Below are 55771 nucleotides of genomic sequence, written 5' to 3' on the forward strand. Positions count from 1 at the left end.
TACTGGACCGAGGGTGAGGACCTCTGGCAGTGGGACACGCTGCGCGGTGCGGGCGTGGAGGCCGGGTTGGATCCGGACGAGCTCCAGCGCGCGGTGGAGGAAGGCCGCTACCGGCAGCTCGTGGAGGAGTCCGTGCGCGAGGCCCAGGAGATGGGCATCCGCGCGGTGCCCACGTTCATCCTGGGCGACAAGCTGGCCATCCAGGGCGCGCACGAGTACCCGTCGTTCCAGCGGGCCATGCAGCAGCTGGGCGCGAAGCCGAAGCAGCAGGGCTGAAGCGCGGGCGCTACAGGCCCTTCACCAGGATGAGCAGCCGCGCGAAGGTCTCCGGACCTTCGCCGGCCAGGCCCCTGGCGAAGTCCAGGAACGTGGGCGCCTGCTCCACGTGCTTGGCGACGACCTGGAACGCCTCCACGGCGGCGGCGTCCAGCGTGGACTCGGGCGTGCCGGGAGCATCCAGCAGCGCCACCACGGCCGGGTGCCCGAGCAGCACCCAGCGCACCACGGAGGCGCGCAGCACGAGCAGGAACACGGCGTTCAGGAGGCTCGGGGCTTCCGTGAACGGGTGGCGCAGGACGTGGTTGAGCGCGTGGTGCAGGAAGTACTGGTGCACGCGCTCACCGTGCAGGGACTCCAGGGCGGAGCGCCGGGCAGCGTGGAGCCGCCACGCGTCGTCCGGGCTCGTGTCCGCGCCACCGTAGTTCGCGTGCACGTCGCGCACGAGTGAGAGGAAGCGCTGGCTGCTCACGGCGGCCTCGCGCGAGCGGAGCACGGCGGCGCAGATGCCAGCCCACGGCCCTCCGGGCAGCTCCAGCGCTTCGAGCTGCGCGCGCAGGGACGCGAGTGTTTCCGTGGACTCGTATTCGCGAAGGATGTTCGTGAGACGTGCGTCCCCCGGAGCGAACGCCGTCGTCCCTGGGAAGTAGAAGTCGCCCAGGTCCAGCGCCATTCGGCCCAGCGCGTACAGCCTCGCGGCGAACGGGACTTCACGCCGTTCCAGGAGCCTCAGCATCGCTTCGCGCACGGTGTCCGCGTGGGCCGTCCACGCGTCGTCACCCGCCGCCACCTGCCGCGCGACCTGGGGACGCAGGGCCTGTTCCTCGGGCACGGGCTCGCGCACCAGCGCGTCCTCCGCCAGCAGGCACAGGCGTGCCGTCTCCGGACACGCGAGCGACCCCGCCATCTCCACCTGCTCGCCCCAGCGCGTGAGCACCCTTGGAAAGACGGAGCAGCCGTCCGGCAACACCGCTTCGCCGTACCGGCGCTGGAGCGAGCACAGCTTCGCGTCATCCAGGAACGCGCAGTGTCCGTCCGCGCGCTTGCCCAGGATGCCCGCCTGCTGGCCCGTGGCGCCTTCCGGGTTCGGGGTGATCAACGCCTCGACACGCGCCGCGTCCGGGCTGCCCGCGACCTTCTGCCGCAGCAGGCTCCAGCGCGACTCGCTGATGGGCACCGTGAGCCCCGCGCAGCAGGTGTCCTCGCACGCCTCCGCGATGCAGCGGAAGCGCGCCATGTAGCGGGGGGCGGAGGCGGTCATGGCGCCAGTCTACTTGCGGCCCAGCGCCTTCTTCACGAACCCCCAGAAGCGGCCCGCGCGGTCCTTCAAGTCCGCGCCCCGGCGCTCCTCGGCGGCGTTCATCGCCTCCTTGCTCACCTGGAGCTGCTTCTGGAGTTCCTCCGGCGAGTAGCGCGTGGCGAGCGTCGCCTTCACTTCCTTGCGCGTCGAGTACTCACGCGCCTCCACGTGCAGCACGCATTCGGAGTCGAGCTTCAGCGTCACGGCCACGCGCACGGAGCCCTTGGGGCCTCGTGGGAGGCCTTCCATGCGCACCGTGCCCAGGTACTCGTTGGCGGAGATGTGGTTGTCCTCGCCCTGGAAGATGGACAGCTCCATCCGCTCTTCGTTGTCCTGCGAGGTGCTGATGGCGAACGAGCGCTGCGTGGGCAGCGGGCTGTTGCGCTCGACGACGCGCTTGAAGGCGCCGCCGGGCATGGCCACGCCAATGGTCATGGGCAGCACGTCGATGAGCACCACGCTGCTCACCTTGTCCACCGAACCCGAGTACAGCGCCGCGCCCAGCGCCACGGCCTCGTCCGCGTTGACGCTCGCCTGCGCGTTCTTGCCGAAGAGGCCCTTCAGCTTGTCGCGCACCAGCGGCATGCGGCTCATGCCGCCCACCAGGATGATGTCGTCCACCTCCGAGGCCTTCAGCTTGGAGTCCAGGAGCACGTCGCGCACCACGTCGATGGTGCGGTTGAGCAGCGGGTCGCAGATCTTCTCCAGGTCCTGGCGCGACATCGTCACGCGCAGGTCCCGGGGGCGGCCCGCGTTGTCCATCATCAGCATGGGGATGTGGACCTCGAAGGTGCTGCGCTCGGACAGCCCCATCTTCGCGCGCTCGGCGGCGTCGGCCACGCGCGACAGGGCGATGCCGTCCCCGTTGAACGCGATGCCCTCCTTCTCCTGGAAGCGCTCCAGGAGGAAGTCGACGATGAGGTTGTCGAAGTCGATACCGCCCAGGAAGATGTCGCCGCCGGTGCCCAGCACCTCGAAGACGTTCTTCTCGATGCGCAGGATGGTCGCGTCGAAGGTGCCGCCGCCCAGGTCGTAGACGAGGACCTTCTTGTTGAGCTCGCGGTTGAGGCCGTACGCGAGCGCCGCGGACGTGGGCTCGTTGAGGATGCGCTCCACCTTGAGGCCGGCCATGTGGCCCGCCTTGCGGACCGCTTCACGCTGGGGCTCGGAGTAGTAGGCCGGCACCGTCACCACGGCGCGCTCCACCTTCTGGTTGAGGTGGGTTTCGGCCATCTCCTTGCACTCGCGCAGGATGATGCCCTGCACCTCTTCCAGCGACAGCACGTCGTTGCCCAGGCGCACGGCGGCGCGGCCCGCGGCGTCGGGGGTGATTTCGTAGTGGAAGCGCTCGCGGACCTGCTTCACCACGGCGCTGTCGTAGGGACGGCCCACCAGGCGCTTCGCGCCGTAGATGGTGTGCGTGGGCCGCAGGACGAGCTGGTTCTTCGCGCGGTGGCTGACGAGCAGCTTGCTCTGCGCGCTCAGCGAGATGACGGACGGGATGGTGTTGTAGCCCTCGCGCGAGCGCAGCACGACGGGCCGGCCGTTGGACAAGAGCGCCACGCAGGAGTTGGTGGTGCCCAGGTCGATGCCGATGACGGGGCCCGTGCCCGCCAGCGGCGTCTGCGGCGGCGTGAGGTAGATGGGGCGCACCTGGCCGTTGGCGTCCAGGGCCGGAGGCGGCGCGGGCGTCGCCGGAGCCGCGGCGGGCGCGAGCATCGCGGGGGCGCTCGGCGCGGCGGGGGCAGGCGGGGCCTGACGCACGGAGGGCGGCAGCACGCTCGGCGGCGGCTGGGGCGGAGGAGGCGCCACGGGCCGCGCGGCGGGACGGCCCGGAGAGGACTTGGACTCGCGGGCCAGTTCCAGCGGCCCGTCGTCGTCCACGGACAGGTCGAGGTCGAACTCGGTGCTGCCGCCGGACGGGCGCTGCGGCGCGGGAGGCTGCTGCGGGACGGCGCGGCCCCACGAGGAGGCCGGCTCCTGGGACAGGTCGGGGGCACCGGCGCGGGAACCAGGCTCGCGGCCCAGACCCGGCGCGGCGGGACGGTTGGCGAAGGAGCCGGGCTCCAGGCCCAGCCCTGGCACGGAAGCGCGTCCAGCGACGGAGCCCGGCTCACGGCCCAACCCCGGAGCAGCCGCACGGCCTCCCGAGGAAATGGGCTCGAGTCCCAATCCCGGCGCGGCACGACCGGCAGCGGATCCCGGCTCGCGGCCCAGGCCCGGCGCGGCAGCGCGGCCACCTGACGAGATGGGCTCAAGTCCCAGTCCGGGCACGGCGGCGCGACCCGCCGCGGATCCAGGCTCACGTCCCAATCCAGGCGCGGCACGACCGGCCGCGGATCCAGGCTCCAAGCCGAGTCCAGGCGCGGAGCGACCTGCGACGGACCCGGGCTCGCGTCCCAATCCAGGAGCGCCACGACCGGCTGCGGACCCGGGCTCAAGGCCCAATCCAGGAGCGCCACGACCGGCTGCGGACCCGGGCTCAAGGCCCAATCCAGGAGCGCCACGGCCGGCAGCGGATCCAGGCTCACGGCCCAGGCCCGGCGCGGCACGGCCCGCGGCGGACCCGGGCTCACGGCCCAGCCCCGGCGCGGCGGCACGGCCCGGCGACGACGCAGGCTCACGTCCCAGCGGCCGGTGACGGCCCGGCGAGGACGCAGGCTCGCGCGCCAGCTCCAGCGGGGCCTCGTCGTCCAGGGACGACAGGTCCAGGTCGAACTCGGTGCTGCCACCGGAGGTCTGCGCGGGCGCTGCCGGCGGCGCGGCGGGCGGAGGAGGAGGAACGGCGCGCTGCATGGGCGGCGGTGCCACCGGCGCGGCGCGAGGCGGCGGCGCGGGGTCGAAGGCGTCCGAGAAATCCAGCTCGAACCCACCCGCGTCGCCAGCGCCAGAAGCCGCGCTGTCCTCCACCGAGATGCCCACCTCGATGGGCGCCTCGTCGAGCGGCTCGCCCATCGCGATGGGCGCATCCACGGCCGGAGCCTCGAACTCGAAGTCGAACCCGGGCAGCGGCTCGTCGCCTCCCGACAACACGCCCGGCACGGTGGGCGGAGGCGTCCCCGCGATGAGCTCGTCCAGCGGGATGTCCACGTCGTTCGCGGAGTCCGCCAACGCCAGGCCCACGTCCTCTTCCGGAGCCCCCAGCGAGAACGGCTCGTCCGCCCCACCCAGCGACAGCGGCTCATCCGCGGAGGGAGCCGGGCTGGCCGAAGCATCCAGGTCGTTGAACAGCGAATCGGGCGCGGGACTGGACGGCGCATCCAGGTCGTCGAACAGCGAATCGAGCGCCGCGCCCCCTGAGGCCTGCGGCGCGGGACGCGCGGCCGCGGTGGACGGCGCGACAGGACGCACGGGTGCCACGGCGGCGGGACGCGGCGGCGCGGCCACGGGCGGACGCACCGGGGCGATGCCCGGCGCGGCCAATGGAGCGATGCCCGGAGCCACGACCGGCGCGATTCCCGGAGCGACAGCCGGCGCGATGGACGGCAGCGGCGCGGCGGCCGGCGCGGCACTCGCGCCCGGCTTGCGCTGGAGCATCAGGTCCACGAGCGCGCGGCTCGCCGTATCCAGGTCCTCGAACGCCAATCCCATGCCCGGAGGCCCCGCCGGGTCGTTCACCTCGCGCACCCAGCGCACGGTGGCGGTGCCCTGGAGCACGCGCACGCCGTTGGCGATCTGCACCTCGAAGCGCACGGGCGTGCCCACCGGCTGCGGCGTGCGCGAGCGGATGAACATGCCCCCAGGACTGATGTTGGTGGCGAACTCCTCGGTGAAGCTCCCCACAGTCTCATGCTTGAGCTTCACCAACAGACCGACCGACTTGCGGTCCGAGGTACGCCGACCTTGATCCATGGTTCGGCACTGTCGCGTCCGGGGGCCATTCCCTCAAGAGGGTTCTGGCCCCCTGCCCGGCCGTCCGGTATCCCCCCGAGGCCCCAGGTGCGCCTGCGTCTTACCTGTATGTCCCCGCTATCCTGGGACTTCGTCGTCCCCCAGGAAGCGGTCCGGGTGCGCCGGACAGGAGTCCCCAGATGAACGCGGTTCCCCATTTCGCCCCGGTTCCCCTGCATGCGCGGTGGCTGGTGGACCGGCGGCACGACCTGCTCTCCACGGTCGGGGGGCTGGGCGCGAGCCTGGCGCTGATGGCGCTGCACGTGCTGGGGGGCGTGAGCGGGCCGCCGCTGTGGTGGGCGTGGGTGCTGCTCCTGGACGGGCCGCACCTGTTCGCGACGGTGTCACGCACGTACCTGGACGCGCGCGAGCGGAAGGCGCGGGCGCGGCTGCTCTGGGGCAGCCTGGGCTGGTTCGTGGCGGGGCCGGCGGTGTTCGCGGGGTCGGTGCTGGCCGGGCAGCGCTGGCCGTTCGCGGTGTTCGTGACGCTGGCGGCGCTCTGGGCGTACTGGCACGTGGTGCGGCAGCACTACGGCATCATGGTGCTCTACCAGCGCAAGGCCGGGGAGAAGGACGCGTGGGACCGGCGGCTGGACAGCGTGACGCTGTACGTGGGGTTGCTCGCGCCGTTCGTGGCGTTCGCGCTGACGCATCCGGGGGCGCGGCGCCGGCTGGGGCTGATGGCGGAGCCGACCTGGGAGGTCGGGGTGGCGCACGCGTGCTTCGGCCTGGTGCTCGCGGTGGTGGGCGTGCTCGCGGCGCGGCAGGTGTGGCGGTGGCGCCGGGGGCTGGGGGTGAACGGGCCCAAGCTGCTCATGCTGGGCGCGGCGCTGGGGCTGACGTCGCTGGTGTTCTGGCCGTCGGTGTCGCGCCGGATGGACTTCCTGATGTTCACCGTGGCCGTGACGGCGTTCCACAACGTGCAGTACCACGGCATCGTCTGGTTCTTTCACCGCAACCGCTACCACGCGAGCGGCGTGGACCATGCCGCGTTCGGCTGGGCGCCGAAGGTGAGCCAGCGCTTCATCGTCTACGCGCTCTGCGGGCTCGCGTTCACGCTGGCGTACCGGACGCTGGGCTGCGGCATGGGGGTGCACCCGGGCTGCGGCGCGTTCGACACGAAGGTGGCGCTGGGCGGAAGCGGCCTCACGCTGCGCGACCTGATGGAGGGCTTCATCTGGGGCTTCGCGCTGCACCACTACTTCCTGGACCAGTACATCTGGCGCGTGCGCAAGGACGCGGGGCTGAACCAGGACTTGAAGCTGAACACGGCGACGGCGGCTTGACCCCCGGGCCAACGGGACTGTGTCGGACCTGTGGCTATTATCCGCGGACCATGGCCAGCAAACATCGACGGCGGCCTCCTCCTCGTCCCGCGACTGCGCGTCGCGCCGCCGCATCATCGCCCACGTGGCCCCTGCCCATGCAGCGTGTCCCGCTCAGTGAGGCGCGCAGCCATCTCAGCGCCCTCGTGCAGCAGGCAGCCACCCAGCGTCATGTCACTGCCATCACGGTGCACGACGAACTGAAAGCGTTCCTCATCGCGCCCTCACGGCTGGAGGCCCTTCTGGAAGCGGAGCGGAAGGCACGCCCCTCCCGGAAGCGGAAGTCGAAGCTTCGAGGCTCCCTGCGCATCGTCGGCGACCTGGAAGCCCTTGAGGAGAGCCCCAGTCAACGACTTCAGCGCTCGGCCCTGACCTCCGCGGAGGTGCTGGAGCTTGAGTGAAGGCTACGTGCTCGACACGAATGCCCTGCTCTTCTACGCGGGCGACCAGTTCCAGAAGCTCGGGCCCACGGCGAAGCGGGCGTTCTCCGCCTTCGAGCATGGACGTGGTTATCTGGTGGTGCCCGCGCCCGTCGTAGCGAGGCCTGATCACCTCCGGGCCTTGCGCGCCATGGCCTTCTCGTACGCGGCCTGAAGCTCACCGAACACCGAGCGGGCCGGGCGCGGCCTGCCCAGGTGCAGGTGGCGCAGCTCGTCCATGAACGCGTCCCAGAGGGGCGGGCCGCCCTTCTCCAGCAGCTCCGCGCGCACGGACAGCTCCTCGCTCGGCTGCGTGTGCCGGCGGCCCCAGGCCCCCATGTGCGCGAGCAGGGGCACCAGCTGGATGGACGCCTCCGTGAGGCTGTAGATGCCCTTCTGCCGGTGGTTCGGATCCGGGCGGCGCGACAGCAGCTCGGACGCGGTCAGCCGCTTCAGCCGGTCCGCGAGGATGTTCGAGGCGATGCCCTCCTCGCTCTGCTCCAGCAGCTCTCCATAGGTGCGCCGGTTCCCGAACATGACGTCGCGGATGACGATGAGGCTCCAGCGGTCACCGAGCTGTTCGAGCGTCAGGTTGATGGGACAGCCGGATCGTCCTGTCTGCGGCATGGCCGTCCTCCCGGGGTTGATACTTGCAATATGCAAGTAGCGCGGATACGGTTCAACCACTTGCAAATCACAAGCAGTTGAAAGGTCCCACGATGGCGCTCGCGGTCTACGGTCACCCCTTCTCCTCGTACACGCAGAAGGTGCTCATCGCGCTGTACGAGAACGGCACGCCCTTCGAGTTCCGGAACATCGGGCCGGACACGCCGGAGCACACGGCCGAGTGGCTGCGTCGCTGGCCGCTGCGCAAGTTCCCGCTGCTGGTGGACGGTGACCGCCAGGTCGTCGAGACGAGCATCATGATCGAGTACCTGCAGCTCGCGCATCCCGGGCAGGTGCGCCTGCTGCCCGAGAATCCAATGGCCGCGCTGGACGTGCGCTTCCTCGACCGCTTCTTCGACCTGCACGTCATGGACATGGTCCAGCACGCCGTGAATGGCGCACTGACAGGGGATGCCACGAAGCGGAAGGAAGGCCTGGCCACGGCCGTGGAGAACCTGGAGCGCGCCTACGCCTGGGTGGAAGGGCAGCTCGCCGGCAGGACCTGGGCCACGGGCGCGGACTTCACGCTGGCGGACTGCGCGGCCGCGCCCTCACTCTTCTACGCGGACTGGACCCACCGCATCCCCGAGTCCTACCCCCAGCTGCGCGCCTACCGCGCGCGGTTGCTGGCCCGCCCGTCCGTCGCCCGGGCGGTGGATGGAGGACGCCCGTTCCGCCCCCTCTTCCCCCTGGGCGCGCCGGACCGGGACTGACGGGCTCACGACGCCCGTTCGGCCGGCGCACGGAGCGCACGGGCGAGCGCCTCGTTCAGCTCGCGCTTGAAGCTCGTGGTCATCCAGGCGTCCGGGATGGCATCGAAGCCGTGGATGGCCCCGGGGTAGACATGGAGCTCCACCGGGACTCCCGCGCGGGAGAGGCGGCGGGCGTAGTCCATGGACTCGTCGAAGAAGACGTCGAGCGAACCCACGGCGATGAAGGCGGGGGGCAGCTGCGAGACGTCCTGGCCGAGCGAGGCCGAGAAGTGCCCGGCGCGAGCGTCGGTCGGGAGGTAGTCCCCGCGCAGGGACTCCCAGCCGAAGCGGGTGTGCGCACGCGTCCAGGAGAACTCGCCCGTCGTCGGGTTGGGGTCCGCTTCCAGGGCCGTCCCCGTGCGGGCGTCGAGCATGGGGTAGATGAGGATCTGCGCCGCGGGCCGGGGTCCGCTGTCGTCGCGGCTGAGCTGCGCCAGCGAGGCGGCGAGCCCGCCACCGGCGCTCTGCCCCATGAGGACGATTCGCGAAGGATCGATGCCGAGTGACGCGGCGTTCGCGTGGACCCAGCGCAGCGCCGCGTAGGCGTCGTCGATGGGCCCCGGGAATGGCACCTCCGGCGCGAGGCGGTAGTCGACCGAGACGACGACGGCGTCGTGCGCGAGGGCGAGCTCGGCGTCGAAGCCCTCGCCCATGGTGGCGCTGCCCATCACCATGCCGCCGCCGTGCAGGAACAGCACGGCGGGCCGCGGCACCGTGATGGAGCCCGGCGGAGTCTGGATGACGAGCCGGACGTCAGGCGCTCCGTGCCGTCCGGGGATGCGCACCTCGCCGCGGAGCGCGGTGGTCCGGGGGGCGATGGACGCGATCATCTGATCCATGAACGTGCGGGCGTCCGTGAGGTTCTCGCGGGAGAGCCCCGGGAGGAACGCGTGGGCGGTGAGGGGAAGGAGGGACGGGTCGACGAGATGACGGGTGGACATGGGTGACTCCTGGGATGCGGCGGTGGGTGGGGTTGCGTTGGAAGGCGGGGGCTTCAGGGCGCGGCGCGGATGACCACCTTGCCGATGACGCCGCCGCGCTCGGACCGCTCGAACGCGCCGCGAGCGTCGGACAGCTCAAACACCTCCACGGGCGGAGGAAGGAGTTCCCGGGCCTGGAGCTTCCCCGCGAGCTCCGCGAGGTCCCGGCCGGACGGCCTGGTCACGAGCAGCAGCTGCTTCTGGCGGCGGAAGGGGCCGAGCACCTTGGAGGCGATGAGCGACGCGGGCGACGGCTCGAACCCCACGTGCCGGCCGCGCGGCGACAGGAGGCTCCGCGCCTCCGCGAAGGACAGCTTCGTGCTCAGGTCGAAGACGACGTCGAAGCGCTCGCCGAGCATCGAGAGCGGCCGGGCGCGATGGTCGTGGACCCCCTGGGCACCGTACTGCCGTGCCACGGCCAGACCCGCGGCGGAGGCGACGGCGGTGACGTGCGCGCCACGCGACCGGGCGAGCTGGATCAACATGAGCCCCACACCGCCCGTCGCGCCGTTGACGAGCACGCGCTCACCGGGGGCGACGCGCGCGACGTCACGCACGGCCTGAAGCGCCGCGAGCCCCACCATCGAGACCGCCGCGGCCCCGACGTCGTCGAGCCCTGGCGGAGTCCGGGCGACGGACGTCGCCGCGACCGTGATGAGTCCGGCGAGCGTTCCCTCCCGCATGCTCCCGGGGAAGCCGAACACGCGGTCTCCGACCGAGAACCCTTCGACGCCCGCTCCTACCTCCTCGACGACACCGGCGAAGTCCGAGCCGGGCGACCTCGGGAAGCGGGCACCGCTGAGCAGCCGCAGCTCGCCCCGCCGGATCTTCCCGTCGATGGGATTCACCGAGACGGCTCGGACACGGATGAGCAGGTGGTGGGCGCGGACGCGGGGCGCCGACGACTGAGTGTGCTGGAGGACATCAGGACTGCCGAAGCGGCTGTAGGTGAGTGCGTTCATGCCCTTCAAGCTACGGGGCGGCACTCATTCGCGGAACTTGATGGTGGGAATGGGTATTGTTCACGCTGTGAAGCTCTCGGCCTTCGACCTGAACCACGTTCGCGCGCTCCATCACCTGCTTGAGGAGGCTCACGTCACGCGCGCGGCGAAGAAGCTGGGAATCACGCCCGCGGCGGCGAGCAATGCCCTGCACCGGCTGCGCGTCGACTTCAACGACCCGCTCCTGGTCCGCAACGGGAGGTCGCTCGTGCGAACCCAGCGGGCCGAAGCGCTTCGCGCACCCGCCAGGGAGGTGATGCTGGCGGCCGGGCGGCTGTTCGACCAGGGGCGTCCCTTCGACCCGGCGACGGCGACCTGGGACATCTTCGTGACGACGTCGGACCGCGTCGCGGAGCTGCTCCTGCCGACGCTCGACCGACTCCTCGCGGCGCGTGCTCCCGGGGCCCTGCTCACGCTCCGGACCCAGACGTCGGACCTGGGGACGTTCCTGCGGGACCACGGCGGGATCGCCATCGTCCCGGACCTCGCGAAGGAGCGGGACCTGCGCTCGCAGCGCCTGTTCGTCGACGAGTTCGTCTGCGTCATGCGCGGGGCGCATCCCCTCGCCACCGGACGCATGTCCCTGAAACGGTTCACCGAGTGGGAGCACGTCCTCGTCGCCCCCCTCGCGCAGTCGCGACGCGGCGGTATCGACGTGCTCCTGGAGAAGGAGGGGCTCTCACGTCGCGTGACGCGCGTGGTGACCACGTTCTCCCTGGCGCTGCCGCTCGTGCTGGGCTCGGACCGGCTCGCCGTCCTTCCGCGCAGCTTCGCCGCCATGCACGCGAAGGCACTCGGGCTCGAGCTTCGGCCGCTGCCTGTCTCGATGCCTCCCCTCGAGATGCTCCTGGCCTGGCATCTTGGGAACGAGGGCGACCCGAAGCACGCCTGGGTCCGCGGGCTCGTGCAGGACGCGGTACGCGCCGTGGGCCTGAAGTAGCCCACGGCACGCTCCGCGGTCAGGCTCAGTGCGTCACGAGCCGCAGGAACGCATCCTGGTTCCACGTGTCGCCCGCGCCGTCGCGCTGCCAGCCGGACACCACCAGCCCGGAGTCCGGCGCCGCCACCAGCGCCGTCGTCGCCAGCGAGCACGTGCCGCTCTCGCACGCCTCCGCCGCCAGCGTCTTCGTGCCCAGCAGCGCACCGTCCGCCGCGTAGCGCGTGACCGTGTTGCCGCAGGCAGCCGCCACCGGGCCGGCGGCCTCCACCGCGGCCACCGTGCCCACCGACGTCGAGCCACACGTGGGCTGCTTCACCCAGCGCTCCTGCCCGTCCGCCGCCGCCGTCAGCACGAACGGACCGCCCTCATCCAGCGCCACGCCGTTCCACACCAGCAGGCCCACCGCCTCGCCGGCCACGGCCACCGTGCCGTCCGCGCCCACCGACACGGAGCCCACGCGGCCGTTCACGCCCGGCACCTCGCGGCCCCACGCCAGCGCTCCGTCCGCGCCGAACGCGAGCACCACGAAGCCGCCCGCGCCCTCGGCGTCGAACGTGCGCCCGTCCACCGTCACCGGGCCCACCAGCCGGCCGGCCACCACCGACGTGCCCGTGGCCGACAGCGCCACCGCCGACAGCAGCGTGCCCTCCTTCGCGCCATCGAACGTCTGGGTCCAGCGCACTTCCCCGTCCGCCGCGTAGCGCACCAGCCGGGGCGTGTGGGCCTCCGTCGTCCACTCCTCGCCCAGCGCCACCACGCCGCCCGCCGCGTCGGCGGACACCGCGTAGACCTTCTGGCCCACGCGGCGCTGCCACTCGGGCGCGCCCGCCTGGGAGAACTTCACCAGGAAGCCGTCCTGCGCCTCGCCCAGCCCGAAGTCCGCCGAGTACAGGAACGCGTTGCCGGACAGGAACACCGCGCCGTCAGCTCCCGTGGAGCCCGCCACGCGCAGGTCCGACAGGCGGTTGCGCTCGAACTCCTTCGCCCACTGCTTCGTCCCGTCCGCCGCGTAGCGCGACAGCGTGACCACCAGCCGCTCGCCCTCCACCTGCTCGCGGTCCTCGTCCGAGCGCGGCGTGCCGGACGTCACGAACAGCACCTCCCCGCCCCGCCCCACCGCCAGGCCCGTGCCCGTGTCGTCCTGCGGGCCGCCCAGCGTGTGCGACCAGGGGCTCGCCGCCGGGGCCGAGGGCTTGGGGGCCTCCGCCGAGGGGGCCTGCGTGGGCGCCTGGGTCCCAGGCGAGGGAGCAGCCGTCTGGGGGGCCGGCGCGGGGACGGTGCCCTGGGCTTCCGCACTGGCCGTCACATCGCCAGCTTCCTCCGCCGAAGCACCACCACAGGCAGTGCCGCCCAACCCGAGGAGTCCCGCGCCCAGAAGTGCCCACCCGCCCCAGATGACTCGCCGTGCTGAACGCATGCCGTGCTCCCATGCCTGCCCTGCTCCATCGCAGGTGCCTTGGGAACGTAAGCAGTGTGTCCACGGTCCGGCATTCCCCCCTGTCCAGGGGGCACTGAAACAGGCCGGGGGGCAGGCACCGGGACGGGCGCGGGGCCGGTCGGACCCCTGTGTTTTCGCCGAGGAATACCGGCCCCCTGGAACGGTTGCCACCCCACGCTCGGGCCCCAGGGCGACGGAAACCGTTGGTCCGCCCCCCGCGCGCCGATTAAGAGAACCCTTCCATGGAAAGCGCCGCCCCCGCCCCACTCCCCCCGTCCGACGCCACCCCCGAGGACCTGCGCGCCGTCGAGGAGCTTGCCCAGGCCCGCAACGCCATCGTCGAGCAGATTGAAAAGCGCGTCGTCGGGCAGCGGGACGTGGTGGAGCACCTGCTCATCTCGCTCTTCAGCCGTGGCCACTGCCTCTTCGTGGGCGTGCCCGGCCTCGCGAAGACGCTGCTCATCTCCACGCTGGCGGACGTGCTCAACCTGTCCTTCAACCGCATCCAGTTCACGCCGGACCTGATGCCGTCCGACATCACCGGCACGGACATCCTGGAAGAGGACAAGACGACGGGCCGCCGCTCCTTCCGCTTCATGCAGGGGCCGCTGTTCGCGAACATCATCCTCGCGGACGAGGTGAACCGCACGCCGCCCAAGACGCAGGCCGCGCTGCTCCAGGCCATGCAGGAGTACCGCGTCACCGCGGGTGGCCGCACGTACCCGCTGGAGCTGCCCTTCCTCGTCTTCGCGACGCAGAACCCCATCGAGCAGGAGGGCACCTATCCCCTCCCCGAGGCGCAGCTGGACCGCTTCATGTTCCTGGTGGACGTGGGCTACCCCACCGCCGAGGAGGAGGTGCAGATCGTCAAGAGCACCACCGCCGGCGCGCCGCCGAAGCTGGAGAAGATTCTGTCCCCCGAGCGCATCCTCGCCCTCCAGGAGCTGGTGCGCCGCGTGCCGGTGCCGGACCACGTGGTGCGCTTCGCGGTGGAGCTGGTGCGCCACACGCGCCCCAAGGAAGCGGGCGTGCCGGACTTCGTGGCGAAGAACGTGTCGTGGGGCGCGGGCCCCCGTGCGAGCCAGTACCTGGTGCTGGCGGCCAAGGCGCGCGCCATCCTCAACGGCCGCTTCGTGGCCACGGTGGAGGACGTGCGGGCGCTGGCGCGGCCCGTGCTGCGCCACCGCGTGCTGCCCAACTTCACCGCGGAGAGCGACGGCATCACGTCCGTGAAGCTCATCGACCAGCTCCTCACGGTGGTGAAGGGCTAGGCGCTTCCACCCCATGGCGCTGCTCGACGCCCAGACGTTGTCCCGCCTCCAGGGCGTGAAGCTGCGCGCCCGCGCCGTGATGGAGGGCGTGCTGTCCGGCCTCCACAAGAGCCCACATCAGGGCCAGAGCGTGGAGTTCGCCGAGCACAAGGAGTACGCCCCCGGCGACGAGCTGCGCCACCTGGACTGGAAGGCCTACGGCAAGTTCGACAAGTACTACGTCAAGCGCTTCGAGCACGAGACGAACCTGCGCTCGGTGATGGTCGTGGATGCGTCCGCGTCCATGGGCTACCAGAGCGGCGCGATGTCCAAGCTGGAGGTGGCCAAGACGCTCGCGGGCGCGCTCAGCTACCTGCTCGTGCGCCAGCAGGACGCGGCGGGCCTGGCCGTCATGGTGGGTGGCGCCTTCCGCGACGTGCCGCCCCGCGCCTCCGCCGGACACCTCAACGTGCTGCTGGACGCGCTGGAGCACACGGAGGCCAAGGGCCCCACGGACCTGGGCAGCGCGGCGGATCATCTCGCCGAAGTGCTGCCCCGGCGCTCCACCGTCATCGTGCTGTCGGACCTCTTGGATGAACGGCAGGAAGCGCTCAAGCGCATCCTGGCCCTGCGGCAGCGCAAGAACGACGTGGCGGTGTTCCACCTGGTGGACCCCGCGGAGCTGACGTTCCCCTTCGACGACCCCACGCTCTTCCTGGACATGGAGGGCGAGGGCCGCATCGAGGTGAACCCGCGTGAAATCAAGCAGAGCTACCTGGAGGAGTTCGGCGCGTTCCTCGCGGACGTGAAGGCGAAGTGCGCCGAGGCCGACGTGGACTACGAGCTGGTGCGCACCGACGAGCGGCTGGACGAGGTGTTGCTGCGCTTCCTGGGACGTCGCGGGAGGCGCCGGTGACCTTCGGCAACCCCTGGTTCCTCTTGGGCGCGCTGGGTGCGCTCATCCCCGTGCTGGTGCACCTGTTCGACCGGCGTCGGCCCCGGGCGCATCCGTTCGGGCCGCTCGCGTTCGTGCTGAGAAGCCAGAAGCGCACGGCGAGCCGGCTCAAGCTGAAGCGGCTGCTGCTCTACACGCTGCGCACGCTCATCCTGCTGGCGATCCCCATCGCGCTGGCGCGGCCGGAGTTCACCCGCGACGCGCAGGCGGCCACGGTGACGCGCGGGCCGGCGGCCACGGCGGTCATCCTGGATGCGTCGCTGTCCATGCGTTGGTCGGACGGCACGTCGAACTTCGAGAAGGGCCGCGACGAGGCGCGCGACGCGCTCAAGGACCTGCTGCCGGAGGAGCCCGCGACGGTGATGGTGTGCACGTCGTCGCCGGAAGCGCCGCCGCCGCCGGGCTTCGACCGGGCCCGGCTGCGCGCGCTGGTGGACGAGGCGAAGCCCACGTACGGCACGGCGGACCTGTCGCGCTGCCTGGACATGGCCGCTCGGGCGCTGGAGGAGAACCCGATGCCGGGCAAGCGCCTGGTGGTGGTCTCCGACATGACGGCCTCCGGCTTCCGGCTGGAAGCGCCGCCGCCCACGGTGAAGGGGCCCACGGGCACCATGGTGAAGCCGGAGGTCGTGCTGCGCGACGTGGCGTCCGGGCGCGAGTCGCTGGACAACCGCGCGCTGGTGGACCTGCGGGTGGAGCCCGCGCTGCAGGCGGGCCCTCGCGCGTACCAGTTCACGTTCACGGTGCGGAACTTCGGCACGAAGCCGGCGAAGGACCTGGAGGCCGCGGTGCGCGTGGGCGAGTCCACGCTGGCCAAGGGCTTCGTGGACGTGCCCGCGGGCGGCACGACGCAGAAGACGCTGACGGTGCGCTTCCCGCAGGGCGGCACGGTGGTGGGCCAGGTGACGCTCGCGCAGGACTCGCTGGCGGAGGACGACCGGCGGGCCTTCGTGCTGCCGGTGCCGCGCGGGCTGAAGGCGCTGGTGGTGAACGGCTCGCCACACGCGACGCGCTACCGGGACGAGGCCTTCTTCGTGGATGCGGCGCTCACGTCGCCGGGCTCGCCGGTGGACGTGGCGGTGCGCGACGCGGAGGTGGGGCTGCGCGAGGACTTCAGCGCGTATGACCTGGTGCTGCTGCTCAACACGACGGCGCCGTCCGAGGAGGAAGCACAGAAGCTGGCGGCCTTCGTGGAGAACGGCGGCGGCCTCTTCGTGAGCGTGGGCGACCACGTGAACCCGGAGGCGTACAACTCCCGGCTGGGCACGCTCCTGCCGCGACCGCTGCGACTGGTGCGCACGAGCGCCGAGCGCGAGGACCCCGACGCGGAGACGAAGACGGCGAAGCTGGCGCAAGTGAAGGTGGACCATCCGCTGTTCGCGCCCTTCACGGGCCGCGCGGAGGAGGGCCTCATCGGGGCGCGCTTCTACAAGTACATGCTGCTGGAGGCGGACAGCCCGTCCGCGCCGGGCACCAGCCAGGTGCTGGCCACGTACGAGGACGGGGCACCGGCGGTGGCGGTGGCGCGCCGGGGCAAGGGGCGCGTGGCGCTGTTCACCAGCACGGTGGACCGTGACTGGAGCGACTTCGCCATCCGGACGAGCTTCCTGCCGCTGATGCAGCGCTTCGCCGCGTACCTCACGGGCTCGCTGGAGGAGCGCGAGGAGGTGCGCGTGCGCGTAGGCGAGACCGTGACGCTGCGCCCGGAGGGCACGCAGAAGGTGGCGGCCGTGCGCGCGCCGGACGGCAGTGAATTGCCGGTGAAGGCGCAGCCGGACGGTTCGTTCGTGGCGGGCCCCACGGTGGAGCCGGGCGTGCACTCGGTGCTGGGCGCGGAGGGGAAGCCCGTGGCCGCGCTGGACTTCGCCGCCACGCTGGACCCGGCGGAGAGCGACCTGACCCGCGTACCGCAGGACACGCTGACGGCCTACTTCGGCGAGGACACGGTGAAGGCCTCCACGGGGGATGCGGACAAGCCCGCCGTGCCGCTGTGGACGTGGCTCATCCTGGCCGCGTGCCTGGCGTTCTTCTTCGAAGGCACGCTGCTAAGGAAGTAGCCCGGCCGCCGCCCGCCCGGCGCGGACCCAACCTGTCCGACTGTCGGACAGGTTTCGCTGCTCGGGTGGGCAGACTCCCCCCTCGCCCCAGGCTTCCAGACCTGTCCGGCTGTCGGACAGGTTCCCGCCTCTCGGATGGAGCGGGGCTCCTTAGCTGTGGTCCTCCCAACCTGTCCGACTGTCCGACAGGTTCCCGCCTTTCAGATGGAGCGAGCCCCTTAGCCGCAGTCCTCCAGACCTGTCCGGCTGTCCGACAGGTTCCCGCCTTTCAGATGGAGCGAGGCCCCTCAACTGCGGTCCTCCAGACCTGTCCGACTGTCCGACAGGTTTCCGCTGCTCGGGTGGGCCGAATGCCCCGAGCCGCAGGGGTCCCAACCAGTCCGATTGTCCGACAGGTTCAAACCTCTCGGATGGAGCGGGGCCCCCAGCCGCGATCCTCCCAACCTGTCCGACAGTCGGACAGGTTTCGCTGCTCGGGTAGGCGGACGCCCCCAGCCGCAGGGGCCCAACCTGTCCGACTGTCCGACAGGTTTCCGCCGTCCGGCTGGACCAGAGCGCCTCCTGGCCACGGCCTTCAAAACCTGTCCGATTGTCCGACAGGTTTCCTCCTTCCGGCTGTAGCGGCCGGTCCCAGCCACGGGCTCTGAACCTGTCGGACTGTCGGGCAGGTTCGTGCGGTGCCCTGACAGGCAGCCGACGCTCGGGATGCGCGGGAGTGCCCGGAAGCCGACGGGCTCTGCCACACTGCGCGGCCGTGAGCCCTGCTTCCGCCCTCTACCGCGACTGTGCCCGCCTCTTCATGGTGGGCTTCCCTGGCACCCGCATCGACGCCGACCTCGCGGCGCTGATGGATGACGGCATCTACGGCGCCATCCTCTTCAAGCGCAACGTGGGCACCGCGGCGGAGACCGCGGCGCTGTGCCGTGAGCTGAAGACGCGCGCGGGCCGGCCCTTCATCCTCTCCGTGGACCAGGAGGGCGGCCGGGTGGCGCGCCTTCGCGGTGAGCCCTTCACGTCCCTGCCCCCCATGCGCGAGCTGGGCCAGCGCGGCGACGAAGCCCTGGCCGAGCGCGTGGGCCGGCTGCTCGCGCACGAGCTGCGCGCCGTGGGCTTCGACTGGGACTTCGCCCCCGTGCTCGACGTGGACACCAACGCTGCCAACCCCGTGATTGGCGACCGCAGCTTCAGCCGCGACCCGGTGGAGGTGGGCCGGCTGGGCGTGGCGCTCGCCAGGGGCCTGGAGGCCGGCGGCGTGGCGTCCTGCGGCAAGCACTTCCCCGGCCACGGCGACACGACGACGGACAGCCACCTCACCCTGCCCCGGCTGCCGCATGACCTGGAGCGCCTGCGCCGCGTGGAGCTGGTGCCGTTCCAGGCCTTCGCGAAGGCAGGGCTCGCGTCGCTGATGACCGCGCACGTGCTGTTCGACGCGCTGGAGCAGGGCGTCCCGGCGACCATGAGCCACCGCGCGCTGCACGACCTGCTCCGCAAGGAGCTGGGCTTCGACGGCGTCGTCGTCTCCGATGACCTGGAGATGAAGGCCATCGCGGACCACTACTCCGTGGCGGAGGCCGCGGTACAGGGGACGCTCGCGGGCGTGGACCTGTTCCTCGTGTGCCACAAGGCGGACGTGCAGCGCACCGCCATCGAAGCGCTGGTGAAGGCGGTGGAGTCCGGCCGCGTCCCGCGCGAGCGCATCACCGAAGCGCACCGGCGCCTGGACGCGCTCGCCGCCCGCTTCGCGCACCCCGCCGAGGACCGGCTCGCCACGCTGGGCGACGCGGAGCACCGCTCGCTGGCCGAGGGCCTTGCCAGTGCCTTCACCGGCAAGGACCCCACGGAGGTCATGCTCGCGTCGCGCTAGTGGCCTGACGTCTCGGAGCCTGACGTCTCGGAGCCTGACGTCTCGGAGCCTGCCGCCCCAGAGCCAGAGCCAGAGCCAGGGGCTGAGCCCTGGCCCATGGGGCCCTGGAAGCGGTCCGCTCCGCCCTGGTCCCCGGGCACGCGCTCCTGCGGCGTGGTGAAGCCGGGCGCGCCAATCTTGTTCTGCTCGCCCTGGGCACCGGCGGGACCCGGCTTCAGCGGCATCCCCTTCGCGTCCTTGGGCGTCTCCGTGGGCGTGTTCGCGCCCTGCTGCTGGCCGGAGCCCCCCGTTCCCGGCGGCGCGGGCTGCTGCTCGTTGGCGACGCCTTCGTAGTTGCTCCCCGTACGCGGCAGGGGGTTGTCGCGGTTGCAGCCGGGGCCGACCAGCGCGGCCGTCGCGGCGCACACGGCCACCAGCGTCCAGTGATGAAGTCTCTTTGAGTGCATGGCCTGCTCCTTCCGGAAGCCGTCACGGCCTCGACAGAAGGAGTGGCCACCCCGGCGCCCCACCGGGAGTGGCGGGGCCGGAGCAGGGACGCCTGCTGGCACGCTGGCCGGCGGGCGCCCCCTGGACCGCCGTACAACTACCGGTCGCGCAGGTAGATGGGCGGGCTGACGTAGCTGTAGGGCTCCTCGAAGCCGCGCTGGGTCTCGTTCGTGTTGGCGGACACCCCGCCCCCCACGCCCCAGGCCGCGGGAGAGTAGGTCGCCCCACCCAGCGCCGCGTAGCGGTGCGCCATCATGCCGCCCGGGTCGTCCCACTTGGAGTTGTTGGGCTGGCCATCCTTGGCCGGCGTGCGCGGGTCGATGCTGGAGCCAATCTTCTCGATGGTGGAGTTGTAGCCCCGGTCTACCGTCAGCACGTGGGCGGGCAGCTTCGCGGCCGCGTCGCCGCGGTGCGCGTCAGAGGGGTTCTCGTGCCCCTGCTGCTCGGCCACGTTGTAGACGGCCTCCGGCTGCGCCCCACGCTGCGCGAAGGCATTGCCCCGCGACTCATCCGGCTGCTTGCCGCCCGTCTCCGGCAGCCCGCCACAGGCCGTGCCCAGGAGCACGCCCGCCGCCAGCGCCGCCGCTCCCATCCACCGCTGAATGCCTCGCTCGCGCATGTTCATCGTCTCCGCCATCCCCGAGGAATGGTCATGCCGTCCTCGCCAACCACCGGGCATCCACCCGGGGGCTGGCCCTGCCGGCCGCCCGCTGTCCGGCCCGGAGGCCGTCAGGGCTTCATGGTGAACGGCCAGCCCCGCCCGGGGAGAGAGGAGCCAGCCACGGGCGCAGGCATACACGGTCCCGGCCTCCCTGTCCCGCCAGGAGTGCACCGGCGCCCGCCCCCGACTCCGCTCAGGCGCGAGCACCCTTCCGGGCCGCGGCCTTCGCCGCCGGCTTCGCGGCCGGGGCCTTCTTCGCCGCCAGTTTCTTGACACCCGCCGGCTTCGCCTCCGCCGCCGGAGCCTTCTTCGCCGCCGGGGCCTTCGGGGCCGAAGCCGCATCGGAAGCTCCACCCTGGAGCGTGGACAGGACCTCCGCGACGTGGCCGGCCACCTTCACCTTGGGCCACACGCGGACGACCTTGCCGTCCGGGCCGATGAGGAAGGTCGCGCGGATGAGGCCCATGAACTTGCGGCCGTAGAGGGACTTCTCCCCCCACACCCCGTACGCGTCCGCCAGCGCGTGGTCCGGGTCCGCCAGGAGCGAGAACGGCAGCCCCTGTTTCGTGGCGAACTTCTGGTGGGAGGCGACGGTGTCCGGCGACACGCCCAGCACCACCGCGCCGGCCTTCACCAGCGCGGAGTGCTCGTCGCGGAAGTCGCACGCCTCCGTGGTGCAGCCGGGGGTCGCGTCCTTCGGGTAGAAGTAGAGGACGACGTGCCGCCCCTTGAACTGCGAGAGGGAGACGGTGGCGCCGCTCTGGTCGGGGAGCGAGAAGCCGGGGGCCTTGTCACCTGCTTGGGGCATGGGCATGCGCCGGTTCCATACCCAGACCTCGCGGGCTTCTCAACTCCACGCGCGCTTCGAGCAGGCTCAGTGCGCGCCTTCACCCGGCGGATGCACTTCCTCGCCCGGCGGGTGGTCATGGGCCTCCAGCCGGACCAGCTCCGCCTGGCAGGTCTCCAGCACCTTGCGCAGCACGTCGCGGGTCGCGTCCGTGTTGGCCTCGCCCAGCTTCTTCGCGAGCGCTTCGCACGCGGCGCGCTTGGCCTCCACGTCGCTGGCGCCCTGGCCGGTGGCGCCGGGGCGGGCCAGGGGGCGCGGCGGGACCTTCTCGCGGGCCGCCTTCAGCGAGGCCAGCCGCTTCTCGGCCTCCGGGCGGGCCTTGGAGTCCTTGGGGACGGCCTCAAACTGGGCCATGACCTCCGTCCAGGCCGGGTCCTGCGCGGGGAGCTTCTGGTTGATCAGCTCCTCGTAGCGGCCCTGAGCCTTCCGCAGTTGCTCCGGACCGGGGTCGCTGGAGCAGCCCGGCAGGGCGAGCAGCCCCGCCAACAGCAGCGCGGCGGAATGTCGGGGATGAGCAATGCGCATGATGTGGGGCTTCCTCCTGCTGGCCACCCGGTTAAACCACGGCTAGGGTGCGCCGTCGTGGCTCCCATCCTGCTCGCCTTCCTGCTCGGCCTGACCCAAGGCATGCTCCACGCCCTGGGGCCGGACCACTGCGCCGCCATGGCCACGCTCGGAACCCTGGGCGGAGGCCGGCGCCGCGTCGCCATCATGACGGCGCTGCGCTTCGCCCTGGGCCACGCGGCCATGCTGGGCGGCATCGCGGCGGTGTGCCTCTTCGCGGGCGTGGGCCTGTCGGAGACCTTCGAGCGGTGGGCGGAGGTGTTCGGCGGCGCGGTGCTGGTGGCGCTGGCCGTCACCGCCCTGCTCTTCCCGCACAGCCTGGACCACGGCCACCCGCACCTGCCCGGCCACGACCGCGAGCCGCACGAGCACGTGCACACCGTGAGCACCGCCGCGGGCGCCTTCATGGCCGTGAGCGGCGTGCGGTCGCTGCTCATCGCGCTGCCCCCGCTGCTGGTGGGCGGCAGCATGAGCCTGTCCGCGTGGACGTACCTGCCCGGCTTCGCGCTGGGCATCCTCATCGGCATGGGCGCGGTGGGGCTGGTGTTCGCCGAAGGCCTGTCGCGCGCCAACGCGCGCATCAGCCTGTGGATCCAGCGCGGCGTCGCGCTGGGCTCCGGCGCGCTGGGCCTGTTCTGGATCGGCTCGCGGCTCGTCTGAAGTGACGTCGCACGGCGCGGGGGCACCCGGAGACCGGGCGCCCTTGAGCGCACCGGCCCGCTACGAGCGCTTGTCCAGGATGCCCAGCGCCATCATCGACACCAGGAAGCCGTAGACGACGTGCTCCGGGCGGTTGGCGAACGCGAGCAGCTCCGCCACCACGCGGTTGCCGTCAATCTTGGGCAGGAGCTCCGCCTCCCAGCGCTCCAGCTCCACCTCGTTGAGGCCGTAGGCGGGGGCGACGGCGGGGATGAGCCGGTCCTCGGGCTGGAGCAGGCGGCGCAGGCGCTCCGGCTTGTAGAGCTTCTTGATGCCCCGGACGATGAGGTTGGCCGGGTGCACGTCCAGCTTGATGGACTCCGCGGAGGCCTTCTCCTTGAAGCTCATCACGTACGTGCCCTCCTCCCAGGAGAAGAGCGAGTAGATGATGGCCTTCACCTGCTGGCCCACGTAGTACAGCCGCTCCGTGTCCTTGAGCAGGGCGCGCTCCACCAGCACGTCGCCGGTGCGGCGGTGGCTCTGCGCGGCGACGGCGGACGCGTCCTGGAGCTGCTCGGGTTTGATCTTCCCCACGCGCACCAGGAACTGCCCGAAGCGGTCCGCCAGCAGGTTGGAGAGCGCGAACACCGGGGTGCCGTTCTCGAAGTAGACGACCTTCTTCACCTTGCCGCGCTGGACGCCCAGTTCGCCCGTCTCACGCGACAGGTAGAAGGCGGTGAGCAGCGACGGCAGGTTGTCCTTCAGCTCTCCCCGGCGGCTGCCCGGCGAGCCCGCCCCCACCGGCAGTGGATCCGGCGGTCGGCCCGCGGTGGGCGGCCGCACCTGGGTGGAGGGCACCTTCTGCATGGGCGTGGCGGTGAGGTTGGCGCCGCGGATTTCGGCCGTGAGGTTGCCGCCGCCGGTGACCTTGATGCGGCCGGTCAGCTCCATGGCGTCCTGCGGGCCCTCCTCCTCCACGTCGATGTCCAGCTCCACCTCGAAGGCGTCCTGCATGGAGGCGGCGGGGACCTTCTTCTCCGCGGGCAGCACCTTGGCCACCGCTTCCAGCAGCTTCTGGGCCTCGAAGGGTTTCTCGAAGTAGCCGGCGGCCTGGTACTTCTGGCGCGCCTCCGTGGCGTGCTTGCCGCCCTTGAAGACGCCGGTGATGAAGAGCAGCGGCAGCTGGGGGTTGTCCTTCCGCAGCGTGTCCGCCAGGTGGTAGCCCATCATGTCCGGCAGCAGGATGTCCAAGACAGCACAGCCGGGCGGCTGGGCGCGGGCGGCCTCGATGGCCTGCTTGCCACGGCTGGCGCCCACCACCTCGTACCCGGCGTCCTCGAACAGCTGCGTGAGGAGGGAGAGGAGCTCCTGGTTGTCGTCCACGACGAGGATTCGAGGCGCCATCGCGGGGGGACCGTAGCAGATTCGGGCGCCTGGGCGGCCAGCGTTTCCAGGGAACGCCGGACGGCCGCCCCCTTCAGAGGATGGATGCAACCGCCCCGCTGGGGCGTTAGGGTGGCGCCCGCCTCATGTCCTCCCTCTTCTCCCGCATCTGCCCGGCAGGGTTCCTGGCCGGATTCCTCCTGTTCTCCCCTCTGGTGGCGCTGGGCCAGGAGGGCCAGCCGCAGGACGCGGGCCAGCCGGACGACCCCAACTCCCCCGAAGGGGACGACAACACCGGGCGCGTGCCCACGGACTGCCGCAGCAGCAGTGACTGCGCGCCGCGCTTCAGCTGCAACACGGGCAAGTGCAAGTACACGGGCATCCGCCAGGCGGAGACGCAGGGCTGCCTGCTGGGCCCGCAGGCGGCGCTGATGATTCTGGGCGTGGCCGCCGTGGCCGGCTCACGGCGCCGCCGGTAGCCGGCAGGCCCCCACTCCCCCCACTCCAAGGAGCGACGCGCGATGCGGCTGGGCCTCAAGGCGGACAACCTCCTGGAGCGGGTGGCGGACTTCCTCAACCTGGCGCCGCAGCCGCTGGCGCACGCCTTCTTCGGGATGATGGCGTCGCGCACGCTGATGGCCGGCGCGCGGCTGGGCGTCTACGCGGCGCTGGCGGACGGCGCGGCGACGGCGGAGGCGCTGGCGGCGCGGCTGAAGACGAGCACCGAAGGCATGCGGGCGCTCTTGGAAGCGCTCATCGCCTGCGAGGTGGTGGAGCTGCACCGGGGCCGCTTCCGGCTGGCCCCCCGGGCGCGGCGGTGGCTGGACCCGCGCTCGCCGCAGGCCATCACGGCGTTCCTGGAGTTCAACTACGCGCAGTGGGACTGGTGGGGGCAGCTGGAGAGCGCGGTGAAGAGCGGGCAGTCGGTGGACATCCACCAGTTCGCTCCGGACGACCCGCGCTGGCGCGACTACATCCAGGCCATGTACCAGCTGGCGCGGCTGGCCTCGCCGGAGGTGGCGGCGGCCATTCCCCTGCCCCGCGGGGCGCGGCACCTCTTGGACCTGGGCGGCGCGCACGGCTGGTACGCGGCGGAGCTGTGCCGGATGCACCGGGGCTTGAAGGCCACGGTGGTGGACCTGGAGGGCAGCGTGCGCGTGGGGCGGGACATCATCGCCCAGGCGGGGCTGTCACACCGGGTGACGCACAAGGAAGGGGACGTGCTGCACGCGGAGCTGGGCGGGCCGTATGACGGCGCGCTGCTGTTCCAGGTGATGCACCACCTGACGCCCGCGCAGAACGTGGCGCTCCTGCGGCGCGTGCGCGGGGCGATGGCGTCCCGGGGCACGCTGGCGGTGCTGGAGTACCTGCGCGAGGAGCGGGACACGCAGAGCACGTCCGCGCCGCTCATCGGGCTGCACTACTTCCTCACGTCCGGGGCCGCGTCGTACACGCCCGCGGAGGTCGAGGGCTTCCTGGATGACGCGGGTTTCAAGGTGCAGAGCACGCGGCCCATCCGGCATCTGCCGTTGCAGACGTTGATCATCGCGCAGCCGGAGTAGCCGCCCTGGGGTCGGCTTGTCAGACGGTGGAGGTAACTCCACACTCCAGGCATGGCCTATGGCGCGAAACCACTCGGGGGTCCGGCGACCCTCGCTGACATCGAGGCCCTGCCCGAGGGCGTGGTGGGCGAGATCATCGATGGGACGTTGTACGCGCATGCGCGGCCCCGGGCCGGGCACATGGACCTGGTGGGCGCGCTGATTGAAGCGCTGCGAGGCCCCTTCCAGCGCGGCCAGCAGGGCCCGGGCGGCTGGTGGATATTGGCGGAGCCGGGCATCCAGGTGGAGGGAGCACCGGAGTTCAGCCCGGACCTCGCCGGGTGGAGGCGCGAGCGGGTCCCCGTGCTGCCGGGAGGAAGGTGCAAGGTCGTCCCGGACTGGGCCTGTGAAATCCTGTCACCGTCCACCAGGGCCTACGACACGCGCATCAAGCGTCCGTTCTACGCGCGCATCGGCATCCAGCACCTGTGGTTCATCGACCTTGAGGCGCGCACGCTCACCGTGAGCGAGCTGCATGATGGGCGTTGGGTGGAGCTGGGCGTGTACGGAGACGACGATGTCATCCGCGCGGCGCCGTTCGACGCCATCGAGCTGCGGCTGGGCGAGTGGTGGCCCGTCACCGAAGCGTCTTGAGTGCTCGGTGCCGCCTGCTTGTCAGACGGTGCTGCTAACTCCACACTCCAGGCATGGCCTATGGCGCGAAACCACTCGGGGGTCCGGCGACCCTCGCTGACATCGAGGCCCTGCCCGAGGGCGTGGTGGGCGAGATCATCGATGGAATGCTGTATACGCAGGCGCGGCCGCGCGCCGCGCATGGGCACTTCGAGTACAGGCTTCACCGCGAACTGGATGACGCATTCCATTTGGGTGGTGAAGGGATGCCGGGTGGCTGGTGGCTCATGACCGAGCCCGGCATCCGGGTGGGCGGTTCTCCGGAGTTCAGTCCGGACCTCGCAGGCTGGCGGCGCGAGCGGGTGCCGCTGATGCCCAAAGGCCAATGGACGGATGTTCCCGACTGGGCGTGTGAAATCCTGTCGCCGACCACGCGGGCCTACGACACGCGCATCAAGCGGCCGTTCTATGCGCGGATTGGCATCAAGCACCTGTGGTTCGTGGACCTGGACTCGCGCACGCTCACCGTGAGCGAGCTGCGGGACGGGCTCTGGGTGGAGGTGGGCGTCTACGGCGAGGAAGACGACCTCATCCGGGCCCCGCCCTTCGAGGAGCGGGACCTGCGCCTGGGCTGGCTCTGGAAGTCGCTTCCGCCTCCGGGCTAACGCGGCCTCGGCTTGGACACGGCCCGGGGCTTCGGCCCGCGGGCCGTCCGCTCGCGCTCCAGCTGCATCTGCCGCTCGATGACCTCGTGGTGGAACTTCGCGAAGTTCACGGACTCCAGCAGCCGCCGTCCCGGGTTCGGGCCGGCGTGCTCGAGGATGGCGTCCAGCGCGGAGAGCGCCTCCGGCAGGAACTCCTCCCGGAGCAACACGATGGCCCGGCCCATGAGCGCGGTGGAGACGAGGGCTCGCAGGCGTGGATCCGTGTCCTCGCAGTAGCGCACGTCCACCTCGTCGAACGCCTCCAGCGCTTCATCCACGTGCCCCAGCCCCTGGAGCGCGATGGCCCGCTGCAGCAACGCCACCGCCGTCTGCTCCACCAGGAACGGATCCGCCTGTCCGTCGTACTCCTTCAGGAGCGCCTCGGACAGGCTCAGCGACTCCTCGAACCGCTCCGCCTGGTTGTGGGCGGCGAGCACCGCCGTCCGCGCCATCTCCACCGGAACGCGCAGGTCGGACCGCTGCGAGAAAGTCCCGAAGCGGCTCAGCATCCGCTCCAGCCAGTTGCTGCACATGGGCTCCTGGTCCATCTCCAGGAGCACGCGGGCCCGGTACAGCATCCCCCACGCGACGCCCTCCCACAGCTCGGGCCTGCGCGGACTCCAGAAGCGGCGCTCCACCTCGTCGAAGTGGACGAGCGCCTCCTGGAACATCCCCTGCTCCGCGATGGCCGCGCCCCGGTGGCTCAGCGCCCGCGCCACCTGGAGCTGGAGCGCCGGTGACTTCGACAGCGTGAAGCGCCGGTACACAGCGTCGCAGAGCGGAATCGCCTCCTCCACGTCGCCCGAGCGCATGTGCCCGCGCGCCCGGTCCATCAGCTCCTTCGCCTCCACCTCCGGCGGCACCGCCCCCTCAGCGTCCGGCATCGGCCCGCCCGTCATTCCCCGGCGCCAGCGGCGGCACGTCCCGGCCCTCGCCGAAGCCGAGCGCCCAGAAGCGCGGCCGCACCTCCTCCTTCAGCAAGAGCCGCAAGAGCAGGTACTTCGCCTCGTCCTGGCCGTCCCACGCCATGGGGAAGGTGCCGTAGTGCATCGCCACCGACGTGCTCGAGCGCAGCACGCGGTGCGCCTGGAGCGCGTCCTCCGGCCCCATGTGCACCGGGTGCAGGACGCGCGGGCGGAACGCGCCGATGGGCAGCACCGACAGGCGCATGGGCCCGAAGCGCTCCGCGATGCGGTCGAAGTGCGGCCCCAGCCCCGTGTCACCCGCGAAGAGCACCGGCCCGCCGGACGTCTCCAGCACGTAGCCCGCCCACAGCGTCTCCTCCTGGTCCGTCAGCCCCCGGTTCGAGCGGTGCTGCGCGGGCACCGCCCACACCTTCAGCCCCGGCGGCCCGCCCTGCGCGGAGTGCCACCAGTCCAGCTCCTCCACGCGCTGGAAGCCCTCGTCCATGAGCAGCTCGCGGTTGCCCAGGCCCACGACGAAGAGCGGATGGTGCGCGGCCTCCAGCCGCCGCAGCGTCGGCAGGTCCATGTGGTCGTAGTGGTTGTGGCTCACCACCACGACGTCGATGGGCGGCAGGTCCTCGAAGCGGATGCCCGGGGGCCGCACGCGCTTGGGGCCCACGAAGGACACGGGGCTCGCCCGCTCCGAATAGATGGGGTCCGTCAGCACGTTCACGCCGTCCGCCTGGAGCAGCACCGTGGCGTGGCCGATGAACGTCACGCGCAGCTGTCCCGGGCCCACGCGCTCGGGCGGCTTCGGGCCGGGCGGCTCCTCCGCGGAGTCGCGCCACGGGCCGCGCTTCTCGTCCATCACGGCCGCGATCAGCGTGAGCGGGGACAGCTTCGGCGCGTCGCCGATGTTCTGGAACGACTCGCCGTCGAAGTGGTCCGTCACCGGGCCCCGGTGCACGGTGCCGGCGAAGCAGCCCGTGAACAGCGACAGGGCCAGCACGGGCCACAGCCGCGTCACTTGATGACGATGGTCCAGTCGCATTCGAAGGGCTCTCCGTCGAGGGTGGGCAGCGCGTAGCGCGAGGCCTGGATGTGGGTGAGCGCCTGCGCCAGCAGGTCCGGGGGCAGGTTCGCCTCCCGCACCTCGCAGCGCTGGGGCACGCCGCCCTGCACCAGCCGGCACGTCACGCGCACGTGGTGCTTGCGGCCTTCGCGCCAGCGCTGGAAGGCCTCCTGGAACACCGGGTCGTCCGGCGGACCGCCGCGCACGCGCTGGGGCTCCTTCACGTGCTGGGACAGCCAGGCGCAGGCGTCCTTCACCTGCCCGTCACACGCCTTGCCCATCAGCGACAGCGCGCGCAGCCGCTCCGGGCCTTGCGCGTTCGAGGCCAGCAGGGTGAGCGCCTGGTCGAAGCAGGTCTTCGCCGTGCGCACCGTGCAGTCGTCGGTGGTGGCCGGAGGTGTGCCCGCGGCGAAGGCGCCCACGGGCGCGGGGCGCATCAGGTCCTCCGCCACGCGTGCGGGGTCGCTGCGCCGCGGCCCGCATGCGGACGCGGCGCCCAGCAGCGCCAGCGGGAGGAGGAGGGAACGCCAGGTCATGGCGCCATCGTAGACGGCCCGCGCCCGGGAAGGGATGTCAGGCGGGGTTCGCGGCGGAATCCACCCACGCGTCGAGGTGGCCCAGGAGGGTGTTCCACCCCTTCACGGTGCTGTCCTTCCACTGCTCGCCGTCCGGGCCCATCTCGTGGGTCAGGGTGAGCTCACAGCCGGTGCCCTGGGGAACGATGTCCACCGTCACCCGGTCGTAGTCCTGGGAGTACCTGGGCACGGCCAGGGTGAACACCAGCCGGCGGGGACGGTCGAGCTCCAGGTACTCGCCCACGTGCTCCACCTCCTCGCCGTCGCGCGAGTCCGTGAAGGTGTAGGTGCCGCCCACGCGCGCGTCCACCTCCGAGCGCACCAGCGGCGTGTCCGTCTTGGTGACGAAGAGCCAGTGACGGGCCTTCGCGGGGTCGAGCCAGGCGTCGAAGACGCGCTCGGCGGAGGCCTTGAAGCGGTGGGTCACGCTCAGCGTCACGGGGCGGGGCGGAGTCATCGGGTGCGTCCTTTCGGGTGGGGAGGAGCGGAGGCCGCGGCAGCGCGGTCCTCTTCCTGGAGGAGGTCGTCGAGCGCCTGGAGCCGGGTGGTCCAGTTCGCGCGCTGCGCTTCCATCCAGCGCGCGGCTTCGTCCATGGGTCTGGGAGTGAAGGACAGCAGGTGTTCGCGGCCCTCGCGGCGGCGGCGCACCAGCTTCGCGCGCTCCAGCACGCGGATGTGCTTGGACACCGCGTTGAGGGACATGGCGAAGGGCTGGGCCAGCTCCGTCACACGCGTCTCCCCCGCCGCCAGGCGCTGGAGGATGGCCCGTCGCGTCGGGTCGGCCAGCGCCAGCAGCGTCTGGTCCAGGTGGTTCGGGGTCGCCGGGGTCCGCATCATTCAACCTCTGGGTTGAATATCAACGCGGGCCCGTGAGCTGTCAAGGCGAAGGCCTGGAGAGGTCAGCGGCGCTGCACGGCTTCCAGCACCCGGGCCAGGGTGCGCGTCCCCGCGCGGAGGGCGTCCGGGCGCACGCCGCCGAAGCCGAAGACGAGGCCGGACTCCCGGCGCCGGCCGACGAAGTAACCGGACAGGGCGGCGACCTCCACGCCGCTCCGGGCCGCTTCATCGCGGACGCGCAGGTCGGACAGCGGCGCCGCGAGCGACGCGCAGACCTGCATGCCGGTGTCACAGGGACGGGGCGTGAGCACGCCCGAACAGTCGGCGCGCAGGGCTTCGAGCAGGGCTTCGCCGCGTTCACGGTAGGCCGCGCGCATGCGGCGCAGGTGGCGGGCGAAGTGCCCCTCCGCGAGGAACACCGCGAGCGCGGCCTGTTCCAGCGCGGAGGCTGGCGCGGACGCGGCGGCGCGGGCGGCGGAGAAGACCTCCACCAGGGTGGGCGGCGCGATGAAGAAGCCCAGGCGCAGGCCGGGGAACATCGACTTGCTGAACGTGCCCACGTAGACCACGCAGCCGGCGTCATCGAGCCCCTGGAGCGCGGTGAGGGGACGGCCCCGGTGGCGGAACTCGCTGTCGTAGTCGTCCTCGATGATCAGCGAGCGGGTGCGCCCGGCCCACTGGAGCAGCGCCATCCGCCGCGCCAGGCTCAGCGTGGCGCCCAGGGGGTACTGGTGTGAAGGCGCCACCAGCGCGACACGGGCCCTGGGCGCACGAGCGATGCCCGCTCCCACGTCGAGCCCTTCCGCGTCCACGGAGACGGGCACGGGGCGGCCTCCAGCGGCGAGCACGGCGCGACGTGCACCGGGATAGCCGGGGTCCTCCACCCAGACGGCGTCACCCGGGTCGAGCGCGAGCCGGAGGATTTCATCGAACGCCTGTTGGGTGCCCGCGGTCACGAAGACCTGCTGCGGAACGCAGCGCACGCCGCGCGACGAGGACACATGGGTGGCGATGGCTTCGCGCAGTGGCGCATGGCCCGAAGGGTCACCGCCGTCGAGCAGACCCGTGCTCGCGCGGGCGTGGACGCGAGACACCGTGCGGGCCCAGAGCGCGGTAGGAAACAGGTCCAGCGCGGGCACACCTGGCCGGAAGGCGCGCGGCGCCGAGCCCAGACGCGGAGCACCGACAGGTGCGGGCTCCAGCGTCCGCGCGGATGAAGCAAGCCGCGGCCCCCGCGGGGCACGGGGCACCAGACTCCGGTTTCGGTCTTCGAGGAGGCCGGGCAGCTCGGGCGCGACGCGCGTGGAGGAGCCTGCACGGGCCACGAGGTAGCCCTCCGCCGTGAGCGCATCCAGCGCCTGGAGGACGGTGCTGCGGGCCACGGCCAGCTCGGTGGCGAGCTGACGGGAGGAGGGGATCCGCAGCCCAGGCACCAATGCGCCCGCGAGGATCCGCGCGCGGATGCCTTCAAAGATTTGCTCATGCAGCGGCGTGGGGCTCCGTGAATCGAGCCGCAAGAGGAGCGAGGACGCGACGCCGGTGGGGGTCTTCAACTGGTATGGCCGATTCTGTCGGAAGTGGTCTTCATGACCCTACCAGTTCCCTGCGATGGATGGCCTCCGCACCCGCACCCCGGAAGCCTTCATGCCGTCCCAGTCCGCCTGCTGCTCGGTCCTCGAGCTGCGCCAGTACACGCTGCATCCCGGTCAGCGCGAGGCCCTCCTCTCGCTCTTTGAACGGGCCTTCGTCGAGTCGCAGGAGGCCGCCGGGATGCACCTCATCGGTCAGTTCCGCGACGAGGACCGGCCGGACCGGTTCGTGTGGATGCGAGGCTTCCGCGACATGGCGTCACGACGCGACGCCCTGAGCGCGTTCTACGGCGGCCCGGTGTGGAAGGAGCACCGCGACGCGGCGAACGCGACCATGTTGGACTCCGACAACGTCCTGCTCCTGCGCCCCGTGCGGCCGGACACAGGGCTCGTGCATCCCGGCACGCCTCGGCCACCACCCGGTGCCGTCGCTCGGCCCGACTCCCGGGTCGAGGTGACGCTCTGCTCCCTGAAGGCCCCGGCCGATGAAGCCCTCATGGCCTCCTTCAAGCAGCACGTGAGTCCCGTGCTCCAGGAGCTGGGCGCCACGCCCCAAGCCCTGTTCCAGACCGAGCCCGCGGAGAACACCTTCCCTGCCCTGCCCGTGCGCACGGGTGAGCACGTCCTCGCCTGGCTCACCGTGTTTCCCGATGCCGTGCATCACCGCGAGCACCTTCGACGCCGAGCCGCCTCGAAGGCCTGGGTGGAGCCGCTCCAGCCGTGGCTGAGTGCTCCGCTCGAACACCTGACGCTGTCCCCCACCGCACGGTCCCAGCTGCGCTGACCGTCTCCAGAAAGGACCTGATCCATGAAGCCCCTTCCCCCCTTGCCCACGGGCGACGTGCACGACTTCGACTTCCTCATGGGCGAATGGACGTGCGTGAACCGGAAGCTCAAGCAGCGTCTGACGGGCAGTGACGACTGGGACGTGTTCACGTCCAGGATGCGCTGTCAGCCCCACCTGGGCGGCCTGTCCAACGTCGAGGAGACCGTCTTCGAGCGGGGCTTCTCCGGCATGGCGCTGCGCCTGTTCGACGTGCGGGAGCGCCGCTGGTCCATCCACTGGATCGACAGCCGCCACGCGGTGCTCCAGCCGCCAGTGCACGGAGGCTTCACGGGCGACCACGGCCGCTTCTACGGCGAGGACACCGAAGGAGGCCGCCCGGTCCAGGTCGTGTTCCACTGGACCCGCCAGGGCAGCGACCGGGCCCGGTGGGAACAGGCCTTCTCCCTCGACGGAGAGACCTGGGAGACCAACTGGGTGATGGAGTTCACCCGGGTGGCGGCCACCGGCTGAAGGCGCCTGCCTCCAGCCCTGGACCTCCCACCCGCGCGTCCGGTTGAATGCGCGCGCGGTCCACCCTGTCCCGGGGCTCCAATTCCATGCGCCGTCTGCTCGCCGTCGTCCCACTGTTCACCCTGGCCGGCTGTGCCTACGTGGATGTCGGCGCAGGCCCGACCCCGTCGAGCAGGTTCGGTGGCAGGTCCACCTCGCAGCCCGTGGTCATCCGGGTGGGCAAGGAGGAGCCCGAACCCCTCAAGACGCCGAAGACCGACGAGCCCGCTCCGTCGAAGGAGGCCTCCACCGCCGAGGCCTCCGACGCTCCCGGCGCGACGCAGTAACGGCTCGCGGGATTGTGAACGGACCGGCGCGGTTCCGGTTCGACAGGCCGTGGCGGTCGACGGGCGCATGGATGTGCGGACGCATCACCATGCCACGTGGAGCGCAGGGACTCCGGCATCGTGTGGCTCAGGTACCGCGTGCGCCGCTGAGCCCCGCCGGATGCACGCGCCCGAGGAAGTCCCGCGACAGCGCGACGACCTCCTCCAGGTTCGTCTCCAGCGCCCAGTGCCCGCCGTCCAGCAGGTGCAGCTCCGCGTGCGGCAGGTCGCGCAGGTACGCCCGCGCGGCGGGCTCCGGCATGTAGCCGTCCTGCGGGCCCCAGACGATCAACGTCGGCGGTTGATGCTCGCGCAGATAGGCCTGGTAGCGGGGGAACCAGCCCAGGTTCTCCTTCAGCCCCTCCATCAGACCGACGGCGATCTCCCGGCGCCTCGGCTCGCGCATCAGCGACCACGACAGCTTCCACAGGTCCGGGGGGAGCCGTGACACGAGGTGCGGGGCCACCTCGCCCACGAACTCGTGGCGGAAGCCCTCCTCGCTGACGGCCTCCTCCAGCGTCCGCCGCGCCGCCGCGCTGGGGTTCGCCCAATACGCCTTCAGCGGCTGGTACTTCGGCCCGAGCACGTCCTCGTAGATGTCCCCGTTCTGGAGGATCAACGCGACCACCCGCTCCGGTGCGCGGAGGGCCAGCCGCAGGCCAATCTGCGAGCCGTAGTCGTGCAGATAGAGCGCGTAGCGCGTCAGCCCGAGCGCCTGCGTGAAGCGCTCCAGGAAGCCGGCGTAGCCGTCGAACGAATAGTCGAAGCGCTCCGGCGTGCCGCTGTACCCGAAGCCCGGGTAGTCCGGTGCGATCAGCCGCCAGCGGTCCGCCAGCGCGGGCAGGTAGTTCCGGTACTGGAAGGACGAGCACGGATAGCCGTGCGGCAGCAGCACCACCGGCGCATCCACGGGGCCCGCTTCCCGGTAGAAGACGTCGACCCCGTCCAGGTCGAGCGTCCGGTGATGGATGGGCGGCAGGGGCATGGGCGTGCGCTCCTTCAAGAGGGCACCGCCATGCTTATCCAGGAGCACGCGCCGCGGCGGTCAGGAGGCCGCGCGCGTGTGCGGCCTCCGACAGAAGCTCAGGCGGACGGCGGGGCGCGCAGCAGCGTCGCGGACTCGTAGAGGCTCTGCTGCTGGAAGACGCCCGCGGCGGACGTGTCCTTCTCCAGCTTCTCCTGCACGCTCTTGGGCAGCTGCGCGTAGAGGTCCTGGCCCAGCAGTCCTTCCAGCTGGTCCACCGGCACGCGCGACTCCTGGAGCAGCGGAAGGATGCCGTCCTTCTTGGACGGGCCGTCCTTCACGTTCGGCACCATGTACGCGAACATCGACAGGTTGCCGTTGGGCAGCTCCAGCAGCACCGTCTTGAAGTTGTGCGTGGGGACCGCGATGCGCCGGTCGTCCTTCGAGCCCGTCGTCTGGAGGGACTCGGGCGGCAGCGGCTTGCCCTTGTCGTCCAGGTACAGGTTGCCCGTGACGATGTAGGCCTTGCCGCCGGTCTCCTTCACCAGCTCCGACACGCCGCGCTCCAGCGTGCGCCACACCTGCTGGTTGTGGTTGCCGTACTGGGGCGCGATGTTGCTCATGTAGTGGCTCTCGTCCATCGCCGCCTGCGTGGGCGAGTCCTCGGCCGCCTTCATGTGGCCCCGGTCGAAGCCGGTGTTGTTGTAGTCGGAGTCCACCACGCCGTCCTGCTTCAGCTCCGGGTCGCGCACGAAGGTGCTCTCCAGCCGGCTGACGTCCGCGGGCGTCTCCTTCACGTCCGCCGCGGACAGCAGGTAGCTCACGAACGTGGGCACGTTCTTGTCCGTGTCCATGAGCGTGCGCGAGTACTCCTTCACCATGTTCAGCCCGGGCGTCGCGCCGCCAGCGCCCACGGCCTGGAGCGGATCCACTTCCCCCGCGACCTCCGCCACGCGGCTCTGGAAGGTGGCCATCTGCTGGTCGGGCACCCACTGCGTGTCCGCCGCCGTGCCCGTGCCCTTGGCCTGGTTCGCCTTGGACGCGTTGATGTAGGCCGTCAGCTCGTCCGCGGAGAGCTGCCCGTCGCCATTGCCGCCCAGCAGGTCCGCGCGCTTCGCCACCGACTGCTGCCAGGGGCTCTCGAAGCTGTCCACCTTCGCGGACTGCGCGCCGCCCGCGAGCTTCGCGTCGAGCGCCGCGCGCTGCTGCTGGAGCGCCGTGGACGTGAGGAACTGCGCGTCCGCGGGCGCGGAGAGGTACGCCTCCAGCTCCGCCGCGGACACCTGGCCGTTCGTGGCCCGGCCTCCGTCGGCGCCCTCGTCCGCCGCGTGCAGCAGGCGCCCCTGCCAGCTCTCATCCGTCCAGCCGAACTTCTGCTGGAGGTCGGAGATGGCCACCTCCTTGGTGGCGGAGCGCTTCCAGCTTCCCCCCGTGGGCGCCACGACGTTGGCGGCGGGCGCGCTGGCGGGGAGGTCCGCCCCGGCGGGCACCGCGGTGTTCGCGGGCGCGGCGGCGGGAGCATTCGCGGGCGTGGGGCGCGGGGGGGTGGCTCGCGTCGGGATTCGCAGCGACATGCGGTGAACGTCCTCGGGGCCGGCGGGGGAGACGGTCAGGGAGGGCCCCTCCCCTCCATCGTCGGTGCGACGCGGCGCCCGGTTGCGTCACACCGCCCTTTTTCTCAGGGGTCAGGGCGTTTTTCGGTCCGGTCCGACCCGGCTGTCACTTAATGCCGGACTTGGAGGGGGCCCGGGCGTGCTGGACGGCGTGGACGATGCGGGCCTCGGCCTGGAGTTTTTCGACGACGGCGGCAGGCAGGCGAGCACGCTCGGCGGCGACGGCGAGGGTGATCAGGAAGGCTTCGCTGACGGGCCCCTGGGTGGAGGTGTTGCGCGGGGCGGGGGTGAAGGCGTGGGCGTCCACCACGGTGCCGGAGGCGGTGCGCACCTTCACGGGGAACTCCTCGGTGGCCAGGGCGAGCGCGGTCTCCAGGCGGGCCAGGACGGGCCAGGACTCGGCGGCGACGGGGCGCAGGCGCCCGGACAGCTGGTGTCCGGGGGCCTCCACGAGGCGTGCGACCCGGCCGCCCCAGTTGGGCACGTGCACGTCGTAGACGACGTCCACGTCCAGGGCCTCGGCGAGCTCGCCCTCGGGGAAGTCGGGGACGGGGGGCAGGCCGTGCAGGTGCCGGCTCGCCGCGGCCGGGGCCAGGTCGAGGGAGAACGCGAACCAGGGACGCGAAGCCGTGGGGCCGGGTGCCATGGGGACGGAGTGTCCCCGGCGCGCGGCGGTGGAACAAGGGCCGGGTCGTGCGGATCCGCGTGCGGGAGCCGGGGGGCTCCGGGCTTTCCGGAAGCAGGCGCGCTCCCGGAGGGCCCGGCACGTCAGAACCGCATGGCCTCCACGGCGGCCACCATCTTGCCGACGTCATAGGCGTAGAAGCCGGCCGAGTTCAGGTTGTTGAACTCACCGATATACAGGCCGCCCTCGTGCATGAAGACGTCCAGCGCGTAGGCGCGGTCCGGGCCCCACGTCTCCGCCATGCGCTGCGCGAAGGCATGGACCTCCGGCTCCACCTGGGACGAGGCCACCACGCGGTCGCCCAGCTTGTAGAGCGAGCCGGTGATGACCCGGCCGTCCACGACGACCATGCGGTACTCGCGCTGGATGTGCCTGGGCGCGCTGACGGCCACCGGCGTGTCGGCGGTGACCGTCGCGTACGTGTCGAGCTTCAGGACCTGCTCGCGCCAGGTCGTAAAGGCATCCCAGGTCGTGAGCATCCCGGAGAAGGCCTTGTCGTCCAGGCAGGGGCGGATGAAGAAGGGCCCCGGCTGCTCCGGCACGTCCGCGAACCGGTGCACGGTGGCGTCAGCGTTCAGCAGGTGCGGGCCCAGGTGCCGCCGCCAGACGCGGAAGTCGAACTGGTCGTTGATGAAGGCGCCGGGGGTCCAGCCCTGCTCGTGCGCGTAGCGCGTCAGGGAGAGCGAGCCCATCACGACGACGGGGCCCGTCAGTTCCAGCGTGGGCTCGATGCCGCCTCCGAACGGGATGACCTTGACCAGGGTGTGCGGGATGGAGCCATGCGCCAGGACATCCATCAACGTGTGGAAGCCCTGCTCGTTGAAGAGGTTGTTCTGGACGACCCAGTGCATGCGCGGCTCCGAGGACGATGGCCGCCGCGCGGACGTGGGAGCGCGGGTGGGGCTGACAGACGGGTTACGTCACCACGGCGGCGAGGATGCGCTCGAAGAGCCAGGGGGCGCGGCCCAAGAGGCGCACCACGGGCCTGCGCAGGCGCGGGCGGCGCGCGAGCATCAGCAGGCCCTGCGTGGTCCAGGCGTACTTGCGGAACACCTGCTGGAAGGTGCGCTCGTAGGGCAGCAATGTGTCGCGGCCAGCGCCCTTCGCCAGAGCGTCCGGGAGCAGTGCGCCCAGGGACTCCGCGCAGGCGAAGGCGAGCGTGAGTCCTTCACCCGTCACCGCGTCCACGTAGCCCGCGGCGTCGCCCACGAGGGCGAAGCGATCCGCGATGCGCGTGCGGACCACGCGTGCCAGGGGACCGGCGCCTCGCGGCTGGGAGTCCGGCTCCGCGCCGGTGAGCTGTTCCGCCAGCCGCGGGAAGCGCTCCAGGAGCGCGTCGAAGCCCACGCGGCCCTGCACGGTGCCGTCCTCCCACAGGAACGCGATGCCCACGCGCTCCGCTCCAGCGGGCGTCACGTAGGCTTCGACGCCAGAGGCGAAGTGCACCTCCACGTAGGGCGTCCAGGGCACGCGCCGGAAGTGGCGCCGCAGCCCGTAGCGTCTGGGGACTTCCCGCTCCACATCCAGGCCCTCGGCCTTGCGCAGCGGTGAGTTCAAGCCGTCCGCCGCGACGAGGAACCGCGCGGACACCGGCCCCGTGGGCGTCTCCAGCGTCACGCCGTCCGAGGTGCGCGCGTGCGACACGACGTGCGCGTTCTCGCGCAGGTCCACGCCCACTTCGCGCGCGCGGGAAGCCAGCGCATGGGACAGGGCCAGCCTGCGGACACCGAGCCCGCCGGGTGCGGGCAGCTTCCCTTCCGCCGTGCTGCCATCCTCCTGCACGTAGCGGATGCCCACGAAGGGAGAACTGTCGCGCATGTCCAGGTGCGCGAGCGCGCCCAGCCGCTCCAGCGCCGCGAGGCCGGAGGGCATCAGCCCCTCACCGCACGCCTTGTCCACGGGCGTGGACGCACGCTCCAGCACCACCGTGTCCAACCCGCGCCGGGCCGCCGTGATGGCCACCGCGAGCCCGGCAGGGCCTCCGCCGACGACGACCACGTCGTGCCGCTTCACGTGCTCGGGCCTCGTCGGGTCACCGGAGGCAGGCAGTCAGCGCAGAGCCCGCGCGACAACAGCGCACGCTCTGCCCCGTTCTGTGCCTCCCGCCTTGAGGGGGTCATGCGGAGCACTGCCACGCTCACGAGTCGTGCTCCGCGCGCACCATCGCCAGCGCGCTCTTCGCCATCTCCACCGCGAGCCCCACCGCGCCCACCTTCTTCGGCGCGGTCAGCTCTCCGGCCAGGTAGCGCCGCAACGCCTCGCTCCTTCGCAGCTTGCCGCTGGACGTGCGCGGCAGCGTCCCCGGCTCCAACAGGCGCACCGTGTGCGGCTGCACGCCCGTCGCCTCCACCACCGCCGCGCGGATGTCCGCCTCCACCGACGCCACGTCCGCGCCCCGCTCCGCTCGCTCCGCGAGGATCAACAGCGCTTCGTCCTGTCCGCCCTCGGGCGTGAAGCCCAGCGCCACCGCGCAGCCCGTGCGCACTCCCTCCACCTTGCCCAGCGGCTCCTCGAAGGCCTGCGGCGCGTGGTTCGCGCCCCGGATGATGACCAGGTCCTTCGCGCGGCCTGTCAGGTACAGCTCCCCGTCCGCGCTGAAGCCCAGGTCTCCCGTGTCCAGCCAGCCGTCGCCCACCAGGGCTCGCGCCGTCGCCTCCGCGTCCTCGAAGTAGCCGCGCATCACCGACGGACCCTTCGCGAACACGCGCCCCACCCGGCGCTCCGGCAGCACCGCGCCGTCCTCGCCGCGCACCTGCACCTCGAAGCCCGCGACCGGCGCGCCCACGCTCACCAGCATCCGCGTCCCGTCGCGTGCCTGCCCCTCGCGCGCCAGCACGTCCGGATCCAGGCCCAGCTCGCGCGGGCCCCGGCCCGCCGGTGGGAACGTCACCGCCAGCGACGCCTCCGACAGGCCGTACACCGGCCGCAGCGCCCGCGCGGAGAAGCCCCACCGCTCGAAGCGCTCCGCGAAGCGGCGCAGCGTGTCCGCGGACACCGGCTCCGCGCCGTTGAGCGCGTGCAGCCACCCGGACAGGTCCACGCCCTGGAGGTCCGCGTCCTTTACCCGCTTCAGGCACAGCCCGTACGCGAAGTTCGGCGCGGGCGACACGAAGCCCCGGTGCCGTGACAGCGCGCGCAGCCACAGCGCCGGCTTCACCAGGAACGTCTCCGGCGGAATCAGCACCAGGCTGCCCGGGTAGTACAGCGCCGCGAGCACACAGCCGATGAGCCCCATGTCGTGGTACAGCGGCAGCCAACTCACGCCCACCGGCGTCACGCCCGCGGCCACCGGCATCGCCGCCTCCAGCGCCGCCACCTGCGCCACCAGCGCCCCGTGCGTCAGCGCCACCGGCTTCGGCTCCACCGTGGAACCGGAGGAGAACTGGATGAGCCCCAGCGCGTCGGGCCCCACCTCCACCTCCAGGTCCTCGTCGCCGTGCATCACCGCGTCCACCGTGTGACAGCCCAGCTTCGGGCGCGCCTGCGCCATGCTCGGGCCCAGCAGCAGCCGCACGCGCGTGTCCGTCAGCACCGCCACCGCGCCCGTCAGCTGGAGCATGCGCGCCGTGGAGCGGTGGTACTCGTCCAGCCGTCCCAGCCGCACCGGCGGATACAGCGGCACCGGCACCGCGCCCGCCAGCAGCGCGCCGAAGTACGCATCCATGAACCCGGGCGACGTGGGCAGCAGCAGCGCCACCCGGTCCCCCGGACGCACGCCCAGCCGCGCCAGCCCCGCCGCCGCGCGCTTCGCCCGGCGGTAGACCTGGGCCCACGGCAGGGACGTCTCGTGCTCGGCGGCGTCCACGAACACCAGCCCCAGCGACGTGCGCGACGTCGCCTTCAGCATCGCGTTCACCGTGGCGTGCTTCAGCGCCGGCAGGGGCGGCCCCTTCACGGGTGCGCCCCCACGTCCGGCTTCGCCGCCGCGACCCGCGCCGCCACCAGCCGCGCCAGGTCCTCCACCGTGTGCACGCCCTGCGCGTCCTCCTCCGACAGCAGCACGCGGAAGCGGTTCTCCAGCCCCACCGCCAGCACCGTCAGCCCCAGGCTGTCCAGGTGCAGGTCGCGCAAGAGGTCGTGCGCGGGCTCCACCGCGCCCTCGAACTCCAGCTCCTCGCGGGCGATGCGGCGGATCTCCGCCACCGCCTCCATCACGATGTCAGCCACGGCGAACCTCCGGAATGAAGCGGGGACGGTCGGCGAAGGCCTCGGAGTACATCGCCCCGAGCGCCGCCTCCTCCGCGCGGATGCGCACGTAGAGCAGCGCCGCGTTGCCCACCGTGAACACCACCGCCGTCACCCACGCTCCGTGGATGAGCGGCACGCACAACAGCTCCAGCACCACCGCCACGTAGTTCGGATGCCGCAGGAACCGGTACGGCCCGCCCGTCACGGGCGCCAGCCCCGGCACCACGATGATGCGCGAGTTCCACCGGTCACCCAGCGTCCCGATGGCCCAGTACCGCAGGCCCTGCGCCACCACCGCGCCCGCGAGCGCCGCCCAGCTCCACGCGCCCCAGAAGGGCCGCTGGAAGCCGAACACCTCCACGACGCAGGCGACGAGGAACAGCGTGTGGAACACCACCATGAACCGGTAGTGCCCCTGCCCCGTCTCCACCCCGCCGCGCGCGAAGGCCCGCGCCGCGTTGCGCTTGGACAGCACCAGCTCCAGCAGCCGCTCCGCGACGAGCAGCCCCATGAAGCCCGCGAACAACCCCTGGGTGCCGGTCACCATCGCACCAGCACCATCTCCGCGCAGAAGCCCGGTCCCATGGCCATCACCACGCCCCAGTCGCCCGGCTTCGCGTCCGCCTCCTCCAGCGTCTCGCCCAGCACGAAGAGCACCGACGCGCTGGACAGGTTGCCCACCTGCTTGAGCGACTTCCACGAGCGCTCCAGCGCCCCGGGCTCCAGCTCCAGCGCGGACTCGAAGCCCTCCAGCACCTTGGGGCCGCCGGTGTGCGCCACCCAGTGCCGCACGTCCTTGCGCGTGAGCCCGTGCTCCGCGAGGAAGCCGTCCACGTTGCCCCGGATGTGCTCCTTCACCAGCTGCGGCACCTTCGCGGACAGCACGACCTTGAAGCCCGTGTCCACGACGTCCCAGCCCATCACCCGCTCGGTGTCCGGGTAGAACACCGACCGCGAGCCCACCACGCGCGGTCCCTTGGCCTGCGCCTCCGCGCCCCGCAGCACCACGCACGCCGCGCCGTCACCGAAGAGGCCGGAGGCGATGATGTTGGGGATGGACAGATCCTCTCGCTGCAAGGTGAGCGAGCACAGCTCCGTGGCGATGAGCAGCGCCGTCTGCTTCGGGAACGCGCGCAGGTAGTCCGACGCGCGCGCGAGCCCCGCCGCGCCCGCCACGCAGCCCAGGCCGAAGATGGGCGTGCGCTTCACGTCGTCGCGGAAGCCCATCCGGTTGACCAGCCGCGCGTCCACGCTGGGCGTGGCGATGCCCGTCACCGTGACGAAGAAGACGTGGTCCACGTCCTTCGGCGTGAGGCCCGCGCGCGACAGCGCGTCCCGCGCCACGCCCTCCGACAGCTCCGTGGCCACGCGGATCCACGCGTCGTTGCGCTGCTGGAACGTCGCGAGCGCCGGGTACTCCTCCAGTGGCAGCGCCAGGTGCCTCCCGCCCACCTGCACGTTGCGGTGCAGGTCCTCCAGCCGCTCGATGTTGAAGTGTTTCGTCGCCCACAGGTCGCGCAGCGCCGCGATGAGCTGCTCCTGGCTGGCGTAGTGCGGGGGGAGCGCGCGTCCCACCGCGCTCAACGAAGGGGATGGCGCGGGGTCGTGACGGGTCGTGCTGGGCATGAAGTCCTGGAGGGTCCCACCCGGGAAGTCGAGTCCCCAGGCTTAATCGGCGGCAGGGCCGGATGCGATGGTCTATCGCCGGACCTGCACGCCCCTGAACCCCACCGGTCCCCCACACTGTTGCACACGCGACGCCCCGCCCCTGCTACTGGCAGCGCTTCGTGCAGTCCTTTCCCGGTGCCTTTGCCCTGGCACGTCTGGGCCCAGGGACAGGCCGAGGTCACGCATCCTTGCTCCAACCTTTCAGATGGGCCCTGGCGTTCGCGCTTGCGTGGAGAGCCGCCGCGCGGGCGGAGTCCGCACCCGGGGCGGGCAGGTGGCCGGTCTTGCCGGCCCCTACCTCCTGAGGGAGTCCGTGCGACGCGCCTTTCCCGTGGACGCTCAGGGGCATGCGGACTGCATGAGCCCCGCGCGGGCCAACAGTTCGCGCACCCGCCGCGCCAGCGCGACGTGCTCGGGGTTGGCCACCGTGAAGCGCTCGGGGGTCAGGATGATCAACGTGCCCCGGTCCTCCACGGGCTCGATGCGGACGGGGGCGGGCAGTGGCGGCACCGTGCCCCGCTGGCTGGGGAGGTACGTCACCCAGCCGAGCCACGGGTCGGCCTTGCCCTGTCTGCCATCCATGCTCCGATACGTCTCGGACATGGCCACCGCCCAGTCCGGTTCCCAGGCCAGCGCCATGCTGCGCACCACTTGCGTCAGCACGGATGCCGTAAGGATTCGCTCCGCGCTCTCGCCCTTCGAGGGGAGGGAGAGGACACAGACGTTGGCGGAGCTGTTTTGCTCGTAGCTCCCACAGTGCATGCTCACGGACACGAAGTCCTGGCGAGCGCCATCGTTGTATGCGCTCACCGTCAGGCCGAGGTGCTCGATGGGAGGCCCGCCCGGCTCGCGGTTGACGCCACGCCGGAACGCTTCCGTCAGGGTGGGCAGGTCGGGGGGCATGAGGGGCGTTTTTCGCCCCTTGCCGCGCGGCTTGGGAATCTTGTTCCAGTTCGCCAGCAGGGGGTCGCACGCGGCCAGCATGTTGAGGAAGGCCGCCGCTCGCCGGGCACACGCCTCGGGGGGCTCCCGCCGCGGGCCCCAGTAGGCACCGGCGTAGTAGGTCTCGGGATACGTCCGGGAATCGGCGTCGGTCGTCATGAGGCGCTTTTCTCAGGGGCTCAACGGGCGCATGGGAGTGGAGATGACGGTGATCTCGGTGATGTCATTGCCCTCCAGCAACTTCCGAATGGAGTCTGCCGCATGCGCTTCCGCGACGTGCCACTCAACACGAATGCCCAGCCCACGGGCGATGTCGCGCTGCTTCCTGCCCTGGGTCACAAGTTCTTGGGCCTTACCCGAATTCTTGAACCAATCCCTGGGGGCAAGATCGTCCTCGAAGAACGCAGCGTAGCCGGGTCCTTTTGCCTCCAGTAGCACGTCATCCCTGAACCCATCGAACTTGATGCCACCGGCCTTCGTGCTCGTGGCGCCAACCCAATACGCCTCATCCGCCGAGTGCCCCGTGATCTGCTCCTGGTAACGCCGGGCGCGCTCGGGCATGGATTCATTGGCGGGCGCCCACTGTCCAGGCCCCTTCGAGGGGGCGGCTCCTGAACCCGAGGCGCTTGCCCGCTGGAGGATGATGGCCGCCCCGGGTCCACCGCTCAACACCGCCGCCGCGCGCCCTGCTGGCACCGCGACGCGCTCCAGCGCCAGCGCGCCCTCCGCCGACAGCGAGAGCACCGGCACCGTGGCTTCCGCGCCCAGCGCCATCCCCTTCAGCGTCCGCGTCGTGGCCGAGGCCGCCCCTCCGGTGAGGAGCATTCCCGTCGTCAGACGCGACACCTCGCGGATCTGCTCGCCACGGGTCATGGACTGGAAGCGCTCCCAGTACATGGGCGAGGACGCGATGAGTGCCGCCACGCCCGCTGGCAGTTGGCGCAGTCCCGCGAGGCTGTCCACGGGACGCGTGAGCACCTGTCCCAGCGCGTGGTACAGCTCCACGAAGGCGTCCTCGGCTCCATCCAGGGTGCGGCTGAGGACGTCCGCGTCGTCGTACACCTCCGCCAGCGGGCGCCAATCCGAGGCCTGGAGCCGCGCGTCCACGGCGCGAAAGACACCTCCCTTGCCGCTGTAGAAGCGCCCCAACTCGAAGCCATGCGCGCGGAAGGCGCCGTCCTCCCACCCGATGGGTGCCACCTTCTGCTGCGTGCGCCCGGTGAGGGCCCACGCGAGGTAGCCATCCGGCCGGAGGACCGCCACCCGCTCCCGGTCGAAGCGCTCCACCCGCCGAAGCAACTCCTCCCGTGTGACTTCACCGCCCTCCATCACCTCGCGCAGGATGAAGCCCGCGGCCATGCGAGGCGGGAAGGTGCTCAACGTGACGGGCTTGCCCAGGAGCACTCCCAACAGTCGTGCCGCTTGAGTGGGCGTCAGCGCGTTTCCCAAGGGGCGCTCATCCCGCGCCTCCAGGCCCGCGCTCGCCAACAACCGCCCCCAGGCGTCCATTTGTGCGTCGTCGGTGCTGGTGCTGCTCGCCATGGCCACCGCACGGACGGGGCTCGCCCCCGTCACCTCTTCGCGCACGGCCTTGCGGCGGTACAACGGTGGTGCGTCAGCATGCCGCGTGACGCTCGGCTCCGGGGCGGAGGCACGCGGCGCCTCGTCGTTCGACACTCGCTTCCCGGGGGCGTCCGTGGCCGTGCGGGACGTGTAGCTCAGCGTCCTTCCGGGTCCGGAAGGCACCGAAGCGCAGCCAGTGAAGAAGACAGCCATGCACCCCATCTGCACGACAGCGCGCAGGGTCCCCCCAAGCCCACCGGCGCGAAGGAGCCACCGCCCAAGCACCGTCCACCCACGGTTGCCCATTGCTCGCGCCTCCTGCTTGCATTCCGGTGCGGCGTGCAGAACCAAGCTATAACCGCCGGGTCCGACAACCCGGCCGAACCGGGCGGCGCAGGCCCGGGGGCCTGTCCCGAGGCGAGTTCCGGCCCATCAACTCCTTCCTCTGTTTTGCCAGCAACGACAGACAGCACCTCTGACCAGGGTCGCCCTTCAGGGCGGGCCGGTAGCATCGGGCCGTTCGAGCAGGGGGGATGCGATGAAGATGGTCTGTGTTGGCGGGGGTCCGGCGGGGCTCTATTTCTCAATCCTGGCGAAGCTGTCCAACCCGAAGCACGACGTCACTGTCGTTGAACGCAACCCCGCGGGCGTGACGTATGGCTGGGGCGTCGTGTTCTGGGACGACCTGCTGGACGACCTCTACCGGAACGACCCGGTGAGCGCGCGGCAGATCGCGGACTCGGCGGCGCGCTGGGACACGCAGGAGGTGCACCTGCGGGGCGAGTACGCGACGCACATTGGCGGCTACGGGTTCGCGCTGGGCCGCGACCGGCTGCTGGACATCCTCATCCGGCGGGCGAGGGCGCTGGGCGTCGACGTGCGCTTCCAGTACGAGGTCACGGACCTGTCCGAGCTCGCGGACGCGGACCTCATCGTCGCCTGTGATGGCGTCAACAGCCGGCTGCGCCAGCGCCACGTCCACCACTACCAGACGCACGTGGAGGAGGGACGCAACAAGTACATCTGGCTGGGCACCAACAAGGTGTTCGACGCCTTCACCTTCGCCTTCGAGGAGACGCCCGCCGGCTGGCTCTGGTTCCACGGCTACCGCTTCAACGGCGAGACCAGCACCTGCATCGTCGAGTGCCAGGAGCAGACCTGGAAGGCGCTGGGCTTCGACACGCTGGGGCCGGACGAGACGCTCCGGAAGCTGGAGGGCATCTTCCAGAGCCGGCTCCAGGGCAAGTCGCTGTTCAACCAGCTGAAGGGCATGGGCAAGGCGCCCTGGCTCAACTTCAAGCGCATCACCAACGAGCGCTGGTACCGCGACAACGTGGTGCTCATGGGCGACGCCGCGCACACCACCCACTTCTCCATCGGCTCCGGGACGAAGCTGGCCATCCAGGACGCCATCGGGCTGGCGCGGCAGCTGCGGGCGCACAAGGACCTGCCCACCGCGCTGGAGGCCTATGACGAGGAGCGGCGCGCCGCCCTGCTGGCCATCCAGCTGGCCGCGCGCAGCAGCTCCCAGTGGTTCGAGAACGTCCCCAGCTACGTGAATCAGGACGCGACGGCCTTCGCCTACGCCCTGCTGAACCGCCGGGGCAGCTCCGTGTGGAGCTACCTGCTGCTCATGGCCAGCCAGAAGCCGGCGCTGCGGAACGTGCTGCGCCAGCTCCACGCCTCCAAGCGGTGGGTCCGCGCGCAGCGCCGGGGACGCGGCGCCGTGGCCCTGAGCGCCCCGCCCGCCAGCCCCTGACCCTGGAGAAACATTCCAGACATAATCGCGTTTTCCTTGACTTATCGGCAAGCCCCGGAGACGCTGGGCACTCCCGCATCGAGAGGAGCCGTGAGCATGCGCCCCCGTCCCACGCCGTTGATGCAAGGAATCGCCACCCTCGCCGTGATGGCGGCCTCCGGAATGGCGCTCGCCAGCGTCCAGTCCGCCGCGCCGTCCGCCGCGGTGGCTTCGGAGAGCCTGCGGGTGGTGACAGCGAACCTGGCCTTCCGGGGTCCGGACGCGGTCCGCCAGGACTGGCAAATCATCGGGCCGGAGGCGGACATCGTGTTCGTGCAGGAGGCGAAGAACGTCCGTCTGCGCGACATCCTGGGGGACGGCTGGGCGGTGCGGCAGGACACGTCGTCGGACGACCGGCAGGGCAGCGCCGTGGTCATCCGCAAGTCGGCGGTGAAGAGCATCGACGACCTGGTGCTGGTGAAGGGCACGGATGCCAGTGATTGCGGCACGCAGGGCGACGGCATCATGACCCGGTGGATTGCCCGGGTGGACGTGCAGCTGAACAACGGCCGGTGGATCCGCGCCGCGTCGCTGCACATGCCCCCGGCGCGCTGCCAGAACGGCCCCGGCAGCCCCTACGCGGTCATGGCGGACAACGTCGTGGCGTTCGCGAAGCGCAGCGACCGGATGCTCGTGCTGGGCGCGGACTGGAACAAGGTGGTGGACGACGACCCGAACGAGATTGGCGCGCGCACGGGCCTGAAGCCGCGCGGTCCGGACTCCGGGCTGCGCATCGACGGGTTCTACATCGCGCCCGACATGAGCAACGCCAACCTGCACCCCCTGCCCCAGACGGGCAGCGACCACCGGCCGGTGCAGATGACCGTCGGGGTCCCCGCCCCATAGCGCCACGATGCCTATATCCTCCAGCAGTCTCACCTGACTCCTGGAGGCATCCATGTGGCGTTCCCTGGCGGTTGCGGCGTTGTGTGTTGTCGGTCTCACGGCTTGCGGCGGTAGCACCGACGCGGACGTGGACCTGGGCTCGCAGGAACAGGGCCTCGCGTGTGAAGTCGGGACCGGCTACTGCCGGGGCACCACCAACACCTGTGCCTGGCTGCCCAACAGCCCCGGCGAGGGCCTCTGCCGTCCCGCGTGCGTCAACGGCACGTGTTCCAACGGCCAGACCTGCTGCACCCAGCCCAACGGCGCGCCGTACTGCAACAGCTTCTGCTACTGATTTCCCAACCCCACTGGAGGCGGAGTCCCCACGACTCCGCCTCCGGCGGACACCGCGTGACTACTCCAGCACGCCGATGGTCTCCGAGCGGTCCACGGCCTCGCCCCTGGTGGTGTAGCCGGAGTACCAGCCGGTCAGGTTGCTGCCGGACTGGTCATACTGCATGTGGACGTGGGGCCCCGTGGCGTTGCCCGTACCGCCCTCGTTGCCGACCTGGCAGCGGTTGCAGGTGCGGTCGTACGAGTCCGACGTCTTGATGAAGTGCCACAGGCGGAACGTCTTGCCATTGGCGAACGCGTGCTTCGCCTCGTTCTGCGTGCCGCTGCCCGTGCCGTTGCAGTAGACGCCCGAGGTGCGGATGGTGACGTTCCAGGACATGGACGCCATCACGCCCGTCTCCACGCCCCAGTAGTTGCAACGGCCGCTGGAGATGTCCACCGCACCGTGGAAGGTGCCGCTGGAGTAGTACGTCGTCGCCGTCACCGTGCCCGGGAAGGGAGACTTCACCGTGTACGAGTACGCGGCCGCGACGGAGGGAACCGCGAGGGCCAGGATGGCCGCGAGGGCCGTCTTCTTCATGAGACGCATCGGGGGTGTTCCTTTCGGGCCGGCGGGTCCGGCCCCATGAGAGTGCTGCTCAACGGACCTGTTGCAGCCGCTGCTTCTCTCTCAGGAGCAGGCCCCACTCCTGAACGCCTGATTCGAGGACGCGGATCCACGCGTCGATTTCCGGTGCCATGCCGGGGTCCACGCTCCGCAGCTTGCGCAGCTCCGGCACGGCGTCCGCGAAGCCCAGCTCCGCGATGCCCTGCACCAGCGCCTTGCGCACCCCCGCGTCCCGCTCTCCCCGGTACATGCCCACCAGGGCCTCACGCGCCGGCCCCATCTGCGCCGCCGGCACGCCGCCCAGCGCGAGCGCCGCCGAGCGCCGCACGTCCGCGCTCTCGTGGCCCAGCATCCCGAGCAGCTTCTGCCCTGCCTCCGGCCCCAGCTTGCGCGTGTCCAGGGACTCCAGGAGCGTCGCGGTCACCTTCGGATCCGTGGAGGCCTTCGCCGCGTTGACGGCCGCGTCCGTGGCCGGGCCGTGGTGGCCGGAGTAGACGTACTGGTTGTCTTCAATGAGGTTCCGCGCCGCCTCCATGCGGACCTCCGGCGAGCCGTCGCGCACGAGCCGCTCGTACATGTCCCCCGTCTTCTCCATCGCGCCGGTGCGGCGCATGGCGCGCACGGTGGCGGCACGGACGGACGGGTCTCGGTCCTCCAGCGCGCGGCGGGCCACGGCCTGGATGGCGTCCTTCTCCGCCTCGCGCTCGCTGCGCGCCACCAGCGCCGCGGCCAGCTGCTCCACCATCGCGGGGTCCGTCTCCCGGTCGAACGCCGCGTGCAGCTCCCCGGAGGGTAGCGAGACGGCGGCCTCGCGCAGCACGGTGTTCAGGTAGTCGCGGTAGGCCTTGGAGCTGGAGCCCAGGCCCTGGCGGAGCTGATCCATCAGCCCCTGCACCGAACAGCTCTCCCCGCTCAGGGCCGGCCTGGCGGCGGGGGACGTGGACCACGCGGGGGAGGACGCGAGCATCAGCGCCAGGCCCCCGAGCGCGCGAAGACCGTGGAGGAAGCGAGGCATGCGGAGGGCTCCTAGTCGTGGCGGTCCATGCAGCCGAAGGGGTTCTGGTCCGGCAGCTCGTTCCAGATGCGGATGAAGTCGACGTTGCCCTGGGCGTAGAGCGTCTCGAAGGTGCCGTAGAGCGCCTGGAAGCGCGGGTCCACGGTCGCCATGTTCGCCATGACGGGCAGCGCGTCCCGGCCCGCGACGCGCGCGGAGAAGCGGAACAGCGCCCAGCGCACGCACACGGACTGCTCGCGGTTGAAGGAGTCCGCGAACAGCTTCAGCGTCTGCTCCTTGTCGGAGGACATGGCCAGCACCTGCGCCGCCGCGTCGCGGCCGTCCTCGTTGCCCTCGCTCTGCAGGATGCGCGCGAAGCGGTCCGCGGTCTTCGCGTCCAGCACGGGCGAGTTGTGCAGCGGCGCCGTCTGGGCCAGGTGGCGGATCTGCTCGTCCGGCGAGTCGGTGGCGATGGTGATGAGCCGGTCGAGGTAGGGCGACGCGTCGCCCAGGTTCTCCGACTCCCGCGCCATCACGCGGCCCAGGGTGCGGGTGGCGGCCCAGCCGGCCTCCGCGGACGCGGGGTCGCGCGCGAACTCCGCCATCCGGTCCATCGCGTCCGGCGTCAGGCGCTTCTGCGAGTCGAGCGCGGAGAGCATGCCCGCGCGCCGCTCCAGGGGCAGCCCCTTGTCCAGCCCCGCCTCCAGGAGCCGCGCGGCGACCTGCGGCCGCTGCACCGCGGCCGACTCGCGCAGCCCCGACAGCAGCACCTTGAACTCCGCGCCCTGCGCGTCCCGGGCCCAGTCCACCACCTGCCCCGCCCGCCCCGCGTCGTCGCCAATCAGCTCCGCGAGCTTCGACTTCAGGTAGTCGCGGACGAGCGCGTCCTTCGACGCGAGCAGCGGCGCGGCCCAGTCCCGGAACGTCTCCAGCGTCACGCCGTCGTTGAAGCGCGCCAAGTCCGGGAAGCACGTCTGGTCGGAGAAGCGGCGCTCCGCGGCCTCCGCCTCCTCCACGCCGGAGGACGCCATCCCCCCGCCCCCGCCACCGCCCTGAAGGCCTGCCGCCCGTGCGGCTTTGACGGAAGCCGTCACCGCCGACGGAGACGGGACTTCGTCACCGCCGCGCCACAACAACCCCACGGCGGCCACCACGGCCACCAGGCCTGCTCCCGCCAGCACCCGGGTGGCACCGCGCCCGCGTGAAGGACCAGGAGCGGAAGTCTGGGTCGGGACGGGAGGAACCATGGGAATCCAAATAACCACGGATTCCTTGTTTCAATCAAGCAAAACAGATTGATTGGATTTTTACCGGATTCGGTGGGTTTTCACTCGGGAGAACCCCTTCATTGACCATGCGCGTCATCGGAACAGTTCCAGCGTTATGGAAATCCATGACGGTGTGACGCGCTTCGTTGGAGGCCCCGGCCGCGACCGCGTCAATGACTCTCCGTACGCGCGGAGCACGCCTGTCACACATTGTTGAACCCTCCGCTCGTCTGCCTTCCTGCCTCCCAAGGTCAAAACAGACACGCCTCCTGGGGAATGCGGTGAACTGTCCGCGCTCCAGTGTCCGTGTATGATTTCGGTCCGTGGTGGCAGGGCCGGGGGGCTGTACCCAGCGCACGGATGCACCGGGCAAACCCGCTCGGACCGCTCCATGGCTGTGAATGCGTCGCGGGAAAAGTGGCCGGACAATGATGAAAAACGAAGCAGGTGCCGTGCGGCGGAGTCCTTCCGCGGTGGGCGTGACGGGTGTGTCCTCGGACCTGACGGACCGGACCCAGGCCGCGGACGTGGAGTCGCTCTTTGGCGCGTCGAGGGAACAGGGGTCCTCGTCCACCTGGGACGGGCCGGCGCGTCCCGTCACCGGCTCGGGCACGGGTGACACCAGCAACGACACCGGGCCGTCCATCCAGGGCCACGCGCTGCGCCCGGGCATGCGCCTGCAGCACTACGAGCTCATCCGCGAGCTGGGCTCCGGCGGCATGGGCACGGTGTTCCTCGCGCGCGACGTGCGGCTGGGACGCCGGGTGGCCATCAAGTTCCTGCACAGCGAGGACGCCGACATCACCCGGCGCTTCATCCTGGAGGCGCGCGCCACCGCGCGGTGCAGCCACGAGAACATCGTCATCATCTACGAGGTCGGCGAGTTCCCCGGCGGCCCCTTCATGGTGCTGGAGTACCTCCAGGGCAAGCCGCTGACGAAGGTGCTGGGCAACCAGCGCCTGCCGCCCGCGCGCGCGGTGGAGCTGATGGTGCCGGTGGTGAAGGCGCTGGAGTGCGCCCACGAGCAGGGCATCGTCCACCGCGACCTCAAGCCGGAGAACATCGTCGTGACGGACTCGGGCGCCATCAAGGTGCTCGACTTCGGCATCGCCAAGGTGCTCCAGGGCGACGAGCCGCCGGAGACGCCCGCGGGCGGGCCCCAGGCCCAGCCGCGCCTGCACTCGGTGGAGGGCATGGGCGAGGACGTGTCCAACCTCACCCGCAAGGGCGCCATCATGGGCACCATGGCCTTCATGTCCCCGGAGCAGTGGGGCATCGGGGTGGCCGTGGACAACCGCACGGACATCTGGGCCGTGGGGTTGATGCTGTTCCGCATGCTCGCGGGCAAGCACCCGTTGGATCCACTGCGCGGCCCGCAGCTGATGGTGACGGGCATGCTGGATGAACCGATGCCGCTGCTCAGGAGCATGGCGCCGGACGTGCCGCAGGAGCTGGCGGCCGTCGTGGACCGCTGCCTGCTCAAGCGCAAGGAGGAGCGCTTCCCGGACGCGGCCTCGCTGCTGCGCGCGCTGGAGCCCTTCCTGCCCGGCCGCATGAGCCGCGAGCTGCGCGTGGACGAGAGCCCCTACGCGGGCCTCAGCTCCTTCCAGGAGGCGGACGCGGACCGCTTCTTCGGCCGCACCCGTGAAATCGCCGCGCTGGTGAACCGCATCAACGACCGGCCGCTGCTGGCCGTGGTGGGCCCGTCCGGCACGGGCAAGTCGTCGTTCGTGCGCGCGGGCCTGGTGCCCGTGCTCAAGCGCTCCGGCACGCCCTGGGAGGCGCTCGTCATCCGCCCCGGGCGCAATCCCCTGTCGGCGCTGGCCAGCATCGTCGCGCCGCTGATGAGCTCGTCCACCACCATCGAGGACGACCTCCAGGAGCAGCAGCGGCTGGTGGAGCGGCTGCGCGCGGAGCCCGGCTACGTGGGCAACGTGCTGCGCAGCCGCGCGCGGCGGGAGCGCCGGCGCATCCTCCTCTTCATCGACCAGTTCGAGGAGCTGTACACGCTGGTGCCGGACGCCCAGGAGCGGCTGGCCTTCACCGCGTGCCTGTCCGGCATCGCGGATGACGCGACCACGCCCATCCGCGTCATCCTCTCCATCCGCTCGGACTTCCTGGACCGGGTGCCGGAGGACGAGCGCTTCATGGCGGAGCTCAGCCAGGGGCTCTACTTCCTCACCGCGCCCGCCCGCGAGGGCCTGAAGGACGCGCTGGTGCAGCCGGCGGAGCGCGCGGGCTACCAGTTCGAGAGCCCCGCGATGGTGGCCAGCATGCTGGAGCACCTGGATGCCAGCCAGGGCGCGCTGCCGCTGTTGCAGTTCGCCGCCACCCAGCTGTGGGAGGCGCGCGACACCACGAACCGGCTGCTCACGGAGAGCGCCTACCAGGCCATGGGCGGCATCGCGGGCGCGCTGGCGAGCCACGCGGACAGCGTGCTGGAGAGCCTGTCCACGCAGGAGCGCACGCTGGTGCGCGCCCTCTTCCTGCGGCTCGTCACCCCGGAGCGCACGCGCGCCATCGTGTCCCTGGACGAGCTGCGCGAGCTGACGAAGGACACGGGCGAGATGCAGCGCCTCATCGACCACCTGGTGCAGGCGCGCCTCCTGGTGGTGCAGACCGGCGGCGGCGCCACGGGCGCGACGGTGGAGATCGTCCACGAGTCGCTCCTGCACAGCTGGCCCACGCTGCGGCGCTGGCTGGACGAGGGCCAGGAGGACTCCGCGTTCCTGGAGCAGCTGCGCAACGCGGCCCGGCAGTGGCAGGGCAAGCACTTCGACGCGCACCTCTTGTGGCGCGGCGAGCTGGTGGAGGAGGCCCAGCGCTTCCAGCGGCGCTACCGGGGAGAGCTGCCCCAGCTGCAGCAGGACTTCCTCGCGGCGGTGTTCGCGCAGGCGAAGAAGGGGCGGCGGCTGAAGCAGGTGCTGCTCATCGGCAGCGCCACGTTCCTGGGGCTCCTGGTGGTGGCGGCGGTGGTGGCGCTCGTCGTCATCCGCAACGCGCAGCAGGAGGCCGAGCGTCAGGCCCAGGCGGCGCAGGCGGCCGAAATCATCGCGCGCGCCGCGGAGTCCAACGCCCGCGGCGCGGAAGCCGAGGCCAAGCAGCGGCTGGCCGAAGTGCAGGCCAAGGAGCTGGAGCGCCAGAAGGCGCAGCAGGCGGCGGAGGCGGCCAACGCGCAGGTGGCGCTGGCGAACCAGGAGCTGCTCAGCAAGAACGACGAGCTGGTGTCCGCGCTCCAGCGCGCCCAGGAGGCGCAGCTGCGCGCCCGCTTCGCCAAGAAGCGCGCCGAGGAGAGCGCCGACTCCGCGCGCGACGCCCGCGAGGAAGCCCTCCGCGCGGCGGAAGAACTCTCCACGTTGCTCAAGCGGGAGAAGGAGCGCGTCTCCCGTCTGCAATCCCAGTTGGGCAGTCCGGTCATCGAGGTCCTGAAGTGAGAAGCAACGTGAACAGGATGATGCGCAGGTCCGCGGTCGTGTTGTCGGCGCTGCTGGCGCTGGAGACGGTGCCCGCGTGGGCGCAGGAGCCGGCGCCACGCACAGGCACCCCGAAGGCGTCCCGGGGCACGCGCAAGGCGGGCGTGGCGAAGACGCCGGGCACCGCGAAGAAGGCCACCGCGCCGAAGAAGTCCACGGCGTCGAAGGCCCCAGGCACGACGAAGCTGTCCGGCACCGGAGCAAAGCGCCGGCGCAAGCCGTCCGCCGCCGAGGCCGCGCAGGCGCCCGCCGTGGCGCCCTCGGACGCGCCCCTCTCCGAGTCCCTTCCCCAGCCCCCGCCTCCCTCGCCGAAGTCCTCCGAGGAGTCCCGGCAGGAGCAGGCCAGCACCACGCTGGAGGGCTCGCAGCCGGGCTCGGCCGGCCCGGAGGACCGGCCCTGGGCGAAGGACGTCTCCAGGGCGGACCAGGACGCGTCGCTCGCGCTGTTCGGCGAGGGCAACGCGCTCCTGAAGGAGTCCATCTTCGTGCAGGCCGTGGAGAAGTACCGCCAGGCGCTAGCGCGCTGGGACCACCCGGCCATCCACTACAACCTCGCGCTGGCGATGATGAACCTGGACCAGCCCGTGGAGGTGCACGAGCACCTGGTGGCGGCGCTGCGCTACGGGCCGGCGCCGCTGGAGAAGGAGAAGTACGAGTACGCGCGCAACTACAAGACGCTGGTGGAGAAGCAGCTGGCGCGCGTGGACATCACCTGCGCCACGCCCGGCGCCACGGTGACGATGGACGGCCAGACGCTGTTCGTGGCCCCCGGCCGCTACGAGGGGCTGGTGCGCCCCGGCGCGCACAGCATCGTCGCGACGATGGCGGGCTACGTGCCCAGCGACCAGAGCCGCACGCTCCTGCCCGGTGAGACGACGGCGCTGGACCTGAAGCTCTTCACCTCCGACGACCTCATCCGCTACAAGCGCCGCTGGTCCGCCGCCATGCCCTGGCTGGTGATGGGCGCGGGCGTGGCCGTGGCGGGCGGCAGCGCCTTCCTCCACCTCCAGTCCCGCGACCACTTCCGCGCCTTCGAGTCGGGCATCGCCGAGTGCGGGGGCTGCGTGCCGCCCACCGCCGTCGCGGATGAGCGCTCGCAGGGCAACCTGATGCAGACCGGCGCCATCGCCGGGTACGCCGTGGGCGGTGCGGTGCTCGTCACCGGCGCGGTGCTCGCCGTCCTCAACCAACCCAAGCCGTACCGCATCGAACCGGGCCAGGAGGCGGCGACCGTGCAGGTCACGCCGCTCCTCGGCGCGGGTTCGGGCGGTGCCGTGGCCACGTTCCGTTTCTAGAGGCTTTCGCATGACACGCGTCCCCTCCTCTCCGCCCTCCAGCGGTTCCTCCGTGGCGCGCGCCCTGCTGCTCATGGCCGCGCCGCTGCTGCTGCTCACCTCCTGCTTCCAGCCCACGACCGTGGACTGCGCCTCCGGGCTCGTCTGTCCGGAGGGGCTGAGGTGCGCCGCGAGCCAGGACGTCTGCATCTCCACGGACTGTGGCGACGGCGCCGTCCAGGACGGCGAGCAGTGCGACGACGGCAACGTCGTGGACGGCGACGGCTGTAGCCGCGACTGCAAGTCCACCGAGACGTGTGGCAACGACGTCGTGGACCTGGCC

General features: G+C 71.4%; 54 protein-coding genes and 1 pseudogene (2 of these 55 only partly in view). 24 read left to right on the plus strand and 31 right to left on the minus strand.

Going from position 1 to position 55771, the window contains the following annotated elements:
* Positions 1-276, plus strand: a pseudogene (locus tag NR792_RS22640) (DsbA family protein); its annotated part reaches 288 nt to the left of the window's first position; the annotation flags it as partial.
* Between the two features lie 10 nt (positions 277-286).
* On the opposite strand, the gene fliB reads toward NR792_RS22640, so the two are convergent.
* Both fliB and NR792_RS22650 read right to left on the minus strand, forming a co-directional pair.
* Complete coding sequence (gene fliB / locus NR792_RS22645; RefSeq protein WP_375754759.1) at positions 287-1537, minus strand: flagellin lysine-N-methylase; 1251 nt, start codon at positions 1535-1537, stop codon at positions 287-289.
* A gap of 9 nt (positions 1538-1546) precedes the next feature.
* Entirely contained in the window at positions 1547-5428 is a 3882-nt protein-coding gene (locus tag NR792_RS22650; RefSeq protein ID WP_375754760.1) for a TIGR02266 family protein, read from the minus strand.
* Positions 5429-5607: 179 nt separating this feature from the next.
* Between NR792_RS22650 and NR792_RS22655 the strand changes: the two genes are divergently transcribed.
* The 3 genes from NR792_RS22655 (at position 5608) to NR792_RS22665 (ending at position 7386) form a co-directional block, all read left to right on the plus strand.
* A complete protein-coding gene (locus NR792_RS22655) occupies positions 5608-6753 on the plus strand; it encodes a hypothetical protein (protein WP_375754761.1) in 1146 nt (381 codons plus the stop codon).
* 137 nt (positions 6754-6890) lie between these two features.
* Entirely contained in the window at positions 6891-7193 is a 303-nt protein-coding gene (locus NR792_RS22660) for a type II toxin-antitoxin system Phd/YefM family antitoxin (protein ID WP_207054968.1), read from the plus strand.
* A complete protein-coding gene (locus NR792_RS22665; protein ID WP_375754762.1) occupies positions 7186-7386 on the plus strand; it encodes a hypothetical protein in 201 nt (66 codons plus the stop codon). The genes NR792_RS22660 and NR792_RS22665 overlap by 8 nt, the downstream gene beginning before the upstream one ends.
* On the opposite strand, the gene NR792_RS22670 is transcribed toward NR792_RS22665, so the two are convergent.
* Entirely contained in the window at positions 7341-7838 is a 498-nt protein-coding gene (locus NR792_RS22670) for a winged helix-turn-helix transcriptional regulator (RefSeq protein ID WP_375754763.1), read from the minus strand. The genes NR792_RS22665 and NR792_RS22670 overlap by 46 nt on opposite strands.
* Before the next feature lie 92 nt (positions 7839-7930).
* On the opposite strand from NR792_RS22670, the gene NR792_RS22675 reads away from it, so the two are divergent.
* Positions 7931-8590, plus strand: a complete 660-nt coding sequence (locus NR792_RS22675; RefSeq protein WP_375754764.1) for a glutathione S-transferase family protein — start codon at positions 7931-7933, stop codon at positions 8588-8590.
* A 5-nt stretch (positions 8591-8595) separates the two neighbouring features.
* On the opposite strand, the gene NR792_RS22680 is transcribed toward NR792_RS22675, so the two are convergent.
* Together NR792_RS22680 and NR792_RS22685 are read right to left on the minus strand one after the other, a co-directional pair.
* A complete protein-coding gene (locus tag NR792_RS22680; protein ID WP_375754765.1) occupies positions 8596-9570 on the minus strand; it encodes an alpha/beta hydrolase in 975 nt (324 codons plus the stop codon).
* A 53-nt stretch (positions 9571-9623) separates the two neighbouring features.
* On the minus strand, positions 9624-10571 hold the full coding sequence (locus NR792_RS22685; RefSeq protein ID WP_375754766.1) for an NAD(P)-dependent alcohol dehydrogenase: 948 nt from the start codon (positions 10569-10571) through the stop codon (positions 9624-9626).
* A gap of 67 nt (positions 10572-10638) precedes the next feature.
* On the opposite strand from NR792_RS22685, the gene NR792_RS22690 reads away from it, so the two are divergent.
* Positions 10639-11550, plus strand: coding sequence for a LysR family transcriptional regulator (locus NR792_RS22690; protein WP_375754768.1), 912 nt, complete (start codon positions 10639-10641; stop codon positions 11548-11550).
* A gap of 25 nt (positions 11551-11575) precedes the next feature.
* Here NR792_RS22690 and NR792_RS22695 read toward each other — a convergent pair whose 3' ends face one another.
* On the minus strand, positions 11576-12856 hold the full coding sequence (locus NR792_RS22695; protein WP_375754769.1) for a hypothetical protein: 1281 nt from the start codon (positions 12854-12856) through the stop codon (positions 11576-11578).
* 374 nt (positions 12857-13230) lie between these two features.
* On the opposite strand from NR792_RS22695, the gene NR792_RS22700 reads away from it, so the two are divergent.
* The 4 genes from NR792_RS22700 to nagZ all read left to right on the plus strand — a co-directional run bounded on the left by NR792_RS22700 (position 13231) and on the right by nagZ (position 19114).
* A complete protein-coding gene (locus NR792_RS22700) occupies positions 13231-14259 on the plus strand; it encodes an AAA family ATPase (RefSeq protein WP_375754770.1) in 1029 nt (342 codons plus the stop codon).
* A 13-nt stretch (positions 14260-14272) separates the two neighbouring features.
* Positions 14273-15154, plus strand: a complete 882-nt coding sequence (locus NR792_RS22705) for a DUF58 domain-containing protein (protein ID WP_338263016.1) — start codon at positions 14273-14275, stop codon at positions 15152-15154.
* Positions 15151-17250 carry a BatA domain-containing protein gene (locus NR792_RS22710; protein ID WP_375754771.1) on the plus strand — a complete coding sequence of 700 codons (2100 nt, stop codon included), beginning with the start codon at positions 15151-15153 and terminating at the stop codon, positions 17248-17250. Before NR792_RS22705 ends, NR792_RS22710 begins: the two co-directional genes overlap by 4 nt.
* 799 nt (positions 17251-18049) lie before the next feature.
* Positions 18050-19114 (plus strand): beta-N-acetylhexosaminidase, encoded by a 1065-nt coding sequence (nagZ, locus tag NR792_RS22715; RefSeq protein ID WP_375761673.1) that lies wholly within the window; start codon positions 18050-18052, stop codon positions 19112-19114.
* On the opposite strand, the gene NR792_RS22720 is transcribed toward nagZ, so the two are convergent.
* The 4 genes from NR792_RS22720 to NR792_RS22735 all read right to left on the minus strand — a co-directional run bounded on the left by NR792_RS22720 (position 19111) and on the right by NR792_RS22735 (position 21633).
* Positions 19111-19560, minus strand: coding sequence for a hypothetical protein (locus tag NR792_RS22720; protein ID WP_375754772.1), 450 nt, complete (start codon positions 19558-19560; stop codon positions 19111-19113). The genes nagZ and NR792_RS22720 overlap by 4 nt on opposite strands.
* 137 nt (positions 19561-19697) lie before the next feature.
* Positions 19698-20219 carry a hypothetical protein gene (locus NR792_RS22725; protein WP_375754773.1) on the minus strand — a complete coding sequence of 174 codons (522 nt, stop codon included), beginning with the start codon at positions 20217-20219 and terminating at the stop codon, positions 19698-19700.
* A 235-nt stretch (positions 20220-20454) separates the two neighbouring features.
* Entirely contained in the window at positions 20455-21069 is a 615-nt protein-coding gene (bcp, locus tag NR792_RS22730) for a thioredoxin-dependent thiol peroxidase (RefSeq protein WP_375754774.1), read from the minus strand.
* Between the two features lie 66 nt (positions 21070-21135).
* The gene (locus tag NR792_RS22735; protein WP_375754775.1) at positions 21136-21633 is read right to left on the minus strand and encodes a hypothetical protein; all 498 of its coding nucleotides are present in this window, start codon (positions 21631-21633) and stop codon (positions 21136-21138) included.
* A gap of 57 nt (positions 21634-21690) precedes the next feature.
* Here NR792_RS22735 and NR792_RS22740 point away from each other — a divergent pair, with 57 nt between their 5' ends.
* Positions 21691-22332: a hypothetical protein gene (locus NR792_RS22740; protein ID WP_375754776.1), complete on the plus strand. Its 642-nt coding sequence runs from the start codon at positions 21691-21693 to the stop codon at positions 22330-22332.
* 60 nt (positions 22333-22392) lie between these two features.
* Here NR792_RS22740 and NR792_RS22745 read toward each other — a convergent pair whose 3' ends face one another.
* On the minus strand, positions 22393-23715 hold the full coding sequence (locus tag NR792_RS22745) for a response regulator (RefSeq protein WP_207054942.1): 1323 nt from the start codon (positions 23713-23715) through the stop codon (positions 22393-22395).
* A 125-nt stretch (positions 23716-23840) separates the two neighbouring features.
* On the opposite strand from NR792_RS22745, the gene NR792_RS22750 reads away from it, so the two are divergent.
* From NR792_RS22750 to NR792_RS22765, 4 genes are all read left to right on the plus strand, one after another.
* The gene (locus NR792_RS22750) at positions 23841-24173 is read left to right on the plus strand and encodes an MXAN_6627.5 family MYXO-CTERM protein (RefSeq protein WP_375754777.1); all 333 of its coding nucleotides are present in this window, start codon (positions 23841-23843) and stop codon (positions 24171-24173) included.
* A gap of 42 nt (positions 24174-24215) precedes the next feature.
* Entirely contained in the window at positions 24216-25256 is a 1041-nt protein-coding gene (locus NR792_RS22755; protein WP_375754778.1) for a methyltransferase, read from the plus strand.
* A 51-nt stretch (positions 25257-25307) separates the two neighbouring features.
* Complete coding sequence (locus NR792_RS22760) at positions 25308-25889, plus strand: Uma2 family endonuclease (protein WP_375754779.1); 582 nt, start codon at positions 25308-25310, stop codon at positions 25887-25889.
* Between the two features lie 146 nt (positions 25890-26035).
* On the plus strand, positions 26036-26533 hold the full coding sequence (locus NR792_RS22765; protein WP_375761674.1) for a Uma2 family endonuclease: 498 nt from the start codon (positions 26036-26038) through the stop codon (positions 26531-26533).
* On the opposite strand, the gene NR792_RS22770 is transcribed toward NR792_RS22765, so the two are convergent.
* The 6 genes from NR792_RS22770 to NR792_RS22795 form a co-directional block, all read right to left on the minus strand.
* Positions 26530-27456, minus strand: a complete 927-nt coding sequence (locus NR792_RS22770; protein ID WP_375754780.1) for a tol-pal system YbgF family protein — start codon at positions 27454-27456, stop codon at positions 26530-26532. The genes NR792_RS22765 and NR792_RS22770 overlap by 4 nt on opposite strands.
* Positions 27443-28528 (minus strand): MBL fold metallo-hydrolase, encoded by a 1086-nt coding sequence (locus NR792_RS22775; RefSeq protein ID WP_375754781.1) that lies wholly within the window; start codon positions 28526-28528, stop codon positions 27443-27445. Before NR792_RS22775 ends, NR792_RS22770 begins: the two co-directional genes overlap by 14 nt.
* Entirely contained in the window at positions 28501-29085 is a 585-nt protein-coding gene (locus NR792_RS22780) for a hypothetical protein (RefSeq protein WP_375754783.1), read from the minus strand. The genes NR792_RS22775 and NR792_RS22780 overlap by 28 nt, the downstream gene beginning before the upstream one ends.
* 37 nt (positions 29086-29122) lie before the next feature.
* Entirely contained in the window at positions 29123-29581 is a 459-nt protein-coding gene (locus tag NR792_RS22785) for an SRPBCC domain-containing protein (protein ID WP_375754784.1), read from the minus strand.
* On the minus strand, positions 29578-29961 hold the full coding sequence (locus NR792_RS22790) for an ArsR/SmtB family transcription factor (protein WP_375754785.1): 384 nt from the start codon (positions 29959-29961) through the stop codon (positions 29578-29580). The genes NR792_RS22785 and NR792_RS22790 overlap by 4 nt, the downstream gene beginning before the upstream one ends.
* A gap of 62 nt (positions 29962-30023) precedes the next feature.
* Positions 30024-31514 (minus strand): PLP-dependent aminotransferase family protein, encoded by a 1491-nt coding sequence (locus tag NR792_RS22795; protein WP_375754786.1) that lies wholly within the window; start codon positions 31512-31514, stop codon positions 30024-30026.
* A 91-nt stretch (positions 31515-31605) separates the two neighbouring features.
* On the opposite strand from NR792_RS22795, the gene NR792_RS22800 reads away from it, so the two are divergent.
* The 3 genes from NR792_RS22800 to NR792_RS22810 all read left to right on the plus strand — a co-directional run bounded on the left by NR792_RS22800 (position 31606) and on the right by NR792_RS22810 (position 33173).
* Entirely contained in the window at positions 31606-32334 is a 729-nt protein-coding gene (locus tag NR792_RS22800) for an NIPSNAP family protein (protein ID WP_375754787.1), read from the plus strand.
* A 24-nt stretch (positions 32335-32358) separates the two neighbouring features.
* Complete coding sequence (locus NR792_RS22805; RefSeq protein ID WP_375754788.1) at positions 32359-32847, plus strand: hypothetical protein; 489 nt, start codon at positions 32359-32361, stop codon at positions 32845-32847.
* Positions 32848-32933: 86 nt separating this feature from the next.
* Positions 32934-33173, plus strand: a complete 240-nt coding sequence (locus NR792_RS22810; RefSeq protein WP_375754789.1) for a hypothetical protein — start codon at positions 32934-32936, stop codon at positions 33171-33173.
* Positions 33174-33300: 127 nt separating this feature from the next.
* Here the strand turns inward: NR792_RS22810 and NR792_RS22815 are convergent, their stop codons facing one another.
* The 11 genes from NR792_RS22815 to NR792_RS22865 form a co-directional block, all read right to left on the minus strand.
* The gene (locus NR792_RS22815) at positions 33301-34197 is read right to left on the minus strand and encodes an alpha/beta fold hydrolase (protein WP_375754790.1); all 897 of its coding nucleotides are present in this window, start codon (positions 34195-34197) and stop codon (positions 33301-33303) included.
* A gap of 98 nt (positions 34198-34295) precedes the next feature.
* Positions 34296-35750 (minus strand): DNA/RNA non-specific endonuclease, encoded by a 1455-nt coding sequence (locus NR792_RS22820; protein WP_375754791.1) that lies wholly within the window; start codon positions 35748-35750, stop codon positions 34296-34298.
* Between the two features lie 145 nt (positions 35751-35895).
* A complete protein-coding gene (locus tag NR792_RS22825) occupies positions 35896-36435 on the minus strand; it encodes a gamma-glutamylcyclotransferase (RefSeq protein ID WP_375754792.1) in 540 nt (179 codons plus the stop codon).
* Positions 36436-36557: 122 nt separating this feature from the next.
* Positions 36558-37325 (minus strand): ATP-grasp domain-containing protein, encoded by a 768-nt coding sequence (locus NR792_RS22830; protein WP_375754793.1) that lies wholly within the window; start codon positions 37323-37325, stop codon positions 36558-36560.
* Between the two features lie 64 nt (positions 37326-37389).
* Positions 37390-38487 carry an NAD(P)/FAD-dependent oxidoreductase gene (locus tag NR792_RS22835; protein WP_375754794.1) on the minus strand — a complete coding sequence of 366 codons (1098 nt, stop codon included), beginning with the start codon at positions 38485-38487 and terminating at the stop codon, positions 37390-37392.
* Between the two features lie 124 nt (positions 38488-38611).
* Positions 38612-40321: a fatty acyl-AMP ligase gene (locus NR792_RS22840; protein ID WP_375761675.1), complete on the minus strand. Its 1710-nt coding sequence runs from the start codon at positions 40319-40321 to the stop codon at positions 38612-38614.
* A gap of 44 nt (positions 40322-40365) precedes the next feature.
* Positions 40366-40626, minus strand: coding sequence for an acyl carrier protein (locus NR792_RS22845; RefSeq protein WP_375761676.1), 261 nt, complete (start codon positions 40624-40626; stop codon positions 40366-40368).
* A gap of 7 nt (positions 40627-40633) precedes the next feature.
* Positions 40634-41209 (minus strand): isoprenylcysteine carboxyl methyltransferase family protein, encoded by a 576-nt coding sequence (locus NR792_RS22850; RefSeq protein ID WP_375754795.1) that lies wholly within the window; start codon positions 41207-41209, stop codon positions 40634-40636.
* Positions 41203-42288 carry a type III polyketide synthase gene (locus NR792_RS22855; RefSeq protein WP_375754796.1) on the minus strand — a complete coding sequence of 362 codons (1086 nt, stop codon included), beginning with the start codon at positions 42286-42288 and terminating at the stop codon, positions 41203-41205. Before NR792_RS22855 ends, NR792_RS22850 begins: the two co-directional genes overlap by 7 nt.
* A 381-nt stretch (positions 42289-42669) precedes the next feature.
* The gene (locus NR792_RS22860; RefSeq protein ID WP_375754797.1) at positions 42670-43431 is read right to left on the minus strand and encodes an immunity 52 family protein; all 762 of its coding nucleotides are present in this window, start codon (positions 43429-43431) and stop codon (positions 42670-42672) included.
* A gap of 12 nt (positions 43432-43443) precedes the next feature.
* Complete coding sequence (locus NR792_RS22865) at positions 43444-44949, minus strand: Tox-REase-5 domain-containing protein (protein ID WP_375754798.1); 1506 nt, start codon at positions 44947-44949, stop codon at positions 43444-43446.
* Between the two features lie 424 nt (positions 44950-45373).
* On the opposite strand from NR792_RS22865, the gene NR792_RS22870 reads away from it, so the two are divergent.
* From NR792_RS22870 to NR792_RS22880, 3 genes are all read left to right on the plus strand, one after another.
* Positions 45374-46594, plus strand: a complete 1221-nt coding sequence (locus tag NR792_RS22870) for an FAD-dependent monooxygenase (RefSeq protein ID WP_375754799.1) — start codon at positions 45374-45376, stop codon at positions 46592-46594.
* A gap of 96 nt (positions 46595-46690) precedes the next feature.
* Entirely contained in the window at positions 46691-47479 is a 789-nt protein-coding gene (locus NR792_RS22875) for an endonuclease/exonuclease/phosphatase family protein (RefSeq protein WP_375754800.1), read from the plus strand.
* A 52-nt stretch (positions 47480-47531) separates the two neighbouring features.
* Positions 47532-47813 (plus strand): hypothetical protein, encoded by a 282-nt coding sequence (locus NR792_RS22880; protein ID WP_375754801.1) that lies wholly within the window; start codon positions 47532-47534, stop codon positions 47811-47813.
* A gap of 60 nt (positions 47814-47873) precedes the next feature.
* On the opposite strand, the gene NR792_RS22885 is transcribed toward NR792_RS22880, so the two are convergent.
* The 3 genes from NR792_RS22885 to NR792_RS22895 are packed head-to-tail and all read right to left on the minus strand — an operon-like array spanning position 47874 to position 50444.
* Positions 47874-48401, minus strand: coding sequence for a hypothetical protein (locus NR792_RS22885; RefSeq protein ID WP_375754802.1), 528 nt, complete (start codon positions 48399-48401; stop codon positions 47874-47876).
* A 49-nt stretch (positions 48402-48450) separates the two neighbouring features.
* Positions 48451-49434: a HEAT repeat domain-containing protein gene (locus NR792_RS22890; RefSeq protein WP_375754803.1), complete on the minus strand. Its 984-nt coding sequence runs from the start codon at positions 49432-49434 to the stop codon at positions 48451-48453.
* An 11-nt stretch (positions 49435-49445) separates the two neighbouring features.
* Positions 49446-50444 (minus strand): hypothetical protein, encoded by a 999-nt coding sequence (locus NR792_RS22895; protein ID WP_375754804.1) that lies wholly within the window; start codon positions 50442-50444, stop codon positions 49446-49448.
* 908 nt (positions 50445-51352) lie between these two features.
* On the opposite strand from NR792_RS22895, the gene NR792_RS22900 reads away from it, so the two are divergent.
* The 3 genes in view from NR792_RS22900 to NR792_RS22910 are tightly spaced (at most 17 nt apart) and all read left to right on the plus strand, a layout consistent with a single transcriptional unit that may run on beyond the window.
* Complete coding sequence (locus NR792_RS22900) at positions 51353-54115, plus strand: protein kinase (protein ID WP_375761677.1); 2763 nt, start codon at positions 51353-51355, stop codon at positions 54113-54115.
* 17 nt (positions 54116-54132) lie between these two features.
* Positions 54133-55449, plus strand: coding sequence for a hypothetical protein (locus tag NR792_RS22905; RefSeq protein WP_375754805.1), 1317 nt, complete (start codon positions 54133-54135; stop codon positions 55447-55449).
* Positions 55450-55459: 10 nt separating this feature from the next.
* Positions 55460-55771: the start of a DUF4215 domain-containing protein gene (locus NR792_RS22910; RefSeq protein ID WP_375754806.1), read on the plus strand. It continues 2358 nt past the right edge of the window; only the first 312 of its 2670 coding nucleotides appear in the window; the start codon lies at positions 55460-55462; its stop codon lies beyond the right edge, outside the window.

Origin of the sequence: Corallococcus exercitus (assembly GCF_042231735.1) — a bacterium.
GTDB classification, from domain to species: domain Bacteria; phylum Myxococcota; class Myxococcia; order Myxococcales; family Myxococcaceae; genus Corallococcus; species Corallococcus exercitus_B.

Coding starts and splice junctions, on each gene's coding strand:
- NR792_RS22675 (WP_375754764.1), top strand. CDS start 7,931: ATGGCGCTCGCGGTCTACGGTCACCCCTTCTCCTCGTACACGCAGAAG.
- NR792_RS22825 (WP_375754792.1), bottom strand. CDS start 36,435: ATGGCACCCGGCCCCACGGCTTCGCGTCCCTGGTTCGCGTTCTCCCTC.
- NR792_RS22840 (WP_375761675.1), bottom strand. CDS start 40,321: ATGCTGAAGGCGACGTCGCGCACGTCGCTGGGGCTGGTGTTCGTGGAC.
- NR792_RS22860 (WP_375754797.1), bottom strand. CDS start 43,431: ATGACGACCGACGCCGATTCCCGGACGTATCCCGAGACCTACTACGCC.
- NR792_RS22780 (WP_375754783.1), bottom strand. CDS start 29,085: ATGACCTGGCGTTCCCTCCTCCTCCCGCTGGCGCTGCTGGGCGCCGCG.
- NR792_RS22655 (WP_375754761.1), top strand. CDS start 5,608: ATGAACGCGGTTCCCCATTTCGCCCCGGTTCCCCTGCATGCGCGGTGG.
- NR792_RS22850 (WP_375754795.1), bottom strand. CDS start 41,209: ATGGTGACCGGCACCCAGGGGTTGTTCGCGGGCTTCATGGGGCTGCTC.
- NR792_RS22805 (WP_375754788.1), top strand. CDS start 32,359: ATGAAGCCCCTTCCCCCCTTGCCCACGGGCGACGTGCACGACTTCGAC.
- NR792_RS22845 (WP_375761676.1), bottom strand. CDS start 40,626: ATGGAGGCGGTGGCGGAGATCCGCCGCATCGCCCGCGAGGAGCTGGAG.
- NR792_RS22745 (WP_207054942.1), bottom strand. CDS start 23,715: ATGGCGCCTCGAATCCTCGTCGTGGACGACAACCAGGAGCTCCTCTCC.
- NR792_RS22885 (WP_375754802.1), bottom strand. CDS start 48,401: ATGCGTCTCATGAAGAAGACGGCCCTCGCGGCCATCCTGGCCCTCGCG.
- NR792_RS22800 (WP_375754787.1), top strand. CDS start 31,606: ATGCCGTCCCAGTCCGCCTGCTGCTCGGTCCTCGAGCTGCGCCAGTAC.
- NR792_RS22905 (WP_375754805.1), top strand. CDS start 54,133: ATGATGCGCAGGTCCGCGGTCGTGTTGTCGGCGCTGCTGGCGCTGGAG.
- NR792_RS22855 (WP_375754796.1), bottom strand. CDS start 42,288: ATGCCCAGCACGACCCGTCACGACCCCGCGCCATCCCCTTCGTTGAGC.
- NR792_RS22815 (WP_375754790.1), bottom strand. CDS start 34,197: ATGCCCCTGCCGCCCATCCATCACCGGACGCTCGACCTGGACGGGGTC.
- NR792_RS22700 (WP_375754770.1), top strand. CDS start 13,231: ATGGAAAGCGCCGCCCCCGCCCCACTCCCCCCGTCCGACGCCACCCCC.
- NR792_RS22785 (WP_375754784.1), bottom strand. CDS start 29,581: ATGACTCCGCCCCGCCCCGTGACGCTGAGCGTGACCCACCGCTTCAAG.
- NR792_RS22890 (WP_375754803.1), bottom strand. CDS start 49,434: ATGCCTCGCTTCCTCCACGGTCTTCGCGCGCTCGGGGGCCTGGCGCTG.
- NR792_RS22875 (WP_375754800.1), top strand. CDS start 46,691: ATGCGCCCCCGTCCCACGCCGTTGATGCAAGGAATCGCCACCCTCGCC.
- NR792_RS22790 (WP_375754785.1), bottom strand. CDS start 29,961: ATGATGCGGACCCCGGCGACCCCGAACCACCTGGACCAGACGCTGCTG.
- NR792_RS22880 (WP_375754801.1), top strand. CDS start 47,532: ATGTGGCGTTCCCTGGCGGTTGCGGCGTTGTGTGTTGTCGGTCTCACG.
- NR792_RS22895 (WP_375754804.1), bottom strand. CDS start 50,444: ATGGCGTCCTCCGGCGTGGAGGAGGCGGAGGCCGCGGAGCGCCGCTTC.
- fliB (WP_375754759.1), bottom strand. CDS start 1,537: ATGACCGCCTCCGCCCCCCGCTACATGGCGCGCTTCCGCTGCATCGCG.
- NR792_RS22770 (WP_375754780.1), bottom strand. CDS start 27,456: ATGCCGGACGCTGAGGGGGCGGTGCCGCCGGAGGTGGAGGCGAAGGAG.
- NR792_RS22685 (WP_375754766.1), bottom strand. CDS start 10,571: ATGAACGCACTCACCTACAGCCGCTTCGGCAGTCCTGATGTCCTCCAG.
- NR792_RS22705 (WP_338263016.1), top strand. CDS start 14,273: ATGGCGCTGCTCGACGCCCAGACGTTGTCCCGCCTCCAGGGCGTGAAG.
- NR792_RS22765 (WP_375761674.1), top strand. CDS start 26,036: ATGCTGTATACGCAGGCGCGGCCGCGCGCCGCGCATGGGCACTTCGAG.
- NR792_RS22760 (WP_375754779.1), top strand. CDS start 25,308: ATGGCCTATGGCGCGAAACCACTCGGGGGTCCGGCGACCCTCGCTGAC.
- NR792_RS22680 (WP_375754765.1), bottom strand. CDS start 9,570: ATGTCCACCCGTCATCTCGTCGACCCGTCCCTCCTTCCCCTCACCGCC.
- NR792_RS22660 (WP_207054968.1), top strand. CDS start 6,891: ATGCAGCGTGTCCCGCTCAGTGAGGCGCGCAGCCATCTCAGCGCCCTC.
- NR792_RS22720 (WP_375754772.1), bottom strand. CDS start 19,560: ATGCACTCAAAGAGACTTCATCACTGGACGCTGGTGGCCGTGTGCGCC.
- NR792_RS22830 (WP_375754793.1), bottom strand. CDS start 37,325: ATGCACTGGGTCGTCCAGAACAACCTCTTCAACGAGCAGGGCTTCCAC.
- NR792_RS22735 (WP_375754775.1), bottom strand. CDS start 21,633: ATGCGCATTGCTCATCCCCGACATTCCGCCGCGCTGCTGTTGGCGGGG.
- NR792_RS22725 (WP_375754773.1), bottom strand. CDS start 20,219: ATGCGCGAGCGAGGCATTCAGCGGTGGATGGGAGCGGCGGCGCTGGCG.
- NR792_RS22870 (WP_375754799.1), top strand. CDS start 45,374: ATGAAGATGGTCTGTGTTGGCGGGGGTCCGGCGGGGCTCTATTTCTCA.
- NR792_RS22775 (WP_375754781.1), bottom strand. CDS start 28,528: ATGCGACTGGACCATCGTCATCAAGTGACGCGGCTGTGGCCCGTGCTG.
- bcp (WP_375754774.1), bottom strand. CDS start 21,069: ATGCCCCAAGCAGGTGACAAGGCCCCCGGCTTCTCGCTCCCCGACCAG.
- nagZ (WP_375761673.1), top strand. CDS start 18,050: ATGGTGGGCTTCCCTGGCACCCGCATCGACGCCGACCTCGCGGCGCTG.
- NR792_RS22670 (WP_375754763.1), bottom strand. CDS start 7,838: ATGCCGCAGACAGGACGATCCGGCTGTCCCATCAACCTGACGCTCGAA.
- NR792_RS22820 (WP_375754791.1), bottom strand. CDS start 35,750: ATGTCGCTGCGAATCCCGACGCGAGCCACCCCCCCGCGCCCCACGCCC.
- NR792_RS22755 (WP_375754778.1), top strand. CDS start 24,216: ATGCGGCTGGGCCTCAAGGCGGACAACCTCCTGGAGCGGGTGGCGGAC.
- NR792_RS22810 (WP_375754789.1), top strand. CDS start 32,934: ATGCGCCGTCTGCTCGCCGTCGTCCCACTGTTCACCCTGGCCGGCTGT.
- NR792_RS22650 (WP_375754760.1), bottom strand. CDS start 5,428: ATGGATCAAGGTCGGCGTACCTCGGACCGCAAGTCGGTCGGTCTGTTG.
- NR792_RS22900 (WP_375761677.1), top strand. CDS start 51,353: ATGCGCCTGCAGCACTACGAGCTCATCCGCGAGCTGGGCTCCGGCGGC.
- NR792_RS22750 (WP_375754777.1), top strand. CDS start 23,841: ATGTCCTCCCTCTTCTCCCGCATCTGCCCGGCAGGGTTCCTGGCCGGA.